This is a genomic window from Roseomonas sp. HF4 (assembly GCF_005222755.1).
Classification (GTDB): domain Bacteria; phylum Pseudomonadota; class Alphaproteobacteria; order Acetobacterales; family Acetobacteraceae; genus Neoroseomonas.
Window position 1 is genome coordinate 166,579 of the sequence record NZ_STGD01000003.1, and the last position, 53,671, is coordinate 220,249.

The 53,671-nt window shown below is 73.3% G+C and carries 56 protein-coding genes, 1 tRNA gene, 1 pseudogene and 1 riboswitch (2 of these 59 running past the window's edge); of the genes and pseudogenes, 27 read left to right on the plus strand and 31 right to left on the minus strand.

Features of this window, described 5'->3' with window-relative positions:
- On the plus strand, positions 1-929 hold the 3' end of the coding sequence (metH, locus tag E8M80_RS06355; RefSeq protein ID WP_137124827.1) for a methionine synthase. The gene continues 2,572 nt to the left of window position 1, outside the view; the window shows 929 of its 3,501 coding nt (coding positions 2,573-3,501); its start codon lies beyond the left edge, outside the window; its stop codon occupies positions 927-929.
- 31 nt (positions 930-960) lie between these two features.
- Here metH and E8M80_RS06360 read toward each other — a convergent pair whose 3' ends face one another.
- On the minus strand, positions 961-1,599 hold the full coding sequence (locus E8M80_RS06360) for a hypothetical protein (protein ID WP_137124828.1): 639 nt from the start codon (positions 1,597-1,599) through the stop codon (positions 961-963).
- Between the two features lie 271 nt (positions 1,600-1,870).
- Here E8M80_RS06360 and E8M80_RS06365 point away from each other — a divergent pair, with 271 nt between their 5' ends.
- Genes E8M80_RS06365 through E8M80_RS06375 form a run of 3 tightly spaced genes read left to right on the plus strand, consistent with a single transcriptional unit; the run spans position 1,871 to position 4,257 of the window.
- On the plus strand, positions 1,871-2,761 hold the full coding sequence (locus E8M80_RS06365; protein ID WP_137125042.1) for a cation diffusion facilitator family transporter: 891 nt from the start codon (positions 1,871-1,873) through the stop codon (positions 2,759-2,761).
- Positions 2,758-3,645, plus strand: coding sequence for an energy transducer TonB (locus E8M80_RS06370; protein ID WP_170979229.1), 888 nt, complete (start codon positions 2,758-2,760; stop codon positions 3,643-3,645). Before E8M80_RS06365 ends, E8M80_RS06370 begins: the two co-directional genes overlap by 4 nt.
- 54 nt (positions 3,646-3,699) lie before the next feature.
- The gene (locus E8M80_RS06375; protein WP_137124830.1) at positions 3,700-4,257 is read left to right on the plus strand and encodes a cob(I)yrinic acid a,c-diamide adenosyltransferase; all 558 of its coding nucleotides are present in this window, start codon (positions 3,700-3,702) and stop codon (positions 4,255-4,257) included.
- A 36-nt stretch (positions 4,258-4,293) separates the two neighbouring features.
- On the opposite strand, the gene E8M80_RS06380 is transcribed toward E8M80_RS06375, so the two are convergent.
- The 6 genes from E8M80_RS06380 to E8M80_RS06405 form a co-directional block, all read right to left on the minus strand.
- Positions 4,294-6,279 (minus strand): TonB-dependent siderophore receptor, encoded by a 1,986-nt coding sequence (locus E8M80_RS06380; RefSeq protein WP_137124831.1) that lies wholly within the window; start codon positions 6,277-6,279, stop codon positions 4,294-4,296.
- A 147-nt stretch (positions 6,280-6,426) separates the two neighbouring features.
- Positions 6,427-6,644, minus strand: a riboswitch (cobalamin riboswitch).
- A 63-nt stretch (positions 6,645-6,707) separates the two neighbouring features.
- The gene (locus tag E8M80_RS06385) at positions 6,708-7,364 is read right to left on the minus strand and encodes an exopolysaccharide biosynthesis protein (protein ID WP_137124832.1); all 657 of its coding nucleotides are present in this window, start codon (positions 7,362-7,364) and stop codon (positions 6,708-6,710) included.
- A 4-nt stretch (positions 7,365-7,368) separates the two neighbouring features.
- A complete protein-coding gene (locus E8M80_RS06390; protein WP_137124833.1) occupies positions 7,369-8,016 on the minus strand; it encodes an exopolysaccharide biosynthesis protein in 648 nt (215 codons plus the stop codon).
- A gap of 144 nt (positions 8,017-8,160) precedes the next feature.
- On the minus strand, positions 8,161-8,964 hold the full coding sequence (locus tag E8M80_RS06395) for an enoyl-CoA hydratase (protein WP_137124834.1): 804 nt from the start codon (positions 8,962-8,964) through the stop codon (positions 8,161-8,163).
- Between the two features lie 2 nt (positions 8,965-8,966).
- Positions 8,967-10,184, minus strand: a complete 1,218-nt coding sequence (locus E8M80_RS06400; RefSeq protein ID WP_137124835.1) for a CaiB/BaiF CoA-transferase family protein — start codon at positions 10,182-10,184, stop codon at positions 8,967-8,969.
- Between the two features lie 79 nt (positions 10,185-10,263).
- A complete protein-coding gene (locus E8M80_RS06405; protein WP_137124836.1) occupies positions 10,264-10,689 on the minus strand; it encodes a CBS domain-containing protein in 426 nt (141 codons plus the stop codon).
- Positions 10,690-10,875: 186 nt separating this feature from the next.
- On the opposite strand from E8M80_RS06405, the gene E8M80_RS06410 reads away from it, so the two are divergent.
- From E8M80_RS06410 to E8M80_RS06425, 4 genes are read left to right on the plus strand one after another with little or no spacing between them, the layout of a single operon-like run.
- Entirely contained in the window at positions 10,876-11,808 is a 933-nt protein-coding gene (locus tag E8M80_RS06410) for an ABC transporter substrate-binding protein (protein WP_370287220.1), read from the plus strand.
- A 59-nt stretch (positions 11,809-11,867) separates the two neighbouring features.
- On the plus strand, positions 11,868-12,929 hold the full coding sequence (locus E8M80_RS06415) for an ABC transporter permease (RefSeq protein ID WP_240789921.1): 1,062 nt from the start codon (positions 11,868-11,870) through the stop codon (positions 12,927-12,929).
- The gene (locus E8M80_RS06420) at positions 12,926-13,858 is read left to right on the plus strand and encodes an ABC transporter ATP-binding protein (RefSeq protein ID WP_137124838.1); all 933 of its coding nucleotides are present in this window, start codon (positions 12,926-12,928) and stop codon (positions 13,856-13,858) included. The genes E8M80_RS06415 and E8M80_RS06420 overlap by 4 nt, the downstream gene beginning before the upstream one ends.
- Positions 13,855-14,577, plus strand: a complete 723-nt coding sequence (locus E8M80_RS06425) for an ABC transporter permease (RefSeq protein ID WP_137124839.1) — start codon at positions 13,855-13,857, stop codon at positions 14,575-14,577. The genes E8M80_RS06420 and E8M80_RS06425 overlap by 4 nt, the downstream gene beginning before the upstream one ends.
- On the opposite strand, the gene E8M80_RS06430 is transcribed toward E8M80_RS06425, so the two are convergent.
- The 3 genes from E8M80_RS06430 to E8M80_RS06440 all read right to left on the minus strand — a co-directional run bounded on the left by E8M80_RS06430 (position 14,558) and on the right by E8M80_RS06440 (position 16,871).
- Entirely contained in the window at positions 14,558-14,980 is a 423-nt protein-coding gene (locus E8M80_RS06430; protein WP_137124840.1) for a cyclic nucleotide-binding/CBS domain-containing protein, read from the minus strand. The genes E8M80_RS06425 and E8M80_RS06430 overlap by 20 nt on opposite strands.
- Before the next feature lie 68 nt (positions 14,981-15,048).
- Positions 15,049-15,909 (minus strand): sulfurtransferase, encoded by an 861-nt coding sequence (locus E8M80_RS06435; RefSeq protein ID WP_137124841.1) that lies wholly within the window; start codon positions 15,907-15,909, stop codon positions 15,049-15,051.
- Positions 15,906-16,871, minus strand: a complete 966-nt coding sequence (locus E8M80_RS06440; protein WP_137124842.1) for a tripartite tricarboxylate transporter substrate binding protein — start codon at positions 16,869-16,871, stop codon at positions 15,906-15,908. Before E8M80_RS06440 ends, E8M80_RS06435 begins: the two co-directional genes overlap by 4 nt.
- A gap of 81 nt (positions 16,872-16,952) precedes the next feature.
- On the opposite strand from E8M80_RS06440, the gene E8M80_RS06445 reads away from it, so the two are divergent.
- Positions 16,953-17,573, plus strand: coding sequence for a DUF1194 domain-containing protein (locus tag E8M80_RS06445; RefSeq protein WP_137124843.1), 621 nt, complete (start codon positions 16,953-16,955; stop codon positions 17,571-17,573).
- 22 nt (positions 17,574-17,595) lie between these two features.
- Positions 17,596-18,702: a 2-aminoethylphosphonate--pyruvate transaminase gene (locus E8M80_RS06450; RefSeq protein WP_137124844.1), complete on the plus strand. Its 1,107-nt coding sequence runs from the start codon at positions 17,596-17,598 to the stop codon at positions 18,700-18,702.
- A 165-nt stretch (positions 18,703-18,867) separates the two neighbouring features.
- On the opposite strand, the pseudogene E8M80_RS26525 reads toward E8M80_RS06450, so the two are convergent.
- A pseudogene (locus E8M80_RS26525) lies at positions 18,868-19,545 on the minus strand (OmpW/AlkL family protein); the annotation flags it as partial.
- Between the two features lie 39 nt (positions 19,546-19,584).
- Positions 19,585-20,397: a MipA/OmpV family protein gene (locus E8M80_RS06460; RefSeq protein ID WP_137124845.1), complete on the minus strand. Its 813-nt coding sequence runs from the start codon at positions 20,395-20,397 to the stop codon at positions 19,585-19,587.
- A 127-nt stretch (positions 20,398-20,524) separates the two neighbouring features.
- Between E8M80_RS06460 and E8M80_RS06465 the strand changes: the two genes are divergently transcribed.
- Entirely contained in the window at positions 20,525-22,195 is a 1,671-nt protein-coding gene (locus E8M80_RS06465) for a formate--tetrahydrofolate ligase (protein ID WP_137124846.1), read from the plus strand.
- Positions 22,196-22,205: 10 nt separating this feature from the next.
- Here E8M80_RS06465 and E8M80_RS06470 read toward each other — a convergent pair whose 3' ends face one another.
- The 12 genes from E8M80_RS06470 to E8M80_RS06525 form a co-directional block, all read right to left on the minus strand.
- A complete protein-coding gene (locus E8M80_RS06470; RefSeq protein WP_137124847.1) occupies positions 22,206-22,952 on the minus strand; it encodes a hypothetical protein in 747 nt (248 codons plus the stop codon).
- Positions 22,949-24,103 (minus strand): OpgC family protein, encoded by a 1,155-nt coding sequence (locus E8M80_RS06475; protein ID WP_137124848.1) that lies wholly within the window; start codon positions 24,101-24,103, stop codon positions 22,949-22,951. Before E8M80_RS06475 ends, E8M80_RS06470 begins: the two co-directional genes overlap by 4 nt.
- Positions 24,104-24,161: 58 nt before the next feature.
- On the minus strand, positions 24,162-24,929 hold the full coding sequence (locus E8M80_RS06480) for an AAA family ATPase (protein WP_137124849.1): 768 nt from the start codon (positions 24,927-24,929) through the stop codon (positions 24,162-24,164).
- The gene (locus E8M80_RS06485) at positions 24,929-25,852 is read right to left on the minus strand and encodes a hypothetical protein (protein ID WP_170979230.1); all 924 of its coding nucleotides are present in this window, start codon (positions 25,850-25,852) and stop codon (positions 24,929-24,931) included. Before E8M80_RS06485 ends, E8M80_RS06480 begins: the two co-directional genes overlap by 1 nt.
- 13 nt (positions 25,853-25,865) lie before the next feature.
- Positions 25,866-27,929, minus strand: coding sequence for a flagellar biosynthesis protein FlhA (gene flhA, locus E8M80_RS06490; RefSeq protein ID WP_137124851.1), 2,064 nt, complete (start codon positions 27,927-27,929; stop codon positions 25,866-25,868).
- Between the two features lie 3 nt (positions 27,930-27,932).
- The gene (locus tag E8M80_RS06495) at positions 27,933-29,300 is read right to left on the minus strand and encodes a sigma-54 dependent transcriptional regulator (protein ID WP_137124852.1); all 1,368 of its coding nucleotides are present in this window, start codon (positions 29,298-29,300) and stop codon (positions 27,933-27,935) included.
- Between the two features lies 1 nt (position 29,301).
- Positions 29,302-29,625, minus strand: a complete 324-nt coding sequence (gene fliN, locus E8M80_RS06500; RefSeq protein WP_137124853.1) for a flagellar motor switch protein FliN — start codon at positions 29,623-29,625, stop codon at positions 29,302-29,304.
- A 3-nt stretch (positions 29,626-29,628) separates the two neighbouring features.
- Positions 29,629-30,282 (minus strand): hypothetical protein, encoded by a 654-nt coding sequence (locus E8M80_RS06505; RefSeq protein ID WP_137124854.1) that lies wholly within the window; start codon positions 30,280-30,282, stop codon positions 29,629-29,631.
- 1 nt (position 30,283) lies between these two features.
- Entirely contained in the window at positions 30,284-31,282 is a 999-nt protein-coding gene (fliG, locus tag E8M80_RS06510) for a flagellar motor switch protein FliG (protein ID WP_137124855.1), read from the minus strand.
- Positions 31,283-31,286: 4 nt separating this feature from the next.
- Positions 31,287-32,933, minus strand: coding sequence for a flagellar basal-body MS-ring/collar protein FliF (gene fliF, locus E8M80_RS06515; RefSeq protein WP_137124856.1), 1,647 nt, complete (start codon positions 32,931-32,933; stop codon positions 31,287-31,289).
- A gap of 158 nt (positions 32,934-33,091) precedes the next feature.
- Positions 33,092-33,760 (minus strand): flagellar hook assembly protein FlgD, encoded by a 669-nt coding sequence (locus E8M80_RS06520; protein WP_137124857.1) that lies wholly within the window; start codon positions 33,758-33,760, stop codon positions 33,092-33,094.
- Positions 33,761-33,775: 15 nt separating this feature from the next.
- On the minus strand, positions 33,776-35,170 hold the full coding sequence (locus E8M80_RS06525; protein WP_170979231.1) for a flagellar hook-length control protein FliK: 1,395 nt from the start codon (positions 35,168-35,170) through the stop codon (positions 33,776-33,778).
- A gap of 230 nt (positions 35,171-35,400) precedes the next feature.
- Between E8M80_RS06525 and flgE the strand changes: the two genes are divergently transcribed.
- The 6 genes from flgE to E8M80_RS06555 all read left to right on the plus strand — a co-directional run bounded on the left by flgE (position 35,401) and on the right by E8M80_RS06555 (position 41,134).
- A complete protein-coding gene (gene flgE, locus E8M80_RS06530) occupies positions 35,401-36,693 on the plus strand; it encodes a flagellar hook protein FlgE (RefSeq protein WP_137124859.1) in 1,293 nt (430 codons plus the stop codon).
- Positions 36,694-36,719: 26 nt separating this feature from the next.
- A complete protein-coding gene (locus E8M80_RS06535; RefSeq protein ID WP_137124860.1) occupies positions 36,720-38,249 on the plus strand; it encodes a FlgK family flagellar hook-associated protein in 1,530 nt (509 codons plus the stop codon).
- Between the two features lie 2 nt (positions 38,250-38,251).
- The gene (locus tag E8M80_RS06540) at positions 38,252-39,313 is read left to right on the plus strand and encodes a flagellin (protein WP_137124861.1); all 1,062 of its coding nucleotides are present in this window, start codon (positions 38,252-38,254) and stop codon (positions 39,311-39,313) included.
- 147 nt (positions 39,314-39,460) lie between these two features.
- Positions 39,461-40,291 carry a flagellin gene (locus tag E8M80_RS06545; RefSeq protein ID WP_137124862.1) on the plus strand — a complete coding sequence of 277 codons (831 nt, stop codon included), beginning with the start codon at positions 39,461-39,463 and terminating at the stop codon, positions 40,289-40,291.
- 70 nt (positions 40,292-40,361) lie between these two features.
- Complete coding sequence (locus tag E8M80_RS06550; protein WP_137124863.1) at positions 40,362-40,793, plus strand: flagellar biosynthesis repressor FlbT; 432 nt, start codon at positions 40,362-40,364, stop codon at positions 40,791-40,793.
- On the plus strand, positions 40,790-41,134 hold the full coding sequence (locus tag E8M80_RS06555; RefSeq protein ID WP_170979233.1) for a flagellar biosynthesis regulator FlaF: 345 nt from the start codon (positions 40,790-40,792) through the stop codon (positions 41,132-41,134). Before E8M80_RS06550 ends, E8M80_RS06555 begins: the two co-directional genes overlap by 4 nt.
- 19 nt (positions 41,135-41,153) lie before the next feature.
- Here E8M80_RS06555 and E8M80_RS25810 read toward each other — a convergent pair whose 3' ends face one another.
- The gene (locus tag E8M80_RS25810) at positions 41,154-41,531 is read right to left on the minus strand and encodes a hypothetical protein (RefSeq protein WP_170979234.1); all 378 of its coding nucleotides are present in this window, start codon (positions 41,529-41,531) and stop codon (positions 41,154-41,156) included.
- 46 nt (positions 41,532-41,577) lie between these two features.
- On the opposite strand from E8M80_RS25810, the gene E8M80_RS06565 reads away from it, so the two are divergent.
- Complete coding sequence (locus E8M80_RS06565; RefSeq protein WP_170979235.1) at positions 41,578-42,690, plus strand: AbrB family transcriptional regulator; 1,113 nt, start codon at positions 41,578-41,580, stop codon at positions 42,688-42,690.
- A gap of 6 nt (positions 42,691-42,696) precedes the next feature.
- Here E8M80_RS06565 and E8M80_RS06570 read toward each other — a convergent pair whose 3' ends face one another.
- Both E8M80_RS06570 and E8M80_RS06575 read right to left on the minus strand, forming a co-directional pair.
- Positions 42,697-44,688, minus strand: coding sequence for an ATP-binding protein (locus tag E8M80_RS06570; RefSeq protein ID WP_137124867.1), 1,992 nt, complete (start codon positions 44,686-44,688; stop codon positions 42,697-42,699).
- Positions 44,651-45,181 carry an adenine phosphoribosyltransferase gene (locus E8M80_RS06575; protein WP_137124868.1) on the minus strand — a complete coding sequence of 177 codons (531 nt, stop codon included), beginning with the start codon at positions 45,179-45,181 and terminating at the stop codon, positions 44,651-44,653. The genes E8M80_RS06570 and E8M80_RS06575 overlap by 38 nt, the downstream gene beginning before the upstream one ends.
- A 174-nt stretch (positions 45,182-45,355) precedes the next feature.
- On the opposite strand from E8M80_RS06575, the gene E8M80_RS06580 reads away from it, so the two are divergent.
- Positions 45,356-45,541: a DUF2842 domain-containing protein gene (locus tag E8M80_RS06580; RefSeq protein WP_137124869.1), complete on the plus strand. Its 186-nt coding sequence runs from the start codon at positions 45,356-45,358 to the stop codon at positions 45,539-45,541.
- A 223-nt stretch (positions 45,542-45,764) separates the two neighbouring features.
- Positions 45,765-46,388, plus strand: a complete 624-nt coding sequence (locus E8M80_RS06585; protein ID WP_137124870.1) for a hypothetical protein — start codon at positions 45,765-45,767, stop codon at positions 46,386-46,388.
- Positions 46,389-46,492: 104 nt separating this feature from the next.
- On the opposite strand, the gene E8M80_RS06590 is transcribed toward E8M80_RS06585, so the two are convergent.
- Positions 46,493-46,569 (minus strand) — tRNA-Pro (locus E8M80_RS06590).
- A gap of 74 nt (positions 46,570-46,643) precedes the next feature.
- Here E8M80_RS06590 and E8M80_RS06595 point away from each other — a divergent pair.
- Positions 46,644-47,171 (plus strand): cytochrome c, encoded by a 528-nt coding sequence (locus tag E8M80_RS06595; RefSeq protein WP_137124871.1) that lies wholly within the window; start codon positions 46,644-46,646, stop codon positions 47,169-47,171.
- An 18-nt stretch (positions 47,172-47,189) separates the two neighbouring features.
- On the opposite strand, the gene E8M80_RS06600 is transcribed toward E8M80_RS06595, so the two are convergent.
- Positions 47,190-47,867, minus strand: a complete 678-nt coding sequence (locus tag E8M80_RS06600) for a cytochrome b/b6 domain-containing protein (RefSeq protein WP_137124872.1) — start codon at positions 47,865-47,867, stop codon at positions 47,190-47,192.
- 64 nt (positions 47,868-47,931) lie between these two features.
- Between E8M80_RS06600 and E8M80_RS06605 the strand changes: the two genes are divergently transcribed.
- Positions 47,932-48,708, plus strand: coding sequence for a hypothetical protein (locus tag E8M80_RS06605; protein WP_137124873.1), 777 nt, complete (start codon positions 47,932-47,934; stop codon positions 48,706-48,708).
- 7 nt (positions 48,709-48,715) lie between these two features.
- On the opposite strand, the gene E8M80_RS06610 is transcribed toward E8M80_RS06605, so the two are convergent.
- Positions 48,716-49,138 (minus strand): hypothetical protein, encoded by a 423-nt coding sequence (locus tag E8M80_RS06610; RefSeq protein WP_137124874.1) that lies wholly within the window; start codon positions 49,136-49,138, stop codon positions 48,716-48,718.
- A gap of 50 nt (positions 49,139-49,188) precedes the next feature.
- Between E8M80_RS06610 and E8M80_RS06615 the strand changes: the two genes are divergently transcribed.
- The 5 genes from E8M80_RS06615 (at position 49,189) to E8M80_RS06635 (ending at position 52,920) form a co-directional block, all read left to right on the plus strand.
- Positions 49,189-49,866 (plus strand): phosphatidylserine decarboxylase, encoded by a 678-nt coding sequence (locus tag E8M80_RS06615; protein WP_137124875.1) that lies wholly within the window; start codon positions 49,189-49,191, stop codon positions 49,864-49,866.
- The gene (locus E8M80_RS06620; protein WP_137124876.1) at positions 49,863-50,744 is read left to right on the plus strand and encodes a phosphatidylcholine/phosphatidylserine synthase; all 882 of its coding nucleotides are present in this window, start codon (positions 49,863-49,865) and stop codon (positions 50,742-50,744) included. The genes E8M80_RS06615 and E8M80_RS06620 overlap by 4 nt, the downstream gene beginning before the upstream one ends.
- A 114-nt stretch (positions 50,745-50,858) precedes the next feature.
- Complete coding sequence (locus E8M80_RS06625) at positions 50,859-51,719, plus strand: c-type cytochrome (protein ID WP_137124877.1); 861 nt, start codon at positions 50,859-50,861, stop codon at positions 51,717-51,719.
- Entirely contained in the window at positions 51,716-52,123 is a 408-nt protein-coding gene (locus tag E8M80_RS06630; protein ID WP_137124878.1) for a protein phosphatase, read from the plus strand. Before E8M80_RS06625 ends, E8M80_RS06630 begins: the two co-directional genes overlap by 4 nt.
- Positions 52,124-52,287: 164 nt before the next feature.
- Complete coding sequence (locus tag E8M80_RS06635; protein WP_137124879.1) at positions 52,288-52,920, plus strand: flavin reductase family protein; 633 nt, start codon at positions 52,288-52,290, stop codon at positions 52,918-52,920.
- 4 nt (positions 52,921-52,924) lie between these two features.
- On the opposite strand, the gene E8M80_RS06640 is transcribed toward E8M80_RS06635, so the two are convergent.
- On the minus strand, positions 52,925-53,671 hold the 3' portion of the coding sequence (locus E8M80_RS06640) for an alpha/beta fold hydrolase (RefSeq protein ID WP_137124880.1). Its footprint extends 141 nt past the window's final position; 747 of the gene's 888 nt are visible here — the last part of the coding sequence; its start codon lies beyond the right edge, outside the window; the stop codon is at positions 52,925-52,927.

Here is a 53,671-nt window from a genome sequence, read left to right on the forward strand (position 1 = left end):
CGCTGCAGGTCAAGCGCGCGGGCAAGGCGAAGAACGAGAAGCGCACCCTCGGCCAGGCGGATCCGCGCGGCTTCGCGCCGGTCGATGTCGCCTATGCCGAGGCGCGCCGCCGCCGCGTGAGCGCGGAGAGCACGCCGCCCGCGCCGCCCTTCTGGGGTGCGCGCGTGATGGAGGCGGCGCCCAAGGCGCTGGTGCCCTTCATCAACGAGCGCAGCCTCTATCAGTTCCAGTGGGGCTTCCGGAAGCAGGGCCGCTCGCTCGAGGACTTCCTCGGCTGGGCGAAGCAGGAACTGCGCCCGGTGCTCAAGCGCATGCTGGCGCTGACCGAGGAGCAGAAGATCCTGAAGCCGCAGGCGATCTACGGCTACTGGAAATGCGCCGGCGCGGGCAACGACCTGGTCCTGTTCGAGGAGGACGGCATCACGGAAGCCGCGCGCTTCACGCTGCCGCGCCAGCCCAAGGAGGATGGTGAGTGCATCGCCGACTTCGTGCGCGACATCGGGGATGGGCCCGCGCATCGCGACGTGATCGGCCTGCAGGTCGTGACCGTCGGCCAGAAGGCGTCCGACATGGCGCGCGAATGGTTCGAGGACAATCGCTACCAGGATTACCTGTATCTCCACGGCCTGTCGGTCGAGATGGCGGAAGCGATGGCGGAATACGTCCACAAGCGCATCCGCGCCGAATGGGGCTTCGCGGGGCAGGATGACCGCGACATCGACCGGATGCTGCAGCAGGGCTATCGCGGCGGGCGATATTCCTTCGGCTACCCAGCCTGCCCGCGGCTCGAGGACCAGGTGCCGCTGCTCAAGCTGCTCGACGCCGGGCGCATCGGCGTCGAGATCAGCGACGAATGGCAGCTGCACCCCGAGCAGTCGACCAGCGCGATCGTGCTGCACCACCCGCGGGCGAAGTACTTCTCGGTGTGACGGGCGCGCCGGGGGCGCGCCCGCCGCGCGCTCAGCGGTAGCCCATCGCCATGCAGAAATAGGCGTAGCTGTCGGCGTTGTTCAGGCACTGCTCCGCCGTGATGCCGGGCGCGCGGAAATCGGATCCGTCGGCGTGCATGTAGCCCTGCTCGCCGAAATCGTCGGTGTTGGCGAAGCGGTGCGTCGCCTCGTGGATGAAGGTGCGCACCGCCTGGAAGCGGTTGTTCATGATGTAGTCGCGGGTGACGTGGATGTCGCCCTTCGACCCGTTCGCGCCGTTCCGGACATAGCCCTCGATGTACGGCACGTCGTCGGCTTCGACGCCGAACTGGTTGACGAAGCGTGACGTGCTCGTGTTGTCCGTCTTCAGGGAGAGCTTGCCGTTTGTCATGCCGGCCTGGACCAGCTCCAGGATCGGCTGGATGCGCGGAATCGCAGAGGCGCCGGACTTGAAATAGAGCTGGATCGCGTCCTTTAGCTTCTGCGCCTCGGCGTGGCGGAGCCAGCCGATCGTGAGCTGCAGGGTGCTGTAGGCCTTTTCGACCGTCTGCATCGACGCCTGCTCCTCGGCCTTGCCGAAGAACAATTCGCGGTGCTTCAGCCTCACCTTGCCGAAGGATCCTTTGCCTGAGGTGCCGAACCAGGCGACCTTGTTGCCAAGCTGCATCATCTTTCTCCCGCCCCCAGCCGGCACCCGGCGCCAGCTTCACGTGGAAATGTCTAGCGACAGCCACCTATTCGATCCACCCCGGAACCGACCGACGGGTCTGACGGGGGCGCCCGGCTTGGCAAGGTCGCTTCCGCCGCGAGCGATCACGTCCTAAAGCCCCGGGTCGGCGCTGCGCTCCCGCTGCGCCGCAGCACCGCCCGCGCCGCTGGAAGCGATGAGGAGCCTCGCATGCGTCATCACGAGCCACGCCCCCGTCGCGGTGCCTGAGGCCATGTCCACGCGCGTCATCGGAACCGCCGTCGCGAGCGTCGTCGTCGCGTTGCTCGTGCTTGCGTTCAAGGCCGTGGCCTGGTGGCTGACTGGCAGCGTCGCCCTGCTGGCCGACGCGCTCGAGAGCGTGGTGAACGTTGCGGCCGCCGTCGCGGCGCTGGTCGCCATCCGCTTCTCTGCCCTGCCGGCCGATGCGAACCATCCCTACGGCCATGCCAAGGCGGAATACTTCTCGGCCGTGCTTGAAGGCGCGCTGATCATCGTCGCCGCGCTGCTGATCCTGAACGAGGCATGGGGCGCGCTGCAGTCCCCGCGCGCGCCGGAGGCGGCGCCGCTCGGACTGGCCGTCTCGGCGCTGGCGACGGCGATCAACGGCGCCTGGGCGGCCGTGCTGTTCCGGCGCGGCCGCGCGGCCCGCTCACCCGCGCTCGTTGCCGATGCGCGCCACCTCCTCGCCGATGTCGTCACCTCCGTCGGCGTGATCGCGGGCGTGGCGCTGGTCGCCATGACCGGTATCCTCTGGCTTGACCCGTTGCTCGCGGCGCTGACGGCGGTGAACATCCTCTTCTCAGGCTTCCGCCTGCTGCGCGAGAGCCTGGGCGGGCTGATGGACGAGGCGGTCCCCTCGGCGACGCTGGACCGGATCCGCGCCATCGTCGCGACCGAGGCCGAGGGCGCGATCGAGGCGCACGACCTCCGCTCCCGCCACGCCGGCCGCTTCACCTTCCTCGAGTTCCACCTGGTGGTGCCGGGCGCCATGCCGGTGCGGGAGGCGCACGACATCTGCGACCGCATCGAGGCCGCGCTCAAGGCCGAGCTGCGCGACGCCGTCATCACCATCCATGTCGAGCCGGAGGGCAAGGCGAAGCAGAGCGGGGTTCCCGTTCTGTGAGGCCGCCCGCGCGCCCGCCCCGCGGCGGCGCCTGGATGGCGGCGGCGCTCGGCGTGTCCTGCGCGCTGCATGCCGCGGCCCTGGCGGCGCTCCTGCTCCTTCCGGGACGCGCGATGGACGGAGCCGGCGAGGCGGGCTCCGTCGCGCTCGTCTTCGCCGACACGGCGGCGCTGGCAGGCGCCGCCGCCGAGGCGGAGGCGGCGCCTGCCGTCCCGTCGGCGCCCCCCGCGCCTGCCTCACCGCCCGATGCGCCCGCGCCGTCCGCCCCGCCAGGCGCCCCTGCGTCTGTCGCGGCCCCGGCCGATCCCGCCGTTCCGTCGCGCCCGGCCGATCCCGAGCCCCCACCGCCGCCCGCGCCGGTTCGCGAGGCCGACGCCCCGCTTGTCCGCGACGCCGGGGCGGATCTGCCGCCGCCCCCGCCAGCCCCGCCCCCGGTCGCGGCGGAGACGGGCTCGGCCGAGCCGCCGCGCCAGGCTCATGCCGCAGCCAGGCCGCCGCCCGCGCGCGCCACGGCTCGCGCCGAACCCAACCCGGTACGCCTCGATGCCGGTGCCGGTGCCTTGCCCGACCCTTCGATCGGCGCGCGGGCGACCGGCGCGGTGGTGCCGCCAGGTGTCGATGGCGGCTACCGCAACCCGCCACCCGACTACCCGGCCGAGAGCCGGCGGCGGGGGGAGGAAGGCGTGGTGCGCCTCCGGCTGCGCGTCAGCGCGGAGGGGCGCGTGGAGCAGGCCGATATCGTCGCGTCCTCGGGCCATCCGGCGCTCGACCGCGCGGCGGTGGCGGCGACGCGTCAATGGCGCTTCCGCCCGGCAAGCCAGGCCGGCCTGCCGGTCACGGCGACGCTCGCCACCGCCGTGCATTTCCGCCTGACGGACCGGTGAGCCTTGCGGCGCAGCGCCGCCGCGCCATAACCAAGTCCGATACGGGAGACCCTCATGGTGAAGCTCGACGTCATCACGACGCGCGGCGGCGACGGCGGCGAGACCTCGCTCGGCGACGGCCGCCGCGTGCGCAAGGACGCGCTGCGCGTCGAGGCCTACGGCACGGTGGACGAGGCCAATGCCGCGATCGGCCTTTTGCGCCTGCATTGCACGACCGACGCGGCGGCGGATGCGATGCTCGCGCGCATCCAGAACGAGCTGTTCGATGTGGGCGCCGACCTCTGCGTGCCGGGCGAGGCCGGGGCACGGCTGCGCGTGGCGGATACGCAATCGGCGCGGCTCGAGGCCGAGATCGCGGAGATGAATGCGGCGCTTCCGGCGCTGCGGTCCTTCGTGCTGCCGGGCGGCAGCGCGGCGGCGGCGCATGCGCATCTCGCGCGCACCGTCGTGCGGCGGGCGGAACGCCTGGCCGTCGCGCTGGCGGCGGAGGAGGAGGTGAACCCGGCCGTGGTGCGCTACCTCAACCGGCTGTCGGACCACCTGTTCGTGCTGTCGCGGCACCTGAACGGGGGGAACGACGTACTGTGGGTCCCGGGGGGAACGCGGGGGTGAGGCGGGTGGGGGGAGGGGAACCTCCCCCCGTTCGTCTCAGAACGTCCCGCGCAGCCCCAGGATCGCGCTCCGCCCCGGCACCACGAAGCCGTTCGCCGGCTCGTAGCGCGTGTTGCCGATGTTGCGGACCTCGACGAAGGAGGTCACCTGCGCCGTCAGCGGCAGCGACGCCGTCAGGTTGAACAGCACGCCTTCCGGATTCTTGCCCGCGACCGGGATGGACCGCCCGTTGTCCTGGTAGCGTGCGAAGGCGCCCTCGGGCGACTGCCCGACATAGATGACCTCCGGCGCGATGATCAGGCGGGAGCGCGGCACGTCGAACCAGCCGACCTCGGGCGCGATGCGGGCCGACAGGCTGGCCACGTTGCGCGGCCGGCGCGCGAGCGGCGTGTCGGTCGTCGTGTCGCGCGCCTCGGTCACCGTCCAGGCGCCGGTGATGTCGAGCCAGTCCGCCGGGCGCAGCGTCAGGCCGAACTCGCCGCCGCGGATGCGCGCGCGATCCACGTTCACCAGCGTCGAGAAGGTCGGGTCGAAGTTGATGAGATCCCGGATGCGGCTGTCGAAATAGAGCGCCGAGACGGTCGCGAAGCGCCCCGCGATGTCGGTCTCCCACCCCACTTCCCAGGAGGTGGAACGCTCCGCCTCGAGGTCCGGGTTGCCGCGGAAGAAGGTGCCGATCTGCCCGAAGCGCTGGTAGAGCGACGGAGCCTTGAAGGCGGTGCCGCCGGCCGCGCGGATGCGGGAGGAGATCTCGGGCAGCGCCAGCACCGCGCCGAGCCGCCAGGTGGGCTCCGTGCCGTAGTCCTCGGCGTCGTCGAGGCGGAGCGCGGCCGTCACGTCCAGCCGCTCGAACAGTCGCGCCTGCGCGCCGAGGTAGCCGTAGGTGTTCTCGGCCCGCGCATCCGTGGTGATGCGGAAGAAGGGCGAGCCCGCGGCGCTTGTCGCGCTCTCCCGGTCCCAGCCACCGCCGAAGGTCAGGCTGGCGTCTGTCACGAAGCCGCCGGCCGGCAGGCGCAGCGTGTTGTCCCAGGCGAGGCCCACGCGGTCGCCGACATAGAGGTCGTCGGCCGTGCCGAAGCGGTTGCCGGGATCGGGCAGGTTCACGTAGCGGCGGCGATCCTCGCTGCCGGACAGGCGCAGCCCCGTGGTCCAGGCGCCGCCGAACAGCGCCGTCTGGCTGCGCAGGTAGCCGAACCAGTTGCGGTCCTGGCCCGTGTAGTTCGGGTCGTCCTGCGGCACGCTGTCGAGGCCGAAGGTGTTCTCCCGCCAGCGGACCAGCCCGTCGATGCGCGTGGCGCCCAGGATGGCGTCGGGCGTCGTCTCGCCGAGCGTCACGCCCGCGCGCGCGGTGACGGCGGCGGCGCGCAGCCCGTCGCGTTCGCCCCGGTTCGAGGAGAAGCGCGGGGCGACCGAGTTGAAGCCCTCGGTCGAGAGCGACTGCCCGGTGATGCCGTAGTCGAAGGCGCCGAGCGTGCCGCCCGCGCCCGCATAGCCGCGCAGCGTGCGCTGCGTGCCGCCGGCGATCTCGCCATAGGGGGCGAAGGCGCGGTCGGCGGGCGCGCGGCGCGTGATCAGGTTGACCACGCCGCCGATCGCCGCCGTGCCGTAGACGGCCGAGACGGGGCCGCGCACGACCTCGATGCGCTCGACATCGCCCAGCAACTCGTTGCCGAAGTTGAAGGCGCCGTTGGGCTCGGCGCTGTCGTTCAGCGGCACGCCGTCGCGCAGCACCAGCACGTGGCGGGAATTGGTGCCGCGCAGGAAGCCCGAGGCCTGCTGGCCCGGCCCGCCCGCCTGCACCAGGCGGAAGCCCGGCACGGCGGCCAGCGCATCGGCCAAGGTGACGTAGCCGCGTTCCTCCATGTCGCGGCGGTCGATCACCGTGGTGGCGGCGGGGATGCGTTCCGCCGGCGTCGGCACGCGGGTCGCGGTGACGACCACGTCGGGCAGGGTTGGGGGTTGCTGCGCCCAGGCAGGCGCAAGCGGGGTGAAGACGAACAAGGCGAGGATCCGGCGGTTCATCCGGGGTCCCTCCGTGGCACGATCCGCGTTTCGCCATGCGGCCTTGCGGCCGCAGGACGGGCTCACGTCGTGCTCGCATACGGAGGCCTGCGCCGTGGCCGGCGCATTCCTTGGGTCCGTTGCGCCGGTGCACCCCGCCCGGCACGCGCGAGACAACTCTGCGCCGGCCGGTCTCCTGGCTCGCGACGGGAAGGGGGCCTTGGCCTCCTCCGCCGGCCCCGCCTTCTCACGCCTGCGCGCAATGGCATCGGGGACCGGACGCGTCGCCTACAGTTGCGGGGGCAGCCGCGGCTTGGCGGGGCGTGGCCCCGCGTCGCGCGTTCCCGTTTCAGCCCTTCCGGGCCACCGGCGCATGGGGCGAGCGTAGCGGCCGCGCCTTGCTTCGTCCATGGCGGCTGGCGCGCGCCCTGGCGCCGAACCGCTGACGGTCACGATCCGCTGCCGAACTGCCCCCAGAGATAGGCCACGCCCTCGAGGCCATACCAGAACAGCGCGCCGAGGACGACGGTGGCGAAAAGGTTGCCCAGGAAGGTCAGCGCCATGCCCAGCCCGATCACCTTGCTGTCGTTCTCGACCAGCCCCAGGGCCATCACGATGGTGCCGAAGGCCGGCGGGCCGTTCGTGCCCGGGCCCGGCAGGATCAGCATCAGCGCGGCATAGGCGGTGAGCCAGCCGACTGCCTTGTCGGCATGCGGCCCGGTGAAGGGGCCGGGGCGCGGGCGCACCCAGCGTTCGATCTTCCCGATCGCGCGCGAGATGCGGGTGTCCGAACCCGCCGACAGCCGCAGCAGGTCGGTCCGCCGGAGCGACTGCCGCGCGATGAAGCCCGGCAGCTTCGGCTTGCGGAACCCGAGCCCCATCTGCACGCCCAGGATCAGCATCGGCGTGCCGAAGACGCTCGCCATGCCCGGCAGCAGCCCGGGCAGGCAGAGCAGCAGGATCAGCAGGCCGAAGGCGCGATCGCCGAAGGCTTCCGACATCTCGCCCAGCGTGATGCGTTCCCCTGGGCATTGCGTCGCGACCTCGGCGACCAGGCGCGAGATGGGCGCAGCGGGATGTTCGGCCGCGAGGTCCTCGATCGTCATGCGGCTAGAGGCCGAAGGCCCACTGGAAGGCGGTCACGACCAGCACCCAGACCGTGCCGATGATCGAGATGCCGAGCGCCGCGCCGAACAGCCCGACGACGATGCCAGCAAGGATGGTGAGGCTGTCCTCCTCCATCATGCCGATCGCCATGATGGCGCAGGCGAGGGAGGGCGGGCCGTTGGTGAAGGGCAGCGGCACGATCACGATGACGGCAAGGAAGGCCCCGTAGGCGCCGATCGCGCGTTCCGCCCGCCGCCGCGTCAGGAAGGACGGCCGCGGCTTCACGAAGCGCTCGATCCGGCGGAGCCAGGCCTGCGCCTTCAGCGCGATCATCTCGAGGTCGCTCCGCCGCATCGAGCGCCGCGTGAGGAAGCCGGGCAGCCGCGGCGTCGGGTAGCCGAGCGCGAGCTGCAGGCAGACGATGCCGAGCGGTGCGCCGAAGATCGGGCTGAGGCCCGGGATATAGATCGGCAGGAGGTTCGGCAGCGCGAACAGTACGATCAGCAGCCCGTAGGACCGCATGCCGAAGGCCTGCATCAGCTCGCCCATGGTGATGCGTGGCTCCGGCCACGACCGCGCGACGCTGAGGATGAGTTCCGACGCCGGCGCATGCGCGCGCGCCACACCGACCTGGTCCACGGTTCCGTGCATCAACGCTCCCTTGAGGCCCCTGCCCGGATCGCCGGGGATGTCGTGGCGCCATCTGCGGGCACCTGCGACCGGCGTCCCATACCATGCCGGCGAGGCCGGGCGGGAGCCCCGCGCGCATGTCTTTTCCGCAAGGGGCCGCCGGTCTCAACGGCCGGCGAAGGCGGGCTTGCGCTTCTCGAGGAAGGCGCGCCGGCCTTCCTGGTAGTCGGCGCTGTCGAAGCAGGCGGCCATGGCGGCGTTGCGTGCCGCGATGTCGCGGTCGGCCCGGTCCTGCAGCACGGCCTGCACCGTCCGCTTGTTGGCGTAGAGCGAGAGCGGCGCGTTGCGCGCGAGCGTCGCGGTCAGCGCCGCGATCTCGCCCGCCAGGGCGTCGGCCGGCACCACCTTGTTGACCAGGCCGACGCGCTCGGCCTCCTTCGCGTCGAAGCGCTCGCCGGTCATGAGGATCATGTGCGCATGGGCGGGCCCGACGAGGGAGACCAGGTGGCGCACCATGTCGAAGCCGTAGGCGATGCCGAGCTTCGCCGCCGGGATGCCGAACTGGCTGCCCTCGGCGGCCAGCCGGATATCACACGACATCGCGATGCCGAGCCCGCCACCCATGCAGAAGCCCCGGATCTCGGCGATCACGGGTTTCGGGAAGGTGGCGAGGCGCCGTCGGCCGCCTTCAGTCTGGCGGCTGTATTCGCGCTGCGCGTCGGCATCGGATCGCAGCTTGTCGAACTGGCTGATGTCGGCGCCCGAGACGAAGGCCTTGTCCCCCGCGCCCGTCAACACGACGCAGCGCACGGCGTCGTCCTTCTCGAACAGGTCGAGCGCCTGCTCCATGCCGCCCCACATGGCGACCGACATGGCGTTGCGCTTCTCGGGCTGGTTGAAGGTGATGCGCCCGACGCCGTCCGTGATGTCCGCGAGGATCTTGCCCTCCGCGAAGTCCATGCCTGCCATGGTCAGGATTCCATGATCACGCCGAGGCCCTTGAGCCTCGCGATGTCGTCCTCGGAATAGCCGGCGTCCCGCAGGATCTCGGACGAATGCTCGCCGAGCCGGGGCGGGATGCGGCGCACCTCGCTCTCGTGGCCCTCGATGTTGATGGCGGTGGAGACGAGGTGTGTCGCGCCGCGGTCGGGGTGGTGCATGGGCATCGCCATCCGCAGATGCTGCACCTGCGGGTCGGCGAAGACCTGATCCACCTTGTTGATCGGCCCGCAGGGGATGCCGATGCGCTCCAGCAGGTCGATCCAGTAGTCGCTGGGCTTTTCCTTGAACACCTCGGCGATCGCGGCGTTCAGCCGCGCGCGGTCCTTCGAGCGGCCCTGCAGCGTCTTCCAGACCGGGTCCTCGAGCCATTCCGGATGGCCCACGGCTTCCGCGAACTGCGCCCACATCTTGGAACTGCTGGCCGCGATGTTCACCGGCTTGTCAGCGGTCGGGAAGGCGCCCATCGGGATGTTCACCGGATGGTCGTTGCCGGCCTGGCCCGGCACCTCGCCATCCATCAGGTAGCGTGCCGCCTGCAGGTCCAGCATGAAGACCATGGCCTCCAGCAGGCTGGTATGGACCCAGCGCCCCTTTCCCGTGCGCTGCCGCTCCCACAGCGCCATCATGACGGCGAGCGCCAGCAGGTTTCCCGCCGTCAGGTCGACGAAGGGGATGCCGGCCCGCATCGGGCCGCGGCCGGGTTCGCCGGTGATGGTCATCATCCCGCCCATGCCCTGGGCGATCTGGTCGACGCCGGCGCGTTCGCTGTACGGCCCGGTCTGCCCGAAGCCGGAGATCGATGCGTAGATCAGCCGCGGATTGACCGCGTGCACCTGCTCGGGCGCGATGCCGAGGCGGTGCTTCACGCGCACGCGCATGTTCTCGACCAGGACATCGGCGGTCTTCGCGAGTTCGAAGAAGGCCTTCTTGCCTTCCTCGGTCTTGAGGTCGAGCGCGATGGAGCGCTTGTTGCGATGCAGGTTCTGGAAGTCGTAGCCCTCGCGCGATCCGCCGAGGCCGTCGTTGAAGGCGGGCGGCTCGACGCGGATCACCTCGGCGCCCCAGTCGGCCAGGTGCCGCACGCAGGTCGGGCCCGCGCGCGCCAGCGTCAGGTCGAGCACGCGGATGCCGGCGAGCGGCAGCGTCGTCTCCTGGGCAAGCTTCGGGTCGATGGGGCTTTCCGGCATTCTGTCCTCCGTTCGGCCCAAGACTAGGGCGGGTCGGCCGGAGTGCCCAGGGGGAGAGACCGGGGGGGCGCCCGCCGCCTCAGCGGAGGCGTTCGAAGATCTCCTCCTCGACCTCGATCTGCGCGCGTTCCAGGGCACGGAAGTCGCTCCGCAGCACGAGGCGCCGCACGCGGCCGTCCTCCACCACCGGGACATGGCGGAAGCCACCGTCATGCATCAGGTGCAGCGCGTCGATGGCGCGGTCGCGCGGGCCGAGGGTCGCGACCTTGGCGGTCATGACCTCGGCGAGCGTGGTGGCGGCCGGATCGCGGCCCTCGGCCACCACGCGGCAGATGGCGTCGCGGCCGGTGAAGATGCCGAGCAGCCGCCCCTCCGCATCCGTGACCACGATGGCGGAGACCTGTTCGTCCCGCATCCGGGCGCAGGCATCGCGGATGGTGGTGGCGGGCGGCGCGCACAGCGTCGGGCGGTGCGGCGCGACATCGATCAATGGACGGTCTCGCATGGGCTTCGCTCCGGCACGGCGGTTCCGAAGGTCGCGCGGCAGGGGCTGGCCGGCCCTTGCCGCACCATGTGTGAAATATAGACCCCGACACCGCAAGCCGCGGCAGAATTCTCACGATGCGGCCGTGGGGGTCGCGCGCGGCGTCGCCCGCATGGCAATCTCGGTTCCGGAACAGGGAGACTTGCGATGATGCGGATGCATGCATGGGCGGGGCGCCGCGGCTTCCTCCTCGGTGCCGCGGCGCTCGCCCCGGCGGCGGCGCTGGCGCAGGCGCGGCCGATCGTGGTGGCGAGCAAGATCGACACCGAGGGCGGGCTGCTCGGCCAGATGATCGCGCTGCTGCTGGAAGGGGCCGGGATGCGGGTCGAAAACCGCGTGCCACTCGGCCCGACGCGCATCGTGCGTGCCGCGATCCTGGCCGGCGAGATCGACATCTACCCCGAATACACGGGCAACGCCGCCTTCTTCCACCAGATGGAGGCCGATCCCGCCTGGCGCGACATGCGCGCGGGCTACGAGAAGGCACGCGACCTCGACCAGCAGCGTCATGACATCGCCTGGCTGCAGCCAGCGCCGGCCAACAACACCTGGGCGATCGCGGTGCGCGCCGACCTCGCCCGCGCGCACAACCTCCGCACGCTCGAGAACCTCGCGCCGCACCTGGCCGCCGGGCGGCCGTTCAAGCTCGCGGGCTCGGCGGAATTCGTCGAAAGCCCTGCGGCGCTGCCCGCCTTCCAGCGCGTCTACGGCTTCACCCTGCCGCCCGACCGCATGCTGGTCCTGCCCGGCGGCGACACCGCGGTGACGATGCGCGCCGCGGCGCAGCAGCTCAACGGCGTGAACGCGGCCATGGTCTACGGCACGGATGGCGGCATCGCCGCGCTCGACCTCGTGGTGCTCGAGGACACCCGGGGCGCGCAGCCGGTCTATGCGCCCGCGCCCGTGGTGCGCGGCGCCGTGCTGCGCGCCAACCCGCGCATCCCCGAGGTGCTGGCGCCGGCCTTCCGCACGCTCGACCTGACCACGTTGCAGCGCCTCAACGCCCGTATCGCGGTCGAGGGCCAGCCGGCGCGGGCGGTGGCGGAGGCGCATCTGCGCGCCGCGGGGCTGCTCCGCTGAGGCTGCGCGCCGGGCCGCTCGAGGCCGCGCTGCTGCTGCTGGCGCTGGCGGCGCCCCTCGTGGCGGGGTTCGCCGTGCTGGCGCCGAACCGCATCGTGCCACCGCGCGCGGTGGCGCTCATGGATGCCGACGCCTTCGCCTGGCTGCTGCCGGCGGCGGCGGCGGCACTCGGCGCGGCCTTCCTGTCCGGCCGCGCCGCGGCGCTCGCCTGCGGCGCGGCGCTGGCGGGGCTGCTGGCGGGGCTCGGGGCGACGGGCGCGGCGCTGGCCGGCGGCTCCACCGTCGCGCGGCTCGGCCCGGCGGCGGGGGCCTGGGTGGCGGCGGCGGCGCTGCTGCTGGCGGCGCGGCTGGCCCTCGGCCGCGCGGGGGCGGGCGCGGTGGCGCGGGCGCTGGCGGCGGCGGGGTTCGCGGCCGCCCTCGCCGCGTTGCTGGCCGCGGGGCTGCTCGACCACGTCTCCCTGGTGCGGGAGGCGGTGGCGCGGGGGCCGGAGGTGCGCGCCGCGCTCGCCGCGCATCTCGGCCTCTCGGCCGCGGCGCTGCTGCCGGCACTGGCGATCGGCGCGGCGCTCGGCGCGGCGGCCTTCGCGCGGCCGGGCGCCGCGCCCGCCATCATCGGCGGGCTGGCGGCGCTGCAGGTCATCCCGGCCATTGCGCTGTTCGCCCTGCTGATCGAGCCCTTCGCCGCGCTGTCCCGCGCCGTGCCCTTGCTGCGGGAGGTCGGGCTGCGGGGCATCGGCGCGGCGCCGGCGGTGTTCGGCGTGTTCCTCTACCTGCTGCTGCCGGTGGCGGCGGCGACGCGCGCGGCGCTCGGCGCGGCGCCGGCGGCGGCGGTGGACGCGGCGCGCGGCATGGGCTTCACGCCGGCGCAGGCGCTGCTCCGCGTTCGGTTGCCGCTCGGCGCCCCCGTGTTTCTCGGCGGGGTACGCACGGCCTCGGTGCAGGCGGTCGGGCTGGTGACGCTGGGCGCGCTGGTGGGCGCGGGTGGGTTCGGGGTGCTGATGTTCCAGGGGCTCGGGCAATTCGCGCCGGACCTCATCCTGCTCGGCGCCCTGCCGGTCGCGGCGCTGGCGCTGGTGCTGGACGCGGCGCTGCGCGCGGCCGAGGAAGGCCTGGCGCGATGATCCGCTTCGAGGGCGTGGAAAAATCCTTCGGCGCCGCGCGCGCGCTGGACGGGCTCGACCTGGTGGTGCCGGAGGGTGCCTTCGCCGTGCTGCTCGGCGGCTCGGGCGCCGGCAAGTCGACCGCGCTCCGCCTCGTGAACCGGCTGATCGAGCCCGATGCCGGGCGCGTGCTGCTGCGCGGGAGGGACGTGGCGGCGGAAGCGGCGCCCGCACTCCGCCGCCGCATCGGCTACGTCATCCAGGGCATCGGCCTGTTCCCGCATTGGAGCGTCGCGCGCAACATCGGCGCGGTGCCGCGGCTGCTGGGCTGGGACGACCGTCGCATCGCCGCGCGGGTCGAGGAGCTGCTCGCGCTGCTTCGCCTCGACCCCGCCGAGTACCGCGACCGCATGCCGGCCGAGCTCTCGGGCGGCCAGGCGCAGCGCGTCGGCGTGGCGCGCGCGCTGGCGGCCGACCCCGACATCCTGCTGATGGACGAGCCCTTCGGCGCGCTGGATGCCGTGACGCGCCAGGCGCTGCAGGCCGAGCTGCGCCACCTGCACGCGGCGACCGGCAAGACCATCCTGATGGTCTCGCACGACGTTGAGGAGGCGCTGGCGCTCGCCACCCGCATCGCGGTCATGGCGGAAGGGCGCCTGCTGCAGGAAGGCTCGCCGCGCGAGCTGCTCGACAGCCCGGCCGACCCGCGCGTGCGCGACCTGATGGATGGTGGCGCGCTCGGCATGCGGCGGCTGTCGCTGGTGCCGGCGGCGTCTCTGGCGCGCCCGGACGGCGCGGCGCCGGAAGGGCTGCCCCGGATCCCTGCCGGCGCGACGGCGCGCGACGCGCTCGAGGCGATGCTCGCCGCGCGCGCCGACGCCGCGCTGCTGGAGGACGCGACCGGCGTGCCGGCGGGCGTCGTCGCGCTGGCGGACCTGCTCCGCGCATGAGGGCGGGGGCGGTGGTGCCGCTGGCGCTGTTCGCCGCCGCGCTCCTGCTGCTGCCCGCGGCCGGGCCGGTCTTCGGCGCGCTGTTCCCCGAGGTGGCGGAGCCGCTCTATCGCCGCGAGGCCTTCGCCGCGCTGGCGCTGAACCATGCCGGGCTCGTGCTGTTCTCCCTGCTGCCGGCGGCGGCGATCGGCATCGGCCTCGGCATCGCGGCGACGCGCCCGGGTGCCGCCGAGACGCGCGCGGTCGCCGATGCGCTGGTCGGCTTCGCGCAGGCGGTGCCGCCGGTCGCGGTCATCGCCATCGCGGTGCCGGCGGTCGGCTTTGGCGCGGCCCCCGCCCTGCTCGCGCTTGTCTGCTACGCGACGCTGCCGGTGCTGCGCGCGACGACCGGCGCGCTCGCGACCGTGGCGCCCGAGGTGCTGGACGCCGCGCGCGGCGCGGGCATGACGCCGCGCCAGGTGCTGTTCCAGGTGGAATTGCCGCTGGCGGCGCCGCCCATCCTGGCGGGGCTGCGCGTGGCCGCCGTGCTGGCGGTCGCGACCGCGGCGGTCGGCGCGGTGGCCGGGGCGTCGTGCCTCGGCACGCCGATCATCGCGGGCCTGGTCAACGGCAACCCGGCCTGGGTCGTGCAGGGGGCGCTGCTCGCGGGGCTGATGGCCTTCGCGGTGGACGGGTTGCTCGGCCTGCTGGCGCCAGGCGTCAGCGCATCATCTCCATGAAGCCCGTCTCATCATCCAGGCGGGCCTGTTCCTTCGCCCGGAAATCGTAGCGGGAGACGATGCCCGCGACGCGCCCGTCCCGCACTATGGGCAGGTGGCGGAAGCCGCAGTCGTTCAGCATGAGCAGCGCGTCCATGGCGGTCGCCTTGGGGTCGAGCGTCGTCGGGTCCTTCGTCATGACCTCGGCCAGCGGCGTCGCCTTGGCGTCGAGTCCCTCGGCGAGCAGGCGGACCGCGTCCCGGCCCGTGAAGATGCCGCGAAGGCGCCGGTCCGGATCGGTCACGAGCACGGCGCCGACCTTGCGCTCGTACATGGCGCGGCAGGCGGCGGCGACCGTCGCCTCCGGGGGCATGGTCAGCGGCGTCTGGTCGCGGACGATCTCGCCGAGCGTGCGCTGGGGCATGGGCGTTTCCTCCGTCTTGGAAGCGTCACATACCCGCCGCGCGGCGCGCACATCTTGACGCAGCGCAATCAGCCCGGCCCGGACTCCATCGGCAGGGCCGGGTCGCGGCCCCATTCGTCGAGGCTGCCGTCATAGACCGCGAGGTCCGCCCACCCCGCGCGCAGCAGGTTGAAGGCGAGGTTCGAGGCCGCGATGCCGCCGCCGCAATAGGCGATGACGCGCTGCCCCGGCGCGATGCCGGCCTCGGCCGCCAGCGCCGCCACCGCCGCGCCCGGCAGCGTCGCATCGGCCAGCCGCGCCGCCGGCAGGTTGCGGCTGCCGGCGATCCGCCCCGGCCTATGATACGTCAGGCCACCCGTCCCGGCGTGCTGTTCGGCAGAGAGCGCGTTCACCACTGCCGTGTCCGGGCGTCCGATCGCGGCCAGCACCTCGTCGCGGCCCGCGATGGACGCGGCGCGCGGCTTCGGCACGAAGGGCTGCGCCGCCGGCACGGGCGCCGGCGGCGGACCTGTTTCGACCGGCAGCCCGGCCGCCTTCCAGGCCGCGAAGCCGCCTTCCAGCACCCGCACCGCATCGAAGCCGAGCCAGCGCAGCGTCCAGAAGGTGCGCGCCGCCCAGTTGCCGCCGACGCGGTCGTAGAGCACCACGCGGCTCCCTTCGCCCACGCCATGCGCGGCGAAGGCGGCCGCCGCGGCATCCGGCTCCGGCAGGGCGAAGCGGAAGGGCTTCGCCCGGTCCCAGAGCCAGTCCAGCGCATCGAGATGCACTGACCCAGGGATGCGACCCTTCTCGAACGACGCCCGCGCGCTGTCCTGCAGCATCGTCGTCAGGTCCGGCGACGGGCGCTGGAAGACGCTGCCGTCCAGGATCACGAGGTCGGCGGCGCCCCGTTCCGCCGCCAGTGCCGCGGGCGCGACGGTCAGGCTCATTCCGGCTGGAAGTTCGCGCTGCGCAGCAATTCGGCGTTGCGCGCGACATCGGCCGCGATGAAGCGCTCGACCTCCGCCACGCTCTCGGCCACCGGCTCGAAGCCGAGGCCGGTCAGGCGCTCGACCACGGCGGGCTCGCGCATCCCTTCGGCCAGCGCGGAATTGTAGCGGGCGACGATCTCGGCAGGCACGCCGCGCGGCGCCCAGATGCCGTACCAGGAATAGAACTCGAAGCCCGGCAGGCCGGCCTCGGCCATGGTGGGCAGGTCGGGCGCGAGCGGCGTGCGCGCCGCGGTCGCGATGCCGACGCCGCGCACCTGGCCGCCGCGCACCATGGGCAGCGTCGCGAGTACCGGGTCGAGCATCAGGTGGGCATTGCCGGCCGCGACGTCGGTCAGCGCCGGCGCCGTGCCGCGGTAGCCCACGATCTCGATGTTGGCACCTGTCACGCGGTTGAACTCGATGGTCGCGAGGTGCCCGGCGGCGCCGAGGGAGGAGGTGGCGAAGGACCAGCGCGCGGGTTCGGCCTTGGCGGCCGCGACGATCTCGGGGATCGTCCGCTGCGTCTTCTGCGGTGCCATCACCAGCACCAGCGGCCCGCGCGCGGTGCGCGCCAACGGCACGAACTGCGTCACCGGATCGTAGGGCACCGTGCGCATGACATGGCGCGCCATCACGTGGATCGAGGCCGAGCCAAGGATGGTGTAGCCATCCGGCCCCGCCTGCAGCACAGCATTGGCGCCGACCGTGCCGTTGGCGCCGGAGCGGTTCTCGACCACCACGGTCGCGCCCAGCTTCTCCTGGATCTTCTGCGCTGCCAGGCGGGACATGGCGTCGGTCGCGCCGCCGGGCGGGTAGGGCACGACCATGCGGATGGTCCGCGCGGGGAACCCCGCCTGGGCGAAGGCTGGCCTGGCCAGCGTCAGCGCGCCGGCGCCGGCGATGAGGTCGCGTCGAAGCATCGAACCATCTCCCGTTCCGATCCGGAAAGGATGCACCGCCGGCCTGCTGCGTCCAGCCCTTCCGCATGCGACGCTCGGGCGATGGAACCGGTCGACCTCGCCCTCTGCCTTGCCGTCGATGCCTCCTCCTCGGTCGACTTCGACGAATTCGGGCTGATGCTGGGCGGCTATGCGGCGGCCTTCCGGGATGCCGGGATCGGCGCGGCGCTGGCCGCCGGGCCGCGTGGCGCGACGGCGGCGGCGATGCTGCTGTGGTCGGGCGTGCGGGCGCAGGCGGTCGTGGTGCCCTGGGCACGGCTCGACGGGCCTGGCGCCGCCGCCGTCTTCGCGGACCGGGTCGAGAACGCGCCACGCCTCGTGCCGGCCGGCGCAACGGCGCTGGGTGAGGGTATGGCGGCCGCGCTCGCGTTGCTCGCCACCTGCCCGGCGGATGCGACGCGCCTCGTGATGGACGTCTCGGGCGACGGCCGGCACAACCAGGGGCGCCCGCCCGCACCGGTGCGCGACATCGGCGTCGCCGCCGGCATCACGATCAACGCGCTGGCCGTGCTGAACGAGGAACCCGACCTGATGGAGCATTATCGCGCGGAGGTGATCGGCGGCCCCGGCGCCTTCGTCATGCCCACGCCCGACTACGGCGCCTTCGCGGACGCCATCCGGGAAAAGCTGGCGCGCGAGATCGCGGGGCTTCTCATCGCCTGACGGCTCTGGCAGAGGGCGATCCATGCTCCTCCTCATCCCCGGCCCCGTGCAGACCCGACCGGAGGTCCGCGCCGCCATGGCCCAGGACATCGCCCCCTGGGACCGCGACTTCCAGGCCGTCTATGCCCGCATACGGGAACGGATCGTGGGTGTGGCCGGCGGCACGCCCGGCGTCCACGCGACCCTGCCGATCCAGGGCGCCGGCCATTTCGTGACCGAGGCGGCGCTCCGCACCTTCGTCCCCCCGGGCGGCAGGGTGCTGATCCCGATGAACGGCGCCTACGCGACGCGCATGGCGCGCCTGGCGCGGGAGGCCGGGCGGGACGTCGTGACGATCGAGCTGCCCGACACGCGCGGCGCGACGGCCGCCGACATCCTGCCGACGCTGGAGGCCGACCCGTCCATCGGCACGGTTGCGATGGTCTTCAACGAGACCGGCAGTGGCATCGTCAACGACGCCCCGGGCATCGGCGCCGCGGTGCGCGCGCTCGGGCGGCGGATGATCCTCGACGCCGTCTCGGCCTTCGGCGTGCTGCCCTTCCGGATGGACGCGCACCCCGAATGCGACGCGCTGGTCTTCACCTCCGGCAAGTGCCTGGAAGGCATGCCGGGGATCGGCTTCGCGGTGGCGCGGATCGACCGGGCCGAGGCCTGCGCCGGGAATGCCGGGTCCTGGTCGCTCGACCTTACCGACGTGCTGGCCCATGCGCGGCGGTCGGGCTGGGGCTCGATCCGCTTCACGCCGCCGGTGCAGGCGATCGCGGCCTTCGACGTCGCGCTCGACCTCTATGACGCGGAAGGCGGGCAGGCGGCGCGGCTCGCGCGCTACCGGGCCAATGCCGATGCGCTGTACGACGGCTGCGCGGCGCTCGGGCTGCGTCCCTACCTGGAGCGGCAGCACCAGGGGCCGGTGATCGTGACGATCCACCAGCCGGCCGATCCGCGCTTCGACCTGATGGCCTTCGTCGAGGCGCTGAAGCGCCGCGGCGTGCTGATCAGCAATTTCTGGAACACCACCGCGCCCACCATGCGGATCGGCGCGATCGGCGCGCTGACGCCCGACGACATGCGCCATGCCGTCGGCGCGATCGGCGAGACGCTGGCCGAACTGCTGCCCCGCGCCGCCTGAACCCCGCCGCCCATGGCGCGACGAGGCCCACCGGGAGGCAGGCCTCGCGTGACGCCGGGGGGTGGAGGGGGCGTCGGAGGAGGAGGCGCCGCCCCTTCGGCGCCAGAACCGGTAGCGCACGCCGACGCCGACGATCCACGGGTCGAGGTCGGCCGTCGCGTTGACCCGCCCGAGCGCCGTGTCGACCGCGACGTCGGGGCGCAGGAACAGCTTCTTCACGTCGATGTTCATCAGCCAGTTCGGCGCGAGCTCGATGTCGAGGCCGACATTGAGCGCGACGCCGAAGGCGTTGCGCACGTCGACGTCGAGAACGCCGGGGGTGCGCGTGCCGCCCTCGCCGTAGAACATCGTCCAGTTCACGCCGGCGCCGATGTAGGGGCTGAAGCGCTCGGCCGGCAGCGGGTGGTACTGGAAGGTGAGCGTCGGCGGCAGGGCCCAGACCCTGCCGAAGTCGACGTCGCCGAGCGCGCTGCCGCGCACCTCGATGTCGTGCCGCGACGTCGCAGCGATCAGGTTCAGCGCGAAATTCGGCGTGACGAAGTAGGTGAAGTCGAGCTGCCCGGTCCAGGCGTCGGAGGCGCGCGGCGTGCCGCCGATCAGGTCCACCGAGCCGCTTTCCATCGGCAGCACGCCGATCACCGAGGCGCCGATCACGACCTCGCCGGCCTGCTTGCCGCGCCGCCCGGATGACTGCGCAAGGGCCGGCCCTGCGGACAGGTCGGCGACGGTCGCGAGCAGAAGAGTCTTGCGTATCGTGGACGAAGGGTCCCCGGGCTGTCCCGGCGAACCCCGCGTAGGGCGGCGGTGGTCTGCCATCCTTGGTGCGACGCGACCATGGCGCATCCCGCGGCCGATGTGGCCGCCGCGCCACGGCGACGATCGTCAGGGCCAGAAGCGATAGGCCATCGTCACGCCCAGCACCGCCTGTGTCGCGCTGCCGCGGTCGATCAGCGGGCTGTCCGCGGCCTGTCCGAAGATCTGCCCGACCTCGCCGAAGGCGATCAAGGCCCAGCGCTCGTCGAGTACCCAGGTGGCCCCCGCCGCGGCGGCGGCGAACCAGTAGTCGCTCGGCCGGAAGGGTCGGTAGCCGCTGCGCCGGGCCTGGCCCTCATCCACCCCGAAGAAGGTCTCGGCGAAGCCCGACCCGCCCCAGGAAAGGCGCGGTCCGGCCGAGAGGATCACCCGCGGATGCACGCGCCACACGCGGTCAAGCCGCGCATCCGCCACCACGCCCGAATAGCCGCCGAAGCCGTAGCGGACCTCGCCGCGCGCCAGCCAGGTGCCGTCCGAGTAGGAGACGAAGCCGCCGCCTTCGCCCGAGAGCCGGATGTCGCCCATGCCACGCAGCGCTGGGTTGTCGTCCTGGTCGCGGCCGAAGCGCGGGCGCAGCACCACGCCCGTCGAGAAGGGGCCGTCCCGGTACAGGGTCGCGCCGAGGCCGTCGCGGAACGAGAGGAAGACCACGTCGTTGGGGCCGCGGATATCCGGCGAGAGCAGCGGGCGTACCATGAAGTCGTTCGAGCCCAGGTAGTCGGGCGTCAGGAGCGCGCCGGCGCCGATGCCGAAGCGCCACTGGTCGCCACCCGGCGCGCCCAGCGCCGGAGCGGCCTGCGGCGCGAGGCCGGTCTGCGCCAGCGCCGGCATTGTGCCGATGAGGGCAAGAAGAGCGGCGGCGCCGCGTAGAAGGTGCCTCATGGCGGCGCGATCCTCGGTTTCGCCGGCGTTCCGGCTGTGCGGGCCCTATGTTGCGGCCGGCGCTTTACCTTTCAAGCGCATACCGATAAGCGCGCGGACGCTGGGCCAAGGTAGGAGACGCCGCGCCATGCCGACCGACCTCGAGATCGCGCGCGCCGCGACGTTGAAGCCGATCCGCGAGATCGCGGAGAAGGCCGGCATCCCCGATGACGCGCTCGAGCCCTACGGCAAGTTCAAGGCCAAGGTCGGGCTCGACTTCATCGGCTCGGTCCAGGACCGGCCTGACGGCGCGCTCGTTCTCGTCACCGGCATCAACCCGACCCCGGCGGGGGAAGGCAAGACCACCACCACGGTCGGCCTCGGCGATGCGCTCAACGCCATCGGCGTGAAGACCATGATCGCGCTGCGCGAGCCCTCCCTCGGCCCCTGCTTCGGCGTGAAGGGGGGCGCGACGGGCGGCGGCTATGCGCAGGTGCTGCCGATGGAGGACATCAACCTCCACTTCACCGGCGACTTCCACGCCATCACCAGCGCGAACAACCTGCTCGCGACGATGGTCGACAACCACCTCTACTGGGGCAACGGGCTCGGGCTCGATGCGCGGCGCGTCTCGTGGCGCCGGGCGCTGGACATGAACGACCGCGCGCTGCGCTCGGTCGTCTCCTCGCTCGGCGGCGTCGCCAACGGCTTCCCGCGCGAGGACGGCTTCGACATCACCGTCGCCTCCGAGGTCATGGCGGTGTTCTGCCTGGCGCGCGACCTGCCCGACCTCCAGGCGCGCCTCGGGCGCATGATCGTCGGCCAGACGCGGGAGGGGAAGGCGGTCACGGCCGCGGACCTCAAGGCCGACGGCGCCCTGGCGGTGCTGTTGCGCGACGCCTTCGCGCCGAACCTGGTGCAGACCATCGAGGGCTCGCCCGCCCTCGTCCATGGCGGGCCCTTCGCCAACATCGCCCATGGCTGCAACAGCGTGATGGCGACCAGGCTCGGCCTGAAGCTCGCCGACGTGGTCGTGACGGAGGCGGGGTTCGGCGCCGACCTCGGCGCCGAGAAGTTCCTCGACATCAAGTGCCGCCAGGCTGGGCTGGCGCCCGCGGCCTGCGTGGTCGTCGCGACCGTCCGCGCGCTCAAGATGCATGGCGGCGTGGCGAAGGCGGATCTGGGGCGGGAGGACGTGACGGCCGTGAAGCGCGGCGTTGTGAACCTCGCCCGCCATGTCGAGAATGTCGGCAAGTTCGGCATTCCCGTCGTGGTCGGCCTCAACCGCTTCAACTCGGACACGGATGCCGAGGTCGCGGCGGTGCAGGAGGCGATGCGCGCGCTGGGCACCGAGGCGATCCTCTGCACCCATTGGGGCGACGGCGCGCGGGGCGCGACCGACCTCGCCCGCGCGGTGAAGGGGATGATCGATGGCGGCAAGGCCGCCTTCGCGCCGCTCTACAACGAGCACGTCTCGCTCGCCGGCAAGATCGAGACGATCGCGCGCGAGGTCTACCGCGCCGCCGCCGTCGCCATCCCGCCGCCGGTCGCGGCGAAGCTCAGGCGCTTCGAGGAGGAGGGCTTCCGCGACCTGCCCGTCTGCATCGCCAAGACGCAGTATTCCTTCAGCGCCGACCCGACGGCGCTGGGCGCACCGACCGGCCACGTGCTGCCGGTGCGGGAGGTGCGGCTGTCGGCCGGGGCCGGCTTCGTCGTCGCGGTCTGCGGGGAGATCATGACCATGCCCGGCCTGCCGCGGCGCCCGGCGGCCGAGAGCATCAGGCTCGACGCCGAGGGGCGGATCGACGGGCTGTTCTGAGGCCGCGCCGCTATCGTCGGGCCGCGCGCGACCCGCTGCGCAGGAAATCCGCCATGGCCTGCGCGAGGCAGTCGTTCAGCCGGTCCACCGCCCGGGTGCGGTCGGCGCGCGGTGTCCTCTCGAGGTCGACCGTGCCGGCATCCGCCCAGGCATGCATGAGCGCGTAGCGCGGGAAGAGCGCCGCCTCCCCGGCCGCGGCCGAAATCCTGAGTGCCCGCCTGTAGGGCTCGATGTCCGCATTGGCGCGCAGGAAGCGGCTGAACTGAAGGTCCATCACGACCACGTCGATGCCGCGCGCGTGCAGGCGCCGCAGCCCCTCGGTCAGCGTATCCTCGAGTTCGTCGACCGGCAGGCCCCGGACAGCCTCGGTCGCCCCTGCCTGCCAGATCACGAGGTCCGGCCGGCCCTCGCGCAGGGCGGCCTCGATCGTGGCCCACTGGTCGGCCGCGGTCTGGCCGCGTCCCCCGCGCACCATGACCCGGATGTCGAGGCCGGGGCGCCGGCTATCGATGATGGCGCGCAGCCGCGCGCTCCAGGTCGCCTCGGCGCCGCTGACGCCCGGGCTGGTGATGGAGGCCGAGCCGACGGCCAGAATGTGCAGCCGTCCGGTGCCGACCCCGGATGCGACGGAGGGCAGCACCGGCGCCTCGAGCAGGTCGGAGGGCGCCCCGCAGGCGGGCGCTTCGGCGCGCGCGGATGCGGGGGCGAGGACGCCCAGCAGGGCGAGTGCGGCGAGCAGGCGGCGCGGTCCGGTCATGTCGTGGACCCCTGCGGGGCGGCTGACGCCGGACGCCGCGTGCCCCGCTTCTCCGCCCCATACCAGGCCGTCACCAGCCCCACCGCCACCATGGCTCCGAGCCCTGCCAGATTGACCGCGGCCTGCATCGGCCAGTGGTCCGAGAACTCGATGGCAACACGTCCGAGGAAGGAGAGGAAGATGCCTGCGCAAAAGACAGGCAGGGATTGCTGGCCCAGCAGCACCAGCGGCGCCGCCGGGCGGCTGGCGAGCCATCGCGCCCCGCGCGGGATTCCATAGGCGACGAGGTAGGCGATCGCCAGCATGGAGGCGAAGCGCATCGGGTGCAGCCCGTTCTTGTCGATCCCGGCGAGGAAGGCGCCTGCCCAGGCCGGGAAGCGGTCGTTCACGTAGTCGGGCCGGAAGGTGGCGAGCAGCACCGCCACCGCCGTGGCCAGCAGCAGCACGGCGCAGAGCGCCGCGAGCCAGCGCCGGAAGGGCACCACGAAGGGCTCTGCCCCCGGGGGGCGGTAGCCCAGCGCGCAGCCCGCGAAGAACAGCGCCTGCCAGGCCAGCGGATTGAACATCCATTCGCGGTCCGGCCAGGCGGGCAGGTTCCAGTCGAGCAGCCGCACCGCCAGCCAGGCGCCAAGCGACAGGCCGAGCAGCAGCCGCATCCGGCGCAGCAGCGGCATGGCGATCGCGAACATCGTGAGCAGCACGATGTAGAGCGGCAGGATGTCGAGGAACGAAGGCTGGTAGCGCAGCAGCAGCGCCTCGAGCATCGCGCGGTAGGGTTCCTGCGCGAAGGGGTCGAGGTGCATCTCGTCGAGGTAGACCGCGCTGTCGAGCGTGGCGGCCGAGAAGCCGACCTGCGCCGTGAAGACGACGAACAGGAAGATGTGCGCGACATAGAGCGTGAAGACGCGGCCCATCACGCGCGACGCCGCGAAGAACCAGCCCTGCCGGTCGAGCACCATGCCGAAGGCGAGCGCGGCCGCAAAACCCGCGAGGAAGACGAAGCCCTCGCTCGCGTCCGAGAGCGTGTAGTTCCTGGTGGTGACGTTGCCGAGCCAGTTGCCCGGCATGTGGTTGACGAAGATCGCCCACAGCGCGAGGCCGCGGAAGAAATCCACCCGGAGGTCCCGGTCGAGCCTGACGAACTGCATCATCGCCCGGGACGATCCGCCCGCCGGCGCAGGGGCGCAAGCGCGATGCGCGTTCCGGTGGTCAGCCGAGGCCGCGCGCGATCGCCTCCACCTCCCGCCCTGCGACGCTGTCGGGGTGGCGCGTCAGCAGCGGCGCCTGGTGGCGGATCGCGTCGCGCACCTTTGGGTCGCGCCGCACGACGCCGGCCAGCGGGATGCGGCGCCGGAGGAAGGTCTCGGCCGCGCGCGCGAGCGCGCCGTGGGTGCGCGCCCCGGCCGCCGCATCGGTCGCGAGGTTCACGACGATACGCGCATCGCCGCCCGGCCGGTCCTGCCCGTGCAGCTTCAGCACCGCATAGGCGTCGGTCAGGCTGGTCGGTTCCTCGGTCGCGACGACCAGCAGCGTGTCGGCAGCGGCCGCGATGCGGCGTTGCGGCGCCTCCAGCCCGGCGCCGAGGTCGACCACGACGCGGTCCCAGCGCGTCGACGCCCGGGCGATCGCGGCCAGCACGGCGCCGAGCGCCGCCCCGTCCAGCGCCGCCAGCGCGCCCGAGCCCGACCGCCCGGCCAGGATGTCGAAGCCGGCGGCGGGGCAGGGGATCGCGGCGTCCTCCGGCGCCAGCGCGCCGGCGATGACGGCCGAGAGGTCGCGCGCCGGCTGGATGCCGAGTTGCACATCCACGTTCGCGAGCCCGAGGTCGGCATCGACCAGCAGCGTGCGCAGCCCCCGCCGCGCGAAGGCCTGCGCGAGGGTGATGGCGAACCAGGTCTTGCCCACCCCTCCCTTGCCCGAGGCGACGGCCAGGATGCGCCCGGGCGCGGGGGCCGCGGCGGCGGCGGTGGGCGTCATCAGGCGGCCTCCAGGGGCGGGGTCGCGCCGCGGCGGGGTGCGGCGGCGAGCCGCGCGGCGAGCCGCGCGGGGGAAAGCGGTTCGAGCCCGTCCACCACCTCGGGGCCGATGCCGGCCTCGGTCAGCAGCAGCGGCCCGGCCTCGGCGGCGGCGAGCACGGCGCCGAGGCGACGCGCGGAATCGAGGCGCGTCGGCACCAGGTGGCGCGCGCCGATCAGCGCGAAGGCGCGCGCGAGGTCGGCGGCCTCGGCGGCGTCGAGCCCGGCCGGCAGCACGAGCACGAGCTCCGCCCCGGCCGCGGCGGCGAGGCCGCGCAGCGCCACCGCCTGCGGCGCGTCGAACGGATCGCAGCCGGCGGTGTCCACGAGAACGGGCTGGCCGCGCATGCGCCGCGCCAGCGCCTTGCCGAGCGCGGCGGCGGATTGCGCGACGGCCAGCGTCAGCCCGAGCACGCCCGTGAAGGCCGCGAGCTGCGCCGCCGCGCCGGCGCGCTGGCCGTCCGTCGTGACGATGACCGGCTGCGTGCCCGCCAGCACCATCCGCGCCGCGATCTTGGCGCAGGTGAGCGTCTTTCCCGCGCCGGGCGGGCCCACCAGCATGACGGGACGGTCCCGCGCCTCGGGCAAGGGCGCGAAGCCGAGCCGCCCGGCCAGCGCCTGCTCGAGCGGCCCGCCGCCGAGCGCGATCGCGAGCGCGGCCGGCAGGTTGTGAAAGCCGAGCGGCCCAGCGGGGGCCTCCGGCACGGGCGCCGCCGCCGGCATCGGCGGGATCAGGAAGGGTTCCTCGGCCTCCAGCGCCGCCGTCACCTCGACGCCCTGGGCAACGCGCCGCGTGCCGAGGATGACGGCCTCGGCTCCGAGCTCCGCGCGCAGCATTGCCATCGCCTCGGCCATGCGCGCGGCGCGGAAGACCTTCAGGCGCATGGGGCGCCGCCCATCAGACCGAGCCCACGGTGCGGATCCGCGCGCGCGGGTGGATCTCGGTATGCGCGAGCACGGCGGTCGCGGGGCGGAAGCGTTCCACGATGGCGCGCACATGCGGGCGGATCGGGCCCGAGCAGACCAGCGCCGGCTGCTCCCCCGCGCCGTTCGCGGCGTCGAACACCTCCCGCACCCGCTGCATGAACTCCCCGAGGCGCGACGGCGCCATGGCGAGCTGGCGTTCCTCGGGCGGGCCGACCAGCGCCTCGGTGAAGGCCACTTCCCAGTCCGCCGAGAGCGTCACCATCGGCACGTAGCCGGCCGGCCCGCGCGCCGCGTCCGACAATTGCCGCGCGAGCCGCGTGCGCACGATGGCGAGGATCGCGGGCACCGTCCGCGCATTGGCCGCCGCGGCCTCCTGGATGCCTTCCAGGATGGTCGGCAGGTCGCGGATCGACACGCGCTCGGCCAGCAGCGCCTGCAGCACCCGCTGGATGCCGCCCACGCCGATCTGCGCCGGCACCAGGTCGGCCACCAGCTTGCGGTGCTCGGCCGGCAGTTCGTCGAGCAGCTTCTGCGTCTCGGCGAAGGAGAGCAGCTCGGCCATGTGCTCCCGCACCAGTTCCGTCAGGTGGGTCGCGACGACGCCGGCGGCATCGACCACGGTGCAGCCGCGCGCCAGCGCCTCCTCCCGCCGCGCCTCCTCGATCCAGAGGGCGGGCAGGCCGAAGGATGGCTCGAGGCAGCGCTCCCCCGGAAGGTCCGGCACGGCGCCGGCGGGGTCGATCGCGAGCAGCAGCGGCGGGCGCAGCTGGCCACGCCCGGCCTCGATCTCCTTCACCCGGATCGCGTAGGTGTCCGGTGCGAGGGCGAGGTTGTCCTGGATGCGGACGGAGGGCAGCACGAAGCCCATCTCCTGCGCGATGGACCGGCGCAGGCCCTTGATCTGTTCCGTCAGGCGCGGCGCCTCCCCGGCCGCGAGGGAGAGCAGCCCGTAGCCGAGTTCGAGCCGCAGCAGGTCGATGCGCAGCGTCTCGGCGATGGGTGGCTCGGCGACGGTGGCGGGCAGGGCGGCCTCGGCGCCCGCCCCGGCGGCGTCGCGCCGCTGCAGCGCGAGCGCACCCGTCCCGGCCGCACCGGCCAGCGTCAGGAACGGCAGCAGCGGCATCCCCGGCAGCAACCCGAGCACCACCGCGCTGCCCGCGACGATCGCGAGCGGCTTCGGGTTGCCGCCCAGTTGCTCGACCAGAACCTCGTCCGCCCTGCCCTCGGTACTGCCCTTGGTGACGACGATGCCGGCCGCGACCGAGACCAGCAGCGCCGGAATCTGGCTGACCAGCCCGTCGCCCACCGTCAGCAGCGAGAAGGTCTGCGCGGCGTCGCCGAACCCCATGCCGTGCCGCGCGACGCCGATCGCCATGCCGCCCAGGAGGTTGATGGCAGTGATGATCAGCCCCGCGATCGCATCGCCGCGGACGAATTTCGCCGCACCGTCCATGGCGCCGTAGAAGCCGGTCTCCTCCTCCAGGTCGCGGCGGCGGCGGCGCGCCTCGTTCTCCTCGATCAGCCCGGCCGAGAGGTCGGCGTCGATCGCCATCTGCTTGCCCGGCAGGGCGTCGAGGCTGAAGCGCGCGGCGACTTCCGCGATGCGGCCTGATCCCTTGGTGATGACCATGAAGTTCACCACCAGCAGGATGGCGAAGACGATCAGGCCCACGACGACATCGCCGCCCATCAGGAAGCCGCCGAAGGCCGAGACCACCTGGCCCGCCGCCTGCGGCCCCTGCGCGCCGTCGGTCAGGATGATGCGCGTGGTCGCGACGTTGAGCGCGAGGCGGAGCAGCGTCGTCAGCAGCAGCAGCGTCGGGAAGGAGGTGAAGTCGAGCGGCCGGCGCAGGAACAGCGCCGTCATCAGCACCAGAACCGACAGCGTGATGGAGGCGGCGAGCGCCGCATCGAGCAGCGCGGTCGGCAGCGGCACCACCAGCACGACCAGCAGGGCGACGACGCCGAGCGCGAGCGCCACGTCGTTGCCGGGCACGGCCCGGCGCAGCCAGGCGGGAAGGGCGATGTCCCCCACCTGCTATCCCGCCGGCAGGCCGTAGGGGGGCTGGCCGGGAACGGGCGGCACCGGCACGCCGGCCGCGCGGTATTCGTGCAGCTTGTTGCGCAGCGTGCGGATCGAGATGCCGAGCATCTCGGCCGCGCGCGTCCGGTTGCCGAGGCAATGCGACAGCGTCTCGATGATGAGGTCGCGCTCGACCTCCTCGACGCGCCGGCCGACCAGCGCGGTGACGGCGGGCGGCTTCGGCGCGGGTGCGGCGGCCGGCGCGGGATCGGCCGCAGCAGGCATCGCCTCGAGCAGGTCGATCGCCTCGGGCCCGATGGCGTGGCCCTCGGCCAGCAGCACGGCGCGGTGGAGCGTGTTCTCCAGTTCGCGGACATTGCCGGGCCAGCGATGCGCGAGCAGCAGCGCCTCCGCGGCAGGGGAGAGGGCGCGGTCCGGCAGCCCGTTGGCACGGGCGTAGCGCTGCGCGAAGTGCCGAGCGAGCGGCAGGATGTCGCCCCGCCTCTCGCGCAGCGCGGGGATGCGCAGCCGCACCACGGCCAGGCGGAAGAACAGGTCCTCCCGGAACCGCCCCTGCGCCACTTCCTGGCCGAGATCGCGATGCGTGGCCGCGAGGATGCGGACATCGATCCGGACCGGCGCCGTGCCGCCCAGGCGGTCGATCTCGCGTTCCTGGATGGCGCGCAGGATCTTGGCCTGCAGGCGCGGGTCCATCTCGCCGATCTCGTCCAGCAGCAGCGTGCCGCCCTCGGCCTGCTCGAACTTGCCGCGGCGCGCGGCGACGGCGCCGGTGAAGGCGCCCTTCTCGTGGCCGAACAATTCGGATTCGAGCAGTGCCTCCGGCAGCGCGGCGCAGTTCAGCGCCACGAAGGGCCCGCGCGCGCGGCGGGACGCGGCATGGATGTGGCGGGCCAGCACCTCCTTGCCCGTGCCGCTTTCGCCCGCGATCAGCACCGAGGCCTCGGCGCGCGCCACCTGTTCGGCGCGGGCCAGCAGCGCCGTCATGGCCGGGTCCTGCACCACCGGCCGGTCCGGGTCGGCGGCGACCGCCTGCAGCATAGCCGCGATGAGGTCCGCGTCGGGCGGCAGGGGCAGGAAGTCCTTCGCACCGGCGCGGATGGCGCGGACCGCGGCGTCGGCGTCGTCCGGCCTGCCGCAGGCGACGACGGGGCAGGCGATCCGTTCCTCGGCGAGTTGCGCGACCAACCAGCCGACATCGTGCACCACGTCGCAGAGCACGAGGTCGGCGCCCGCCGCGCGCAACCGCTCGAGTCCGGCGGCGACCCCCTCGGCGGTCACGAGCCGCGCACCGCGCGCCGCGGCGATGCGCGCCGCGGCCCCGAGTTCCGCCGCGAGCGAGCCGATGATCAGGAGGCGCGGCATCTCAGACGCCCCGTTCCGACTTCACGATCTCGGTCATGGTCACGCCGAGGCGGTTGTCGTCCACCATTACGACCTCGCCGCGTGCCACGAGACGGTTGTTGACGTAGATATCGACCGCCTCGCCGAGCTTCCGGTCGAGCTCGACCACAGCGCCCCGACCGAGCTTGAGCAGCTGCGACACCTGCATCGTCGCGCGGCCGAGCACCGCGCTGACCTGGACGGGGATATCGTAGACCGCCTCCAGCTCGCGCGCCGGAGCGGCCGTGGCCTGCTTCGCTTCCTCCGACGCGGCCGAGAGGGGTTCGAAACCGTCGCTGCCGGACATCTGCTATTCCTCCTCCCCGAGACCCGCGGCCTGCAGCACGCGCCGGATTTCCCGCCGTCGCGCGGCGAGGTCGAGCGCGGCACCGCCGGCGCGCCATTCCGCGCGCGCATCGCCGGGCGCCAGCGCGGCATCCTCGGCGACCGTGGTGCCGGCGCCACCGAGCAGTGCCCGCACCTCGGCCGCGAGGCCGGGCGCCACGAGGATCCGTGCCTCCGGCGATGCGTCGAGCATGGGCGCCAGACGCCGCGCGAATTCCGCCACCAGCGCCGCGCCATGGGCCGCGGCAAGGCCGGGCAGCGCCGCATCGAGCAAGGCGAGCGCCACGCGCGCGAGCCGCGCCGCGGCCTCGGCCGAGATTTCCGCCGCTGCGCCGCGCCCATCCGCCAGCGCCGCTGCCGCGACGGACGCGGCCTCGGCAGCCCGTGCCTCGCGGCTCCGCGCGGCCTCGGCCAGGCCGGCGGCGCGTCCTTCCTCCCACCCCGCGAGGCGTGCCTCCTCGAGCATTGCCTCGACCGGTTCGGGGTCGGGCGGTGGCGGTGGGGTAGTGGCGGCGGCGGCGGCCTCGCGCCGCGCGGCGTCGAGCGCGGCGATCAGGAAGGTGGGCGCGAAATCCGCCGCCCGGGCGGTGCGCGCGGCCGGGGTGAAGGCGTCGGACATGTCAGTACACCATCTCGTCCTCGCGGCCGTCCTGCATCTGGATCTGGCCCTGCGCGGCCAGGTCCTTCGCCATCAGCACGATCGCGGCCTGCGCCTCGTCGACGTCGCGCAGCTTGACCGGGCCGAGATTGGCCAGGTCCTCCTTCAGCATCTTCGCCGCGCGCTCGCTCATGTTCTTGATGAACATGTCGCGCAGCGCCTCGGATGCGCCCTTCAGCGCCAGGACGAGCTGTTCCTTGGGCGCCGCGCGCATCAGCACCTGCACCCCCGCGCTGTCGAGGCGCGCGAGGTCGTCGAAGGTGAACATGAGGCCGCGGATGCGCTCGGCCGCGTCGCGGTTGCGTTCCTCGAGCGCCGCCAGGATGCGGGTTTCCGACTGGCGGTCGAGGTTGTTGAAGATCTCGGCCATCATCTCGTGCGCGTCGCGCCGCTGCGCGCGCGCCAGGTTCGACATGAACTCGGCCTTCAGCGTCTTCTCGACGCCGTCCAACGCCTCTTTCTGCACGGTCTCCATGCGGAGCATGCGCATCACGACCTCCATCGCGAAGCCTTCGGGCAGCAGCGAGAGGACGCGCGCCGCGTGGTCCGGCTTCACCTTGGACAGCACGACGGCCACGGTCTGCGGGTATTCGTTCTTGAGGTAGTTCGCGAGCACCGCCTCGTTCACGTTGCCGAGCTTGTCCCACATCGTCCGGCCGGCGGGGCCGCGGATCTCGTCCATGATGAGGGCGACGCGTTCCCGCGGCAGCGTCTTCAGCAGCATCCGCTCCGTCGTTTCCCAGGATCCGACGAGACTGCCGGTACGGCCGAGGTTCTCCGCGAATTCCTGGCACAGCTCCTCCACTACCTTGGCAGGCACGGAGCCGAGCCCGGCCATGGCGGCCGAGAGGTCACGGATCTCGTCCTCATGCATCTTCGCGAACAGGCGGGAGGCGTGTTCCTCGCCGATCGCGAGCATAAAGGTCGCGGCTTTCTGGGCGCCGCTGAGCGTCGCGGGCATGGGCTCAGGCTCCTTCCGGCGTCATCCAGCGCCGCATGACGTTGAGCGTTTCCTCGGGGTGCTGCTCCACGAGCTCCTGCATCCGGCTGATGGAGGAGGCGCGCATCTGGCCCTCGATCGTGCCGATGCTGATCATCGTGTCCTCGCGCTGCGCTGCTTCGAGGGCGCGGGCATCCGCCGCATCGCCGGGCAGGGCCGCCGCCGTGCTCGCGCCGCCCGCGACCGCCGCCGCGCCGCCGCCCGCCGCGATCGCCGTCGCCGGGGGCGCGAGGGTGGCGACGATCCGCCCGACCGCGGGCTTGCCCACCAGCAGGATCGCGAGCAGCGCCACCAGGGCGAAGATCGCGCTCTCGATCAGCCGCGCGATGGTGGTGCTGCTGAAGGCGAGGTCGAACATGCCCGGTGCTGCGCCCAGCGCCTCCGGCGGGTCGGCGAAGCGCATCGAGACGATCTCGACCGCGTCGCCGCGCTGCTCGTTGAAGCCGACGGCGCTGCGCACCAGCGCCAAGATCCGCTGCAGTTCCTCGGGCGTGCGGTCGCGGAAGGCGGCGGGGCCGCTCGGCTGCGGCTCCCACACGCCATCCACAAGGACCGCGACCGACTGGCGGCGCATCACCGGATGCTCCCGCACCGTGTTGCGCGTGGTGCGCCCGATCTCGAAGTTCGTCGTCTCCTCCTGCCGGCTTTCCTGGCTGGCGGCGCCGCCGCCGCCCGCGGGCGCGGCGTTCGGCACGTTGTTCTGCACGGTGGTCGGCTGTGCCTCCGCGCCGCGGCTGCTCTCCTGCACGCTCTGCTGGCTGCGCGGCACCTGGTTGTCGGGGTCGAAGCGTTCCTCGGTGGTCTGCACGCGGTCGAAGTCCATCTCGACCGTGGCCTCGGCGCGCACGCGGCCGGGGCCGAGGCTGCGCTCCAGCATTTCCTCGACCGCGCGGGCGATGCGCAGTTCCTGCGCGCGGCGCACCTCCTCCTGCGACTGCGCGGCCGCCGGTCCGGCCAGCGCCTGGCCGCCACGCGCCAGCAGCGCCCCCCGGCTGTCCACGATCGAGACGTTCTGCGGCCGCAACCCGGGGACCGCCGTCGCGACCAGGTGCAGCACGGCCTGCACGCCCTCACGGTCCAGCCGCTGCGCGCCCTGCATCGTCAGCATGACGGAGGCCTGCGCCTCCCCCCGCTCGCGCGAGAAGACCTCCCGCCGCGGCAGCACGAGATGCACGCGCGCCGTCCGCACCCCGGCCAGGCTGCCGATCGAGCGCGCGAGTTCGCCTTCCAGCGCGCGCAGCCGGTTCACGTCCTGCTGGAACGGCGTCGTCGTCAGGGATTCGGAGCGGTCGAAGATCTCGTAGCCGACCGACCCGCCGCGCGGCAGGCCCTCCCGCGCCAGCACGAGGCGCAGGCGCGGCACCTGGTCCTCGGGTGCGAGGATGCGGCTCCCGCCGGCCTCGATCCGGTGGGGCACGCGTTGCGCCTCCAGCGCCGCGACGACCTGCGCGGCGTCGCGCGGGTCCATCTCGGCGTACAGCAGCGCCATCGGCGGCTGCCCGGCCCGCAGCACGAACCATCCGAGCAGGCCGAGCACCGCGATCGCCGCGCCAGCCAGCGTCGCGAGCCGCACGGTGCCGAGTGCCCGCAGTTGTTCGAGCACGGCGCTCATCGCGGCATGGCCTCCCGTCGCATCCACGCCCCATCTGCCGCGCCGCGCCGCATCGGAAGGCCACCCCCTGCTGACGGAGGAAGTCTTTGCCGGGTTGAGGTTTCGGCGCGGTTAACACTGCGTGCCGCGCCGCCCGGCACCGCTCACGCGCGCAGGATTCAGGATTCCGGGAGGAGCCGCCGCAGGCGGTCGAACCCGACGCCGAGCGCGCCCAGCGAAAGCAGCAGCGTATCCCCCTGCCGTTCGGCGCCGGTCACGGTCCCGGCGACCGAGAAGGGCAGCGCCGCCGCTTCCCCGTTCACGCCGCGGCCCGTGACCTGCACGCGGTAGGCGCCGTCGGGCAGGCTGCGCCCGGTCGCATCCCGCCCGTCCCAGGTCCATCCCGAGGGCGCCGCGCCGAGCGACGCGACCTGCTGGCGGAGCACCCGGCCGGCGGAATCGAGCACCGCGATCTCGGCCGTGCGCGCCGCGCCGGCCGCGGGCAGGCGGACCTCGGCGCGACCATCCTGGAGCGTGACCCGGTCGCTCTCGACCTCGGCGCGCCGGCCGATCAGCGGCGCGGCCGCGGTCAGCTGCGCCGATTGCTGCAGCGAGATCAGCCGGCCGAGATTCTGGTTCATCGCGATCTGCTGCTCGACCGAGGCGAACTGCACGAGCTGGTTTGTCAGCTGGTTGGTGTCGAGCGGATCGGTCGGGCTCTGGTTCTGCAACTGCGTCGTGAGCAGCGTCAGGAAGGTGTTGAAGTCGCCGGCCAGCCGCGTGTTGCCGGAGGCGGCGGAGGCGGCGGAGGCGGCGCTGGCGGTGGCGGCGGCGATCGAGCCGGACATGACGGGTCTCCCGTGTCAGATGGCGAGGTCGAGCAACGACAGCGCGCGGCGTGGCGGCGGCGCCTCGGCGATGCCCGGCGGGCCGGCGGCGGCACCGCGCGACGCGCGGCCGTCGGAGGCGGTCCCCTCGCGGCGCCGGTCGCGACCGAAGCCCGAGCCCGGCCCCTGGCCGGCAAGGCCGAGTGCGAGCGAACGCCCCTCCGCCACCAGGCCCGACTGCGTCAGGCTGCGTTCGATCTCGGCCTGGTCGCGCTGCAACAGCGCAAGGGTTTCCGGTCGCTCGGCGAGGATCCGGACCTGCGCGGCTGCGCCCGAGCCCTCGACGCTGATCTCGACGCGGCCGAGTTCCGCCGGCTCGAGCGTCACGCTGAGCCGCGCGGTGCCGCCCGCCACGGCGATCGCGACCACCACCGGCGTGATCTGGCGCGCGGGCGCGGCGGGCGGGAGGCCGCGGGGCGCCGCCGCGGCCATCGCGGCGGCGTCGCCGGTGTCCGGTCGGGTGGCGCCTGGTGCGGCTGCGGCGGGCGTTCCCGTCGCGCTGTCCGAGCCCGGTGCGGCGACCGCACGGCGCTCGGCGGGCGGCGGGGCCGCGATGAGGTTCGGGACTGCTGCGACCGGCGGGTCGCCCACGGGCGTCGGCCGCGCGGCCGGGGCTGCGGGCCAGGCCAGGGTCGGCCCGGGTCCCGGCTCCGGGGGCGGTCCGGCACCGGGGGGCGCTGCGGTCCGTGCGCGCGCCGCCGCGGCGGGTCCGTGCCGGGCGCCGATGCCGCGCTGGCGTTCGACAGGCTCGCCAGCGGAAAGGGGCATGGCGGCGGGTCGTGGCGCCCCGGGCGGCGCGACGACCCCTGCATCGATCCGCGCGAGTTGCGCGGGCTGGTCGGGGCCAGTCGCGCCCGCCGGGTCCGAGGTCTGCGACGATTCCGTGCCACCCGGGCCGCGCACGCCCTGGGGCGGCAAGGGCGCCGTCACGTCGGCTGGCTGCGGCAGGGGCGGCGGGTCGGGCTTCACGTGCCCGGGTCCTGCGTCTGGCCGTGCCGGCGGATCCTCGTCCGCCCAATCCGCGGTCGGGGCGGCCTTGGGCCCAGGCGATGCGGCATCGACGGGGTCCGCGACACCTGTGGTGGCGGAGGGCAGCGCCTGCGGCATCGCCAGCGGTACCGCCGGGATGTCGCCCGCGTCGGTCACGGACGGTTCGATGGGCGGTGTTCGAGGGGGCAGGGCGGTCGCGGCCGGTTCCGGCATGGCGAGACCCGGCGTGGCGAGACCCGGCGCGGCCGCCGCCCCGGCCAGCGGGCCGGGCGTGGCGGCGCGCGCCAGCACTGCGGCGAAGGCCTGCCCCGGCGCCAGGGCAGGGGCCTCGGGCAAGGCGGTGGCGGCAGGCACCGGCGGCGTGGCGGCGATGGCGTCCATTGGCAGGCGGCCCTTCTGTTGCGGGCCGTCGCTGCCGGCCGCGCCCGAGGCAGGCAGCAAGGCGCGCGCCATTCGCGGGGCCGTAGGTGCGGGCATTTCATGCCGGGCATGGGGAAGCTTCTGCCGCCCCTGGGCAGGCTGCGCCCGGTCCGGGACCGCCAGGCCCTGGCACGGGGGTTGCGCTGTCGACGGCGGACCCCCGTCCATGCCCGCCCATCCCGGAGACCCCGATGTCCCTGTTCGGTTCCATGACCACCGCCATCAGCGGCCTGACCGCCCAGGCGCGCGCGCTCGGCCATGTCTCGGACAATGTCGCCAACAGCCAGACGGCGGGCTTCAAGCGCACCGACACGAACTTCGTCTCATACCTGACCGACAGCACCCTGCAGGTGCACCGGCCGGGCTCGGTCGTGGCGCGGCCCGACTACACGAACACGGTGCAGGGCACGATCGAGCAGTCGGAGAATCCGCTCGCCCTCGCCATCGCCGGGCAGGGCTTCTTCTCGGTGGCGTTGCCGACGGGCTCGGCGAACGGCCAGGTGACTTTCGACGAACGGCAGTTCTTCACCCGCGCCGGCGACTTCCAGCTTGACCGCAGCGGCTACATGGTCAACGGCGCCGGCTACTTCCTGCAGGGCTGGGCGGCGGACGCGGCCGGCGAGCCCGACCGCACCCGCATCCAGCCGATCCGCGTCAGCGACCTGGTGTTCAACCCGATCGCGACCGGCTCGATCGAGCTCTCGGCCAACCTGCCGGCAACCGGTACCGTGCCGGTCTCGACGCAATTCAATGTCTACGACACCCTCGGCGCGCTGCAGCCCATGACGCTGACCTGGACGCCGGCGGCGCTGAACACCTGGACGCTCGACATCTCTGCGGCGGGCGCGGGCGGTTCGCTCGGTACGATCGACGTGCTGTTCGGCCAGGCGGCCCCGGTGCCGGTCGCCGACGGCACGGTGGGCGACTTCGCCAATGCGTCCGGCACGCTGAGCGGCTCGGCCGCCGTGGCGGGCGAACCCGCGACCATCGCCTTCACGGCGGATTTCGGCCAGGGCCCGCAGGCCATCACGCTCGACGTCGGCGCCTTCGGCGCGGCGCGCGGCGTGACGCAATACGCCGGGGACGAATACACGGTGCGCAACCTCGCGCAGGACGGGGTGCCGCTCGGCGCCTATTCCTCGCTCGGCATCCGCGAGAACGGCGACGTCGCCATCAACTACGACAACGGCCAGTCGCGCGTCATCGGCCGCGTGCCGGTCACGACCTTCAACGCGCCCGACGCGCTGCAGCGCCTCGACGGCCAGGCCTTCATGCGCACGCTGGAGAGCGGGGAGGCGCGCACCTCCGACCCGGCGTCCAACGGATCGGGGCGGCTGTCCATAGGCTCGATCGAACGGTCCAACGTCGATATCGCGGCGGAGTTCTCGAAGCTGATCGTGGCGCAGCGCGCCTATACCGCCAACACCCGGATCGTAACGGCATCGGACGAGATGCTGCAGGACACGATCAACATGCGCCGCTGAGGCACGACGGGTAGGGGAGCGAAGCCATGTCCCTCGATGCCGCGCTGCTCAGCGCCCGCTCGGGCCTCGCGCACACGCAGCGCGCGCTGGCCGCCGCGGCGAACGATGTCGCCAACGCCGAGACGCCGGGGCACACGAAGAAGACCGTCGCCGGCCGCGCCGATGCCGGCGACGGCACCGGCATCGGCGTGCGCAGCCTGCCGCCGACGCGCGAGGTCGACGAAGCCCTGGTCGGCGAGATCAATGCGCGGCGTGCCGCCGCCGCGGCGGCCGAGGCGCGGCTCGCGCTGCTCCGCGGCATCGAGGCGGCGCATGGCAGCCCCGAGGCCGGGGATGGCCTCGGCGACCTGGCGGCGGCGCTGCACACCGGCTTCGAGGATCTGCGCGCCGACCCCGCCGAGGCCGGCCGCCAGGCAGGCCTGGTGATGCAGGCCGACGCGCTGGCGACGCGCCTGAACGAGATTTCGGCCGCCATCGTGAAGGCCCGCCAGCAGGCGCAGGACGGCATCGTCACCGAGGTCTCGGCCATCAACGCGACGCTGCGCGAGATCGCGGCGCTGACCATCGAGATCCGCGAGCAGGTGGCGCTCACGGGCAGCGCCGCCGCGCTCGAGGACAAGCGTGACAACGCCATCGCGCGCCTGTCGGAAAGCCTCGAGGTGCGGGCGCTGAAGCGCGAGGATGGCGGGCTCGTGCTGGTCGCGCGCGGCGGCATGGTGCTGCCGCTCGACCCGAAGCGTGATGCCTTCTCGACCGCCGATGCCATCCTGGGGCCCACCGCCTTCCACGGCGCCGGCGGCACCATCCCCGGCATCATGCTGGGCGGGCAGGACGTGACGCAGGCACTGGCGGGCGGGCGGCTCGCGGAATACGTGGCGCTGCGCGACCAGACGCTGCCGCGCTACCAGGCCGAGGCCGACCTCGCGGCCGCGCATCTCGCCGGACGGCTCGAAGGGCAGGGGCTGCGGCTGTTCACCGATGCCGCGGGCGCGGTGCCCGACGTCACGCAGCCCTATGCCGGCGGCGCCATGGTGGGCTTCGCCGGCACGATCCGCGTCAATGCCGCCGTCGCCGCCAATCCCGCGCTGCTGCGCGACGGCACGCACGATGTGGCGGGGGATCCGGCCGGGCCTTCCGCCTTCACGACCAATCCGCCGGGCGGGCCGGCGGGGTTCGTGACGCTGCTCGACCGCGTGCTCGACTTCGCCTTCGGCGCGAACGCGCAGCCGGGCGTCGCCTGGGGCGCCATCCCGACCGGCGGGCTCGGGCCGGACGGGACGCTGTCCTCCCCCTTCGGCGCGCCGCCGACGCTCGAGGGCTATGCCGGTCTGCTGACCGCGGCGCACACCGCCGACCGCGCGGCGGCCGCCGCGGCGCTGGATGGCACGCGCGCGTTGATGCAGGGGCTCGAGGCGCGCTTCGCCGCGCGCTCGGGCGTTGACGTCGACACGGAGATGGCCGCGATGGTGACGCTGCAGAACGCCTATGCCGCCAATGCGCGCGTGATGAGCACCGTGCAGGCGATGTGGGACCAGCTGCTGGCCTCGGTGCGCTGAGGATGACGACGATCGGTCGCATCGGCGGGCTCGACGCGGGGGCGGCGGCGCTGCGCGCCAGGCTCGACGTGCTGACGCGCCAGGTCTCGGACGGGCGGAAGGGGCCGCGCTATGGCGACATCGCGCCCGAGGCGCGGCGCGCGGTCGACCTGCGCGCCGAGATCGGGCGCCGGGACACCTGGCAGGGCACCATCTCCCGCGCGCTGGCGCATACCTCGGTGGCGCAGAACACGCTCGGCCGCATGGAGGCGATCGCGACGCGCTTCTACCAGGAGGCGATCCGCCTGGACGGCACGAGCGGCGTGCGCATCGCGGCCGTGGCGGCCGAGGCGCGCGCCGCCATGGCGGAATTCGCGACCCTGATGAACGAGCGCCACGCGGGCGAATACATCTTCGGCGGCACCGACAGCGCCAATCCGCCGATCCCGGACGCCGAGGGCATCGCCGCCGGCGGCATGGCGGCCGACATCGCCGCCGCGGTGGCCGGGCTCGGAGGCGGCAATGCGGCGGCGGTCGCGGCCGCGACGCTCGCCGCCGCGCAGTCGGATGCGGCGGGCACCACGCCGTTCTCGGCCTTCGTCTCGGACCCGGCGCAGGGGCTTGCCGAACCTCGCCGTGCCGTGCCTTCGGCCGAGGGGGAGCGCGTCGCCTACGGGCTTTTCGCCAACCGCAACGCCGCCGCGGCCAGCACGGGGGAGACGACGGGGGCCTGGTCGCGCGATATCCTGCGCGGGCTGGCCACGCTGGCCGCGCTCGACCCGTCGCAGGCGGCGCTCGGCGCCGACTTCACGGACCTGGTCGCGACCGTGCGCGACGGCATGCGAAGCGCGCTCGACGCGCTCGGGGTGGAGCGCGGCGCGCTGGGCGCGACCGAGGAACGACTGGAGGCGACCGCGCGCCGGCACGCCGATGTCACGGTCACGCTCTCGGGCCAGCATGCGGGGATCGAGGAGGTGGACATGGCCGAGACGATCAGCCGCCTGCAGGCGACCCAGACACAGCTCGAGGCGTCCTACCGCGCGATCTCGATCGCCGCGGGCCTGACGCTCACGCGCTTCCTGTAGCGACGGCGCGGTTCCCATGGCCCGCATTCAGGCTCGATTAACCGCGGCCGGGGCATCCTGCCGGCGACACCGCAAGATGCGGCGCGCAACCCGGTTCCCGGTCCGGTCAGGACCGCGGGGACCAACGGATCCAGGGGAAGACCCCGTATGTCGCTCAATTCCGTCAACACCAATCTCGGCGCCATGGTGGCGCTGCAATCCCTCAATCGCACGAATGAGGGGCTGAACATGACGCAGAAGCGGATCTCGACCGGCTTCCGCGTGAACGACGCCAAGGACGACGGCGCGGCCTTCGCCGTCGCGCAGTCGGTGCGCGCCGACGTCGCGGGCCTCAATGCCGCGAACGAGCAGCTGGGCGGCACGAAGGGAATCCTGGACACCGCGCTGGCCGGCCTGACCAAGGTCTCCGAGACCATGGTCAAGGTGCGCGAGACGCTGGTGCGCCTGGCCGACGACACGCTGAACGCCGACCAGCGCGCGCAGTACGAGAGCCAGTACACGGCGCTCCGCACGCAGATCGAGAACTTCATCACCGACGCCACCTACAACGGCCGTACGCTGCTCTCGACCACGGCGCCCGAGGGCGGCGACATCGCGACAACGCGCAACGAGACCGGCACGACCTACACGCTGACGGCGGTCGATGGCGCCGGCACGCTGGTCGTCGCGGCGGCGCCGACGGACGCCGCCGGCGCGCAGGCGGCGCTCGGCTCCGGCGGCGACTTCGAGACGATCCAGACGGCGCTCAGCAATGCGCTGAACACCTTCGGCAGCGACAGCCGCTACCTCGACAACCAGATCGCCTACAACAAGGACAAGGCCGATGCGCTGGAAGCGGGCCTCGGCTCGCTGATCGACGCCGACCTCGCGAAGGAATCGGCGCGGCTGCAGTCGCTGCAGATCCGCCAGCAGCTGGGCACCCAGGCGCTGTCCATCGCGAACCAGGCCCCGCAGACCCTGCTGAGCCTCTTCCGCTGATCTCCCGGTCGCGGCGCCGGCCTTCCCCCGGCCGGCGCCGCGCCATCCCCTGCATCGCCGGGAGGACAGGATGTCCACGCTTGTGCTCGAACTCCGCCAGGGCGACCTCATGGTTGTCAACGGCGCGCCGATCAGGTTCCGCAACCGCGCGCGGATCGAGCTGACCGCCAAGGCGCGCTTCCTCTTCGGCAAGCAGCTGATGACGCCCGAGGGCGCCAGCACGCCGGCCCGCCGCATCTATTTCGCGCTGCAGACCGCGTATATCGGCGACGAGGACGAACGCGAGGGGGGGCTGACGGCCGCGCGCGCGCTGATCGCCGACTTCCAGGCCGCGACCACCTCCGTCCTCGCGCGCGACCTGCTGGACCGCGCGCTGTCCGCGGCGGAGGCCGACGAGTGCTACACCGCGCTCAAGCTCGTGCGCCGCGTCATGCGCCACGAGGACGTGGTGATGGGCGTGCTGCCGCCCGGTGCGGCGACCGTGGAGGACGACCAGCCGTGACGCTTGCCGACATCGCCCGTGCCTATGGCGCGACGCGCGCCGCGCTCGACCCCCGCGAACAGGAAGCCGACGTGTTCCGCCGCGTGACCGGCGGGCTGCGCGCGGCCGTGGCGCAGGAAGGGCCCGCGCGGATGCGCGCCGTCGCCGACAACCGCCGCCTCTGGCTCGCGGTCGAGACCGCGCTCACCGATCCGTCGAACCGCCTGCCGCCGCCGGTGCGCGCGGGGCTGGTCTCGCTCGGCCGCGCGGTACAGCGGGAAATGGACGGGATGGATCCTGACCTCGCCTTCCTCATCGAGGTGAACGACCAGGTCGCCGCCGGGCTTGCTGGGCGCGCCTGAGGGTCGCGCCGCGGCGCGGTCAGGCCTGGTTGCTGCCCGCCTCTCGCCCTGGCAGAGGGCGTTGCGGCTCGGGCAGTTCCGGCGGCGCCTGCCGTTCCACCGCTGATGAGCCGTCGAGCCGCAGCCCGGCCGGCGCCGGCGCATCGGCCACGACCGCCGCCCGGTAGGCGGCGATCTGCCGCGGCGAAGGGATGGTGTTCGCGACATCGCCGACCGAATCGCGGAACTCGATCACGACCATCCCGAGCGTGCCGTCCAGCCGCAGGCGCGGATTGGGCGTCATGGGTGCCGGCGGGGGGATGGCCTCGCCCTCGTCGCGCACCGGCGGCGTGGCGCGCGGCACGGTGCGCGTGGGTTCGGCGAGGCCGCGGATGGAAAGGGCAAGGTCGGCGGTCATGGCTTTGGCTCCATCCGCATCATCCGAGACGGACGTGAAGGAAGGGTTGAAGCGTGCCCGCTTTGACCTGCCGGCCCCGGCGGGCGATTCTGCCGCGACCATCGTGCCCCGGACCTCTCCCCCACCACCCGACGCCTATCTCCGCACCGCGCTGCTCGCGGTGATGGCGGGCGCGCTGCTGAGCGCCGCGGGCTTCCCGCTCGGCTGGATGGTCGGCGCGATGCTGGCCTCGGCCTATCTCGGCTGGCGCGGCGTGGCGGCTGTGCCGGACTGGGTGCGGCCGGCGGGCCTCGTGGTGCTCGGCCTCGGCCTCGGGCAGACCTTCACCGCACCCGTCGTGGCCGCGGTCGCGGGCGCGCTGCCGGTCATCCTGGTGGGCGGGCTCGGCGCCATCCTGGCCGGCATCGCGGTGCTGCCGCTCTATCGGCGCATCGCGCGGGTGGACCTGCGGACGGCCTACTACGCCGCCATTCCCGGCGGCATCATGACCATGGCCGTGCTGGCGCAGCGCGCGGGCGCGGGCGTGCCGGCGGTGACGCTCGCGCAGACGCTGCGCATGGCGGCCGTCGTGCTGATATTCCCGCCGGTCATCGCGGTGTTCGCGACGGGCGCGCGCGACGCGGCGTTCACGGCGGACCTGCCGCCGCTCGCCTGGGGCGGGCTCGCGCTGATGCTGGCCGGCGGGGCGGTGGTGGCCTTCCTGGGCGGCAAGGTCGGGCTCGCCAATGCGGCGATGCTGGCGCCTTGCCTGCTGGCGATGGCGCTGTCGGGCTTCGGTGCGCTGCCCTCCTCCGTGCCGCGTTGGCTGGTCGATGCGGCGCAGGTCGCGATGGGGGCGAGCCTCGGGATGCGGCTCACGCCGCAGGCGCTGGGCGGCGGGCCGCGGAGGCAGGCGCTGGCCGCCCTCGTCTCGGCGCTCGCCATCTCGGCGTTGCTCGCGGTCCTCGGCGTGGTGCTCGGCCTCGTCTCGGGCCTCCCGCCCGTCGCCGTTTCGCTCGGCATGGCGCCGGGCGGCATGCCGGAGATGGCGGTGACGGCCAAGGCGCTCGACCTCGCGGTGCCGCTGGTGCTGGGCTTCCACCTGGTCCGCACCGTGCTGTGCAACCTGCTGGTCGGGCCGATCTGGCGGCTCGGCCTTCGCATCGGCCTGTTCCGCTGAGGCGCACTACAGGCCGCCCGAGAGCCTGACCGGATAGGCGGCGAGGCTTCGTTCCACCAGCACCGGCAGGCTGTCGCGCAGCGCAAGGGCGGTGCGCGCCTCGCCCGCCACGCAGGCGGCCTCGAGCGCGGCGGCGGCCTCGCGCAGCGCCGCGGCGCCGAAGGTGCCCGCGGCCGACTTCAGGCCATGCGCCTCCTCCTCGATCGCGGCCAGGTCGTGCGTTGCCGCCAGCCGCGCGAGGCGCGCGCGCGTCTCCTCGGCAAAGACGCCGATCAGTCGCGGCAGGCGCCCGGGGCCAACCGCGCTCCGCAATTCGTCAAGCGTCGTGTGGTCGAGTAGCGCCGGCGCCGCGTGCGGCTCCACCGCCGGGGCCACGGCGCGCGGGCGGCGCGGGCGCGCGTCCAGCACCTCGGCCACCGCGCCGAGCAGCATGGTGCGGTCCATCGGCTTGGGCAGGTGCCCATCCATCCCGGCCGCCAGGCATTTCTCCCGGTCGCCCGCCAGCGCCGCCGCCGTCATGGCGATGATGGGCACGCGCCCGGCCGCGCCCGCGAGGCCGCGGATCGCGGCGGTGGCGGCGAAGCCGTCCATGCGCGGCATCCGCACATCCATCAGGATCAGGTCGTAGGCGGCGGTGCGCGCGGCGCCGAGCGCCTCCTCCCCGTCGCGCGCCAGGTCCACGGCGTAGCCCGCCTTGCGCAGGATGGCGGCGGCGACGAGCTGGTTCGCCTCGCCATCCTCGGCCAGCAGGATCCGCCCGCGCGCGCCGGACGTCGCGCGCGGCACCGCCGCGGCCGGCGCCGGCAGCAGCGTCCCCGGCGGACGGCCCGAATCCGACACGGGCGCGAGCGCGATGTCGAACGCGAAGACCGAGCCCTTGCCCGGCGTGGAAGCGAGGCCGATGCGCCCACCCATCAGCGCGACCAGCTGCTTGCAGATCATGAGCCCGAGGCCCGATCCGCCGAAGCGTCGCGACGTGTCCGTGCCGCCCTGCGCGAAGCGGCGGAACAGCCCGCGCTGCACCTCGGGCGGGATGCCGATGCCGGTATCGGCGACGGCGAAGCGGATGCGCCCGTCTTCCTCCGACCGCTCGACCCGGATGCCGACGCCGCCTGAGGAGGTGAACTTCACCGCGTTGTCGGCCAGGTTCAGCAGCACCTGGCGCAGCCGCTGCGGGTCCCCCACCACCCGGGCGGGCAGCAGCGGCTCGATGCTGGCCGACAGGCGGATGCCCTTCTCGGCGGCCGCGGGGCCGAGCAGGTCGAGCACCTCGGTCACCGGCCGGGCGAGGTCGAAGGGGATCGCCTCCAGCTCGAGGCGCCCGGCCTCGATCCGGCTGAGGTCGAGCATCTCGTTGATGGTCAAGAGCAGCGTCTCCCCGCAGCGGCGCGCGGTCTCGGCATAGGCGCGCTGCTCGGCGTCGAGGCCGGTGTCGAGCAGCAGCGAGACGGTGCCCATGACGCCGTTCATCGGCGTCCTGATCTCGTGGCTCATGAAGGCGAGGAAGTCGCTTTTCTCGGCGCTCGCGCGCTCGGCCTGGCGGCGCGCGCGCTGCGTCGCCTGCGCGAGGCGCACGCGCGCCGTCACGTCGTGCTGGATGCCGAGGAAGTACTGCAGCTGCCCGTCCGCGGCGAAGACCGGGGAGATGTGCAGCTCGTTGACGAAGCGGCCGCCGTCACGGCGGTAGTTCACGATCTCGATGTCGAGCGGGCGGCGCTCGGCGATCGCGCGGCGGATCGCGTGCACATGCGCCACGTCCGTGCCCGGTCCCTGGAGGAAGCGGCAGTTGCGCCCGATCACCTCGGCCGGCCCGTAGCCGGTGATGCGGAAGAAGGCCGGGTTGGCATAGACGATCGGGCAATCGGGCCGGTTCGGGTCCGACACCACGATACCGGTCGGCGCCGCTGCGACCGCCGCCGCCAGCGCATCGCGGAACGGCGCCGGGGACTGCGCCTCGACGCTATTCGTCGTAGGCGACGAGAGCTTCGAACGGGACATCGAGACGTTTCCTTCCGCCGAGGAAGGTCAGCTCGATCAGCGCGGCCGCGCACGGCACCTCGGCCCCCGACTGGCGCAGCAGGGAAATGCCCGCCGCCATGGTCCCGCCCGTCGCGAGCAGGTCATCGAGGAGCACGACCCTCTGGCCCTTCTGCACCGCATCCGCCTGCATCTCGATGCGGTCGGTGCCGTATTCCAGCGCGTAGTTCAGGCCGATGGTCAGGCCCGGGAGTTTCCTCGGCTTGCGCAGCATGATGAAGCCAAGGCCAAGTTCGAGCGCGAGAGGCGCCGCGACGAGGAAGCCGCGGCTCTCGATGCCGGCCAGGAGATCGGGCTTGTGCGGCCGGATCGCGTCGGCCAGCCGGGCCATCGCGGTCCGCCAGGCCGGCCCGTGCCGGAGCAGGGTCGAGATGTCGTAGAACAGGATGCCGGGCTTCGGGAAATCCGGAATCCCGCGGATATGGGCCTTGAGGTCGCTGGTGTCGGTCGTCACGTCTGGTCGCTGCCGGTCTTTTTTCAGGAGGGTGGTCGCCCATGCCGGACGAGGCGCGGGCGGGCCGGCAGTTCGCTAGCCTTCCTGGTGGCAGGATAGAAGACTGACATCCGGGATGTCCATCGCTGCTGACGGGGCTTGGCGCGGCGTGCGGGACGCCGCAGATGAAGCGTCATGTCCCGCTCCGCTCTTGCTGCCCTCGCCGGCATTGCCGGCTTCGTCCTCTACGTCGTGGTCGTGCTGCTGGTGGCCGACCATGTGCGGTCGCTGCACTGGACCCTCGAGCTGGTGTTCTTCGCCGTCGCCGGCATCGCGTGGGTCTGGCCGGCGAAGCGGCTGATGGTCTGGGCGACGCGATAGGGCGGGCGCCGCCGCGCCGGACGGGGACAAAGGTCCCGGGGCGCGGCGCATCGGCATGCGGGGCCGTTGGGGCGGCATGTCCGGCACCGGGGCCTGCCGCATGGCCGCATGCCCGAGGTCACGCGTTCGTGCTGCCGCGCGTTAACTGAAAATTAAGAAAATTCTCTCCAATTAACACATCGTATCAATTGGAGAGACGATTGTGCCACGGAACCCTGAACGAATGGTTTACGGCAGGCTGGCCATCCTCGCGACCGTCATCGGTCTCGCAGGGCCTGCGGCGGCGCAGGAGGACCGGCTCGGTGGCTTCCACATCGGCATCTTCGGCGGCGAGGCCATCCTCGATTCGACCGTCACCATCCCCGCGACCGCCACCAGCCCCGGCGCCGTCTTCGTCGACCAGGGCGGCGACGGCTTCATCTTCGGCGCACGGGCCGGCTGGGGGCGCCTCGTGACCGAGCGCGCCTACCTCGGCATCGAGGGTGAGGCGATCGTGCCCTACAACGTCACGAGCCGACTGAACGCGCTCGGCGTCGAGTACCGGGCGCGGCTGCGCAACGAGTTCGGCGTCTACGGACGCATCGGCTATGCGCCGGCGCGTGACGGGATGGTCTATTTCCGCGCCGGCCTGACGGTGCCGCGCCAGAGCTTCCAGTCCACGGGCGGCCAGGACGGCGCCGACTGGACGCTCGTGCCCGCCTTCGGCGTGGGTGGCGAGATCCATGTCACGCACGACATCGCGCTGCGCGTGGACGCGACCTATTCGGTCCCGTCGGGCGCCAACCGCATCGAATCCTGGCGGCTGACCGGCGGCATCCTCTGGCGCTTCTCGCTGGGTGGCCGCTGACGGGGCGGCGGGCCCGCGAAGGCCGGGAACGCCGGCGCGGCCGGACAAGAACGAAAAAGGCCCCCTGGCGCACCAGGGGACCTTTCGCCGATCGCGGCGGACCATGGTCGGAGTGAGAGGATTCGAACCTCCGGCCCCTGCGTCCCGAACACAGTGCTCTACCAGGCTGAGCTACACTCCGGCACCGGGCCGCCGCTGGGAACGGCGCCGTATAGCGGCCCGCCCCCTGGCCTGCAAGACCGCCTGCTCGCGACTTTGTCACGGGTCATCGCGGCGCGTGTGGTACAGGCTGCGCGCGCAACGGCCGCGGCAATCGCGCAGGCGGCCACGGGCAAGGGACCATTCATGAAGGCTTGGATTCTGGCTGGAGCCGCATGTGCCGCGCTCGGCGTGGCCAGTACCGCGATCGCGCAGGACGTGATCACGGCGCGCCGTGAAGGTATGCGCGCCGAAGGGCGGCAGATGGAAGCGATCAAGGCCGTGATTGATGCGCGCGGCGACACGCGGCCGATTGTCGAACGCGTCGACACCATCACCGGATTCTATCGCGACCTGCAGGCGCTCTATCCTGTTGGGAGCGGCACCGGCCAGACGCGCGCCCTGCCCGCCATCTGGTCGGACCCCGCCGGCTTCGAAGCCGCCCGCACGAACATCGTCGGGGCGCTTGCCGTCCTGCGCAGCGCCGCCGCCTCGGGCGATGTCGCGGCGACCGCCGCCGCGTTCAACCAGGTCGGGGCCGGCTGCGCCGCCTGCCATCGCGGCTACCGGGCCGCGGCGCGCTGAGCCTTCCTGTCACGCGCCTCAGCCGAGGCGCGTGACGTACCAGACCCCGGCGACCGCGGCGGCAAGCAGCACCACGCCGAGCAGCGCCGGGGCATGGCGCGGCGCCTGCGCCACGCTGGCGGGCAGGGCCTTCGTCCCGGTCACCATCGGCACCACCAGGTCCTGCCCCTTGACCAGGCGGTAGGACACCACCGCCAGCACGTGCACCAGCACGGCGATGAGCAGCCAGTCGATCAGCGTGACATGCAGCGTCGTCATGCGTTCCGAGGTCGCCTCGCTCACGGCGTTCGCCAACGGCCCGTGCTGCGAATAGGTGAAGCCGACATCGTGGTTCGCAAACAGGCCGCTCGTCGCCTGCGCCAGCAGCAGGCCGAGCAGCAGCACGACCATCCAGGCGCCGGCGGCGTTGTGCGTCGTCTCGGTGTCGGGCTCGACCCGGCGGAACTTCATGATCTGACGGACCGCGGTGCCCGGGCCGCGCAGGAAGGTCGCGAAGCGGGCGTTGCGCGAGCCGACCAGGCCCCACGCGATCCGGAAGGCCACGAGCGTCAGCAGCGTGTAGCCCGACATGTAGTGGAGGTTCCAGGCGCCCGATTTCGCGCTGAGGAAGGACACCAGGACGCAGCCCGCCGCCCCCCAGTGGAACAGCCGCACCCAGCCGTCCCAGACCTTCACCGGCACCGTCTTTTCCGCCATCTGTGCACTCCTCGGTTCGCCGCAGCCTGCCATGGGGCGGCGCGCCGCGCGAAGCGGGGGCCGCATGACACTTCCGGGATGGGACGCCGTTCCGCCTTTCGCCAGGGGGGCGCTGGTCGCCGCCGCGGCGGCGCTCGCCTGGGCGCTGGCCGCGCGGCTGGCGGGCCGGCCGCGCGTGCTGGCCGCGGCGGCGGGCGTCGGGCTGCTCGCGGGCTTCGTCGCGGTGCTCGGCGTCACGCTGGCGTCGCCGCGGCAATTGCTCGAACGCCTGCCGGCGCTGGTCGCGATCGGCCTTCTGGCCGGCGCGGTGGCCTCGGCACGCCCGCGCCCCGTCGCAGCGTTCGGCGTGGCGGCGGGCCTGATCGGCGGCGCCTGGTGGCTTGCGGGCGCGCCCATGCATCCGCAGGACCTGTTGCGTGGCGCGGCGGCCATGGCGGCGGTGCTGGCGGGGATGGTGGTCGCCTGGTGGCGCGGCGCCGGCGCCTGGCCGATGGCCTCGGCCTGGGCGGCGCTGGCGCTCGGGCTCGGCCTCGCGGCGGCGCGCGGGCCCTATCTTGCGCTGGCGTTCGCGGGGTTGGCGGCCATCGGGGCCGCGGCGCTGGCGCGCGGGGCGGCGGGGCCGGCGTCCCGGATGCCGTTCGCGCTGGCGCTGGCGGCGCTGGCGGCGGTGCCGGTGCTGGCGCGCGGCGCGCCGGCCGATGTTGCCGCCGCGGCGGCGCCGGCGCTGGCCCTGTTCGCGGGCCCCGTGCTTGCCGCGCGCCTGCCGCGGCGGATCGGGCGCTGGGCCGGGCCGCCGCTCGCCGCGGCGCCGGCGTTGGCGCTGGCCTGGGTCCTGGCGTGACCCCGGCTCAGGCGACGGCGGCGGGGGGCCTGGCGCCTTCGGCCTCGAGGCTGTCGAGATAGGGGTCGAGCGCCAGCACGAAGCGCACCAGCGCCGCCACCAGCGCGGTCGCGCCCGGTGGCGCCGCCATCGGTGCCGAGGCCTCCAGGCGGATGCGATGGTCTGGCGTCAGCCTCGCGCGCCAGCCCGCGGGCAGCCGCCCCGGCAGGCCCGCGGCGGCGGCGAAGGCGCGGCGCCGGTCGGCCCCCGGATCGGCTGAGGAGGGGATGCGCCCCGCATCCGCGGCGATCCGCACGCCCCCCGGCCCCAGCTCGGCCAGGCAGGCGCGGCCGCGCCACGCGAAGCGGAGCGCGGGCGGGTCCTGTGCGCGGCGCGGCGCCAGCGCGCCGTCCGGGGTGACGTCGAAGGGGCCGAGGCGGAGCGTCTCCATGGGCGGCAACCTTGCCCGCGAAGGGTGAACGCACCATAACCGCGCCCATCATGGCCCTCGGACACAGCCTGCGTCTCGTGCTCGCCCCGCCGCATCCGGCCGGGCGTCCCTTCCTCATCGGGGGCGGCGCGGCGATGCTGCTCGGCCTCGTGCTGCTCGGCGACTGGCTGTTCTGGCTGGGCCTGCTGTTCACGCTCTTCTGCCTCTATTTCTTCCGCGACCCGGAACGGGTGGCGCCGGGGCGGCCGGGCCTCGTGATCGCGCCGGCCGACGGCAAGGTGGTCAGCGTCGCGCCGGCGGTCCCGCCCGAGGAACTCGGCCTCGGCCCCGCGCCGCGCTGGCGCGTCGCGATCTTCCTGTCGGTGCTGGACGTGCACGTGAACCGGATGCCGGTGGACGGCACCGTCTCGCGCGTCGCCTACCGGCACGGCAAGTTCCTGTCCGCCAACCTCGACAAGGCGAGCGAGGAGAACGAGCGCAACGCCATCGCGCTGGCGCTGCCCGACGGGCGCGACCTCGCGGTGGTGCAGATCGCGGGGCTTGTCGCGCGGCGGATTCTCTCGGACGCGAAGGTGGGCGACGTCGTGCAGGCGGGCGAGCGCTTCGGCATCATCCGCTTCGGCAGCCGCACCGACGTCTACCTGCCCGAGGGCGTGCAGCCCGTGGTCAGCGTCGGCCAGACGATGATCGGCGGCGAGACCGTTCTCGCCGACCTCGGCACGCCATGACGGGCAACGAGGCGGAAAGCCGCGTCCGCCGCCTCAGGCGCCGCTTCCGCCCGCGCACGCGCCCGCGCTTCGAGGGCCAGTCCTTCAACCGCCTGATCCCGAACATCATGACGATGCTCGGCCTCTGCTGCGGGCTGGTCGCGATCCGCTTCGCCCTCGAGGGGCGCTTCCAGATGGCGGCCGTGCTGATCGTGGTCGCCGGCGTGATCGACGGGCTGGACGGCCGGCTCGCGCGGATGCTGCGGGCGACGTCGCGCTTCGGGGCGGAATTCGACAGCCTGTCCGATTTCCTCTGCTTCGGCGTGGCGCCCGCCTTCATCCTCTATCTCTGGACCATGCACGACTATCGGGCGCTCGGCTTCGCGCCCTGCCTTCTGCTCGCGGTCTGCGCGGCGCTCAGGCTCGCGCGCTTCAATGCGGCGCTCGATTCCAAGGCGGTGGTGAAGCCGGCCTATACCTACAACTTCTTCACGGGCGTGCCGGCGCCGGCGGGTGCGGGCTGCGCGCTGTTTCCGCTGTTCCTCGGCCTCTGGTTCGACGAGGCGGGGTGGACGGGATTGGCCGCCGCGGCACGGCATCCGGCGCTGGTCGGGACCGTGCTCGTGCTCGTGGCGGGGCTGATGGTCAGCACGCTGCCGACCTGGTCCTTCAAGAACTTCAAGGTGCCGCGCGACTACGTGCTGCCGCTGCTGGTGGGCACCGGCCTCTTTGTCGCGCTCCTGCTGGCGGAGCCCTGGGCGGCGCTCGCCATGGCTGGCATCGTCTATCTCGGGATGCTGCCCTTCTCGCTGCGGTCCTACCTGCGGCTGAAGCGCGAGGCGGAGAGCCTGCTCGAGCCGGTCGTCGTCGCGGAAGGCCCTGGCCCCGGGGGGCGGTGACCGACATCACGCGCCTGCGAGGATGGGTCTTGGCCGCCATGCGGGCCTGGCGCATGGTTCGGCCGCCGGCGGGCCCCATGCCCCGCCGGGACGCCGATCCGGAGGACGCACGCCGTGTTCCGCAAGACCCCCGCGGCGACAATCGCCGCCCTCGTGCTTCAGCTCGCCCTGCCGGCCCAGGCCCAGGCCCAGGCCCAGCCCGACCCGGTCGCGCGCGGGCGTTACCTGGTTGAAGGCATTGCCGGCTGCGGCAACTGCCATACGCCGAAGGGTCCCCAGGGCGACCTGCCCGGCATGAACATGGCCGGCGGCGCCGTCTTCGACGAGCCGCCCTTCCGCGCCGTCGCGTCCAACATCACGCCCGACCCGGAGACCGGCATCGGCCGCTGGACGGACGCCGAGGTGGCGCGCGCCATCCGGGAAGGCATCCGCCCCGATGGCCGCATCATCGGCCCGCCCATGCCGATCGAACTCTACCGCGGCATCTCGGATGCCGACCTTGCCGCGATGGTCGCCTATCTCCGCACCGTGCCGGCGGTGCGCAATGCCGTCGAGCCGAGTGTCTACCGCATGCCGCTGCCGCCGAGCTACGGCCCGCCGGTCGCCAATGTCGCGCGCCCGGCCGACGACCCCGTCGCGCGCGGCGCCTACCTCGCCGGACCGCTCGGCCACTGCACGGAATGCCACACGCCGATGCGCGAGGGCGGGCAGCGCGACTGGCCGCGCCTCGGCGCGGGCGGGCAGCAATTCCCGGGGCCCTGGGGCGTCTCGGTCGCGCGCAACATCACGCCGCATCGCGAGGCCGGCATCGGCGGCTGGACCGATGCGCAGATCCTGCGGGCGGTGACCGAAGGCGTCTCGGCCGACGGGCGGCGGATGTTCCCGCCCATGGGCTACGGCTACTACGCGCGCATGACGCCGCGCGACCTGGCCGACCTCGTGGCCTGGCTGCGCTCGATCCCGGCGCTGCCGTGACGCCGCTCGGTGCCGTCACGCTGCTGGTGGCGGGCCGGCCGGTGACTGTCACGGGCGGGCCCTTCGACGCACTGCCTGCGGGCGCGCGCGGCCTCTGCCTCGAACCGCGCGCGGCGCGCGCGGCGGAGGCCGAATGGCGCCTCGACATCCCCGATTTCGGTGTGCCGGAGGAGACTGCGCTGCGCGCCGCGCTCGCGGCGCTGCTCGAGGCGATGCGGGCGCGGCCGGCGGATGCCTACCATGTCGGCTGCCGCGCCGGGCTCGGGCGGACCGGCATGGCGCTGGCCTGCCTTGCCGCCATGACGGGGGTCCAGGACCCGGTGCGCTGGCTGCGCGCCGCCTACGACCCGCGCGCTGTCGAGACGCCGGCGCAGGAGGCGATGGTCGCGCGCTTCGCGCCTTGACCTCCGTCGCCGCGTGCCCGGAGCAATATCCGGCCGGATGTCGTGCGTTGGAACGCGCAAGCGCCAGGAGCAGTTCACCCTCGCTCCGATGGAGCCGCGCATGGTTCCGTCGGAATGGGCGCTGCTCTAGGCTCCGCGCGACCACGTCGTTCGGAAGGCCCTGCATGTTCTACGAACCCCGGCTCGGCCACGGCCTGCCGCACGACCCCTTCAAGGCCATCGTCGCGCCACGGCCGATCGGCTGGATATCGACGCTGGATGCGCGGGGGCGGGCGAACCTCGCACCCTATTCCTTTTTCAACGCGGCGCTGTCGCGCCCGCCCATGCTGATGTTCACCAGCGAGACGATGAAGCACAGCGCCGCCAATGCGATCGCGACCGGCGAATTCGTGTTCAACCTCGTCCCGCGCGCGCTGTTCGACGCCATGAACGTCTCCTCGGGCCTGTTGCCGGAGGGGGAGAGCGAATTCGCCGCGGCCGGGCTCGCCGAAGCGCCCTGCCGCGTGGTCAGGGCACCGCGCGTCGCGGCCTCCCCGGCTTCGCTCGAATGCCGCGTGGTGCATTCGATGCGCCTCAACGACATCGAGGGGACGCCGCTGGAAGGCTGGATCGTCATCGGCCAGGTCGTGGGCGTGCATATCGACGACGCCTACCTGCGCGATGGCCGCTTCGACACGCTGGCGGTGCAGCCCGTCGCACGCTGCGGGTACCGGGACTACAGCGCCGTCGAGGGCATGTTCGAGGCGCTGCGGCCCTCCGATGCCGGTGCCTTCGCGTCCGGCCAGCGGGACCGGTAGCGCGCTACGACCCCTTCGCCGCGATGATCGCGCCGGTCATGCTTTCGGGGATGCGGTTGCGCCAGGCGCCGGCATCGACCTGCGTGACGAAGTCGAGCACCGCGCGGTTGAAGGCGTCCGGGTCCTCGAGGTTCATGGTGTGCCCGCATTTCGGCATCACCAGCAGCGCGCTGGACGGGATGGTGCGCTTGAGGAAGACCGAGGGTTCGAGCGTCGGGTCGTCCTCGTCGCCGGCGATCACCAGCGTCGGCACCGTCAACTGACGGAACTGCGCCTCGAGGTCGCCGAGCGCCGGGCGTTCGCGCTGCACGCCCATCATGGTGTTGGCCGAGCCCTCGGCGGAATGCTCCATGAGCTGCGCACGGAACTCGGCGTAGCCGCGCGGGTCCTTCTCCTCGAACACCAGGCGGGTCGGGCCGCGGGCATAGACGGCGCCCATCGTCTCCATCCCCTCGGCGCGGATGCGGGTCGCGGTCGCCTCGACCTCGGCGCGGAACTGTTCCCGCTTGCCGGGGGCGGCGCCGTAGCCGACGCCGGCCGCGGTCAGGCTGCGCGCGAGCGCCGGGTGCCGCAGCCCCAGGTGCAGCGTCGCGAAGGCGCCCATGGAGAGGCCCACGACATGCGTCTGCCCGAGGTTCAGCCCCTTGATCACGGCCGCGATGTCGTCGGTCGCGCGGTCCTGCGAATAGGCCTTCGGGTCCGACGGCACGCCGGATGGCGGGTAGCCCCGCGCAGCGTAGGCGATGCAGCG

Bases quoted from the DNA above. Each gene is read 5' to 3' on its own strand.
- E8M80_RS06360 (WP_137124828.1), bottom strand. From the start codon at position 1,599: ATGATGCAGCTTGGCAACAAGGTCGCCTGGTTCGGCACCTCAGGCAAA.
- E8M80_RS06365 (WP_137125042.1), top strand. From the start codon at position 1,871: ATGTCCACGCGCGTCATCGGAACCGCCGTCGCGAGCGTCGTCGTCGCG.
- E8M80_RS06375 (WP_137124830.1), top strand. From the start codon at position 3,700: ATGGTGAAGCTCGACGTCATCACGACGCGCGGCGGCGACGGCGGCGAG.
- E8M80_RS06380 (WP_137124831.1), bottom strand. From the start codon at position 6,279: ATGAACCGCCGGATCCTCGCCTTGTTCGTCTTCACCCCGCTTGCGCCT.
- E8M80_RS06385 (WP_137124832.1), bottom strand. From the start codon at position 7,364: ATGACGATCGAGGACCTCGCGGCCGAACATCCCGCTGCGCCCATCTCG.
- E8M80_RS06390 (WP_137124833.1), bottom strand. From the start codon at position 8,016: ATGCACGGAACCGTGGACCAGGTCGGTGTGGCGCGCGCGCATGCGCCG.
- E8M80_RS06395 (WP_137124834.1), bottom strand. From the start codon at position 8,964: ATGGCAGGCATGGACTTCGCGGAGGGCAAGATCCTCGCGGACATCACG.
- E8M80_RS06400 (WP_137124835.1), bottom strand. From the start codon at position 10,184: ATGCCGGAAAGCCCCATCGACCCGAAGCTTGCCCAGGAGACGACGCTG.
- E8M80_RS06405 (WP_137124836.1), bottom strand. From the start codon at position 10,689: ATGCGAGACCGTCCATTGATCGATGTCGCGCCGCACCGCCCGACGCTG.
- E8M80_RS06410 (WP_370287220.1), top strand. From the start codon at position 10,876: ATGATGCGGATGCATGCATGGGCGGGGCGCCGCGGCTTCCTCCTCGGT.
- E8M80_RS06420 (WP_137124838.1), top strand. From the start codon at position 12,926: ATGATCCGCTTCGAGGGCGTGGAAAAATCCTTCGGCGCCGCGCGCGCG.
- E8M80_RS06425 (WP_137124839.1), top strand. From the start codon at position 13,855: ATGAGGGCGGGGGCGGTGGTGCCGCTGGCGCTGTTCGCCGCCGCGCTC.
- E8M80_RS06430 (WP_137124840.1), bottom strand. From the start codon at position 14,980: ATGCCCCAGCGCACGCTCGGCGAGATCGTCCGCGACCAGACGCCGCTG.
- E8M80_RS06435 (WP_137124841.1), bottom strand. From the start codon at position 15,909: ATGAGCCTGACCGTCGCGCCCGCGGCACTGGCGGCGGAACGGGGCGCC.
- E8M80_RS06440 (WP_137124842.1), bottom strand. From the start codon at position 16,871: ATGCTTCGACGCGACCTCATCGCCGGCGCCGGCGCGCTGACGCTGGCC.
- E8M80_RS06445 (WP_137124843.1), top strand. From the start codon at position 16,953: ATGGAACCGGTCGACCTCGCCCTCTGCCTTGCCGTCGATGCCTCCTCC.
- E8M80_RS06450 (WP_137124844.1), top strand. From the start codon at position 17,596: ATGCTCCTCCTCATCCCCGGCCCCGTGCAGACCCGACCGGAGGTCCGC.
- E8M80_RS06460 (WP_137124845.1), bottom strand. From the start codon at position 20,397: ATGAGGCACCTTCTACGCGGCGCCGCCGCTCTTCTTGCCCTCATCGGC.
- E8M80_RS06465 (WP_137124846.1), top strand. From the start codon at position 20,525: ATGCCGACCGACCTCGAGATCGCGCGCGCCGCGACGTTGAAGCCGATC.
- E8M80_RS06470 (WP_137124847.1), bottom strand. From the start codon at position 22,952: ATGACCGGACCGCGCCGCCTGCTCGCCGCACTCGCCCTGCTGGGCGTC.
- E8M80_RS06475 (WP_137124848.1), bottom strand. From the start codon at position 24,103: ATGATGCAGTTCGTCAGGCTCGACCGGGACCTCCGGGTGGATTTCTTC.
- E8M80_RS06480 (WP_137124849.1), bottom strand. From the start codon at position 24,929: ATGACGCCCACCGCCGCCGCCGCGGCCCCCGCGCCCGGGCGCATCCTG.
- E8M80_RS06485 (WP_170979230.1), bottom strand. From the start codon at position 25,852: ATGCGCCTGAAGGTCTTCCGCGCCGCGCGCATGGCCGAGGCGATGGCA.
- E8M80_RS06495 (WP_137124852.1), bottom strand. From the start codon at position 29,300: ATGCCGCGCCTCCTGATCATCGGCTCGCTCGCGGCGGAACTCGGGGCC.
- fliN (WP_137124853.1), bottom strand. From the start codon at position 29,625: ATGTCCGGCAGCGACGGTTTCGAACCCCTCTCGGCCGCGTCGGAGGAA.
- E8M80_RS06505 (WP_137124854.1), bottom strand. From the start codon at position 30,282: ATGTCCGACGCCTTCACCCCGGCCGCGCGCACCGCCCGGGCGGCGGAT.
- fliG (WP_137124855.1), bottom strand. From the start codon at position 31,282: ATGCCCGCGACGCTCAGCGGCGCCCAGAAAGCCGCGACCTTTATGCTC.
- fliF (WP_137124856.1), bottom strand. From the start codon at position 32,933: ATGAGCGCCGTGCTCGAACAACTGCGGGCACTCGGCACCGTGCGGCTC.
- E8M80_RS06520 (WP_137124857.1), bottom strand. From the start codon at position 33,760: ATGTCCGGCTCGATCGCCGCCGCCACCGCCAGCGCCGCCTCCGCCGCC.
- E8M80_RS06525 (WP_170979231.1), bottom strand. From the start codon at position 35,170: ATGGACGCCATCGCCGCCACGCCGCCGGTGCCTGCCGCCACCGCCTTG.
- flgE (WP_137124859.1), top strand. From the start codon at position 35,401: ATGTCCCTGTTCGGTTCCATGACCACCGCCATCAGCGGCCTGACCGCC.
- E8M80_RS06535 (WP_137124860.1), top strand. From the start codon at position 36,720: ATGTCCCTCGATGCCGCGCTGCTCAGCGCCCGCTCGGGCCTCGCGCAC.
- E8M80_RS06540 (WP_137124861.1), top strand. From the start codon at position 38,252: ATGACGACGATCGGTCGCATCGGCGGGCTCGACGCGGGGGCGGCGGCG.
- E8M80_RS06545 (WP_137124862.1), top strand. From the start codon at position 39,461: ATGTCGCTCAATTCCGTCAACACCAATCTCGGCGCCATGGTGGCGCTG.
- E8M80_RS06550 (WP_137124863.1), top strand. From the start codon at position 40,362: ATGTCCACGCTTGTGCTCGAACTCCGCCAGGGCGACCTCATGGTTGTC.
- E8M80_RS25810 (WP_170979234.1), bottom strand. From the start codon at position 41,531: ATGACCGCCGACCTTGCCCTTTCCATCCGCGGCCTCGCCGAACCCACG.
- E8M80_RS06570 (WP_137124867.1), bottom strand. From the start codon at position 44,688: ATGTCCCGTTCGAAGCTCTCGTCGCCTACGACGAATAGCGTCGAGGCG.
- E8M80_RS06580 (WP_137124869.1), top strand. From the start codon at position 45,356: ATGTCCCGCTCCGCTCTTGCTGCCCTCGCCGGCATTGCCGGCTTCGTC.
- E8M80_RS06585 (WP_137124870.1), top strand. From the start codon at position 45,765: ATGGTTTACGGCAGGCTGGCCATCCTCGCGACCGTCATCGGTCTCGCA.
- E8M80_RS06600 (WP_137124872.1), bottom strand. From the start codon at position 47,867: ATGGCGGAAAAGACGGTGCCGGTGAAGGTCTGGGACGGCTGGGTGCGG.
- E8M80_RS06605 (WP_137124873.1), top strand. From the start codon at position 47,932: ATGACACTTCCGGGATGGGACGCCGTTCCGCCTTTCGCCAGGGGGGCG.
- E8M80_RS06610 (WP_137124874.1), bottom strand. From the start codon at position 49,138: ATGGAGACGCTCCGCCTCGGCCCCTTCGACGTCACCCCGGACGGCGCG.
- E8M80_RS06615 (WP_137124875.1), top strand. From the start codon at position 49,189: ATGGCCCTCGGACACAGCCTGCGTCTCGTGCTCGCCCCGCCGCATCCG.
- E8M80_RS06620 (WP_137124876.1), top strand. From the start codon at position 49,863: ATGACGGGCAACGAGGCGGAAAGCCGCGTCCGCCGCCTCAGGCGCCGC.
- E8M80_RS06635 (WP_137124879.1), top strand. From the start codon at position 52,288: ATGTTCTACGAACCCCGGCTCGGCCACGGCCTGCCGCACGACCCCTTC.